At 43.0% G+C, this 57,671-nt stretch carries 59 protein-coding genes and 2 pseudogenes (2 of these 61 cut by a window edge); 37 read left to right on the top strand and 24 right to left on the bottom strand.

Annotated elements, in window-relative coordinates; translation table 11 throughout:
• The 3 genes from AC1DU2_RS12325 to AC1DU2_RS12315 all read left to right on the top strand — a co-directional run.
• Positions 1 to 132: the end of an AMP-dependent synthetase/ligase gene (locus tag AC1DU2_RS12325; protein WP_477384719.1), read on the top strand. The gene continues 1,779 nt to the left of window position 1, outside the view; 132 of the gene's 1,911 nt are visible here — the last part of the coding sequence; its start codon lies beyond the left edge, outside the window; the stop codon is at positions 130 to 132.
• A 56-nt stretch (positions 133 to 188) separates the two neighbouring features.
• Complete coding sequence (locus tag AC1DU2_RS12320) at positions 189 to 614, top strand: hypothetical protein (RefSeq protein WP_477384717.1); 426 nt, start codon at positions 189 to 191, stop codon at positions 612 to 614.
• 83 nt (positions 615 to 697) lie between these two features.
• Complete coding sequence (locus AC1DU2_RS12315; protein ID WP_477384715.1) at positions 698 to 1,900, top strand: DUF763 domain-containing protein; 1,203 nt, start codon at positions 698 to 700, stop codon at positions 1,898 to 1,900.
• A gap of 130 nt (positions 1,901 to 2,030) precedes the next feature.
• Here the strand turns inward: AC1DU2_RS12315 and AC1DU2_RS12310 are convergent, their stop codons facing one another.
• From AC1DU2_RS12310 to gltB, 4 genes are all read right to left on the bottom strand, one after another.
• The gene (locus AC1DU2_RS12310; RefSeq protein WP_477384713.1) at positions 2,031 to 3,029 is read right to left on the bottom strand and encodes a family 43 glycosylhydrolase; all 999 of its coding nucleotides are present in this window, start codon (positions 3,027 to 3,029) and stop codon (positions 2,031 to 2,033) included.
• A gap of 51 nt (positions 3,030 to 3,080) precedes the next feature.
• On the bottom strand, positions 3,081 to 3,614 hold the full coding sequence (locus AC1DU2_RS12305; RefSeq protein ID WP_477384711.1) for a DUF4142 domain-containing protein: 534 nt from the start codon (positions 3,612 to 3,614) through the stop codon (positions 3,081 to 3,083).
• Positions 3,615 to 3,807: 193 nt separating this feature from the next.
• Positions 3,808 to 5,286 (bottom strand): glutamate synthase subunit beta, encoded by a 1,479-nt coding sequence (locus AC1DU2_RS12300; protein WP_477361808.1) that lies wholly within the window; start codon positions 5,284 to 5,286, stop codon positions 3,808 to 3,810.
• Positions 5,287 to 5,292: 6 nt separating this feature from the next.
• The gene (gene gltB, locus AC1DU2_RS12295) at positions 5,293 to 9,810 is read right to left on the bottom strand and encodes a glutamate synthase large subunit (protein WP_477361810.1); all 4,518 of its coding nucleotides are present in this window, start codon (positions 9,808 to 9,810) and stop codon (positions 5,293 to 5,295) included.
• Between the two features lie 519 nt (positions 9,811 to 10,329).
• Between gltB and AC1DU2_RS12290 the strand changes: the two genes are divergently transcribed.
• The 13 genes and pseudogenes from AC1DU2_RS12290 to AC1DU2_RS12230 all read left to right on the top strand — a co-directional run bounded on the left by AC1DU2_RS12290 (position 10,330) and on the right by AC1DU2_RS12230 (position 23,080).
• A complete protein-coding gene (locus tag AC1DU2_RS12290) occupies positions 10,330 to 10,821 on the top strand; it encodes a D-glycero-alpha-D-manno-heptose-1,7-bisphosphate 7-phosphatase (protein WP_477361812.1) in 492 nt (163 codons plus the stop codon).
• Positions 10,822 to 11,008: 187 nt separating this feature from the next.
• On the top strand, positions 11,009 to 12,553 hold the full coding sequence (locus tag AC1DU2_RS12285; RefSeq protein WP_477384709.1) for a hypothetical protein: 1,545 nt from the start codon (positions 11,009 to 11,011) through the stop codon (positions 12,551 to 12,553).
• A 306-nt stretch (positions 12,554 to 12,859) separates the two neighbouring features.
• Positions 12,860 to 13,711, top strand: a complete 852-nt coding sequence (hisG, locus tag AC1DU2_RS12280) for an ATP phosphoribosyltransferase (protein WP_477384707.1) — start codon at positions 12,860 to 12,862, stop codon at positions 13,709 to 13,711.
• Positions 13,712 to 13,811: 100 nt separating this feature from the next.
• Entirely contained in the window at positions 13,812 to 15,107 is a 1,296-nt protein-coding gene (gene hisD, locus AC1DU2_RS12275; protein ID WP_477384705.1) for a histidinol dehydrogenase, read from the top strand.
• Positions 15,108 to 15,158: 51 nt separating this feature from the next.
• The gene (hisC, locus tag AC1DU2_RS12270) at positions 15,159 to 16,265 is read left to right on the top strand and encodes a histidinol-phosphate transaminase (RefSeq protein WP_477362891.1); all 1,107 of its coding nucleotides are present in this window, start codon (positions 15,159 to 15,161) and stop codon (positions 16,263 to 16,265) included.
• 48 nt (positions 16,266 to 16,313) lie between these two features.
• Positions 16,314 to 17,456 carry a bifunctional histidinol-phosphatase/imidazoleglycerol-phosphate dehydratase HisB gene (gene hisB, locus AC1DU2_RS12265; protein ID WP_477384703.1) on the top strand — a complete coding sequence of 381 codons (1,143 nt, stop codon included), beginning with the start codon at positions 16,314 to 16,316 and terminating at the stop codon, positions 17,454 to 17,456.
• 66 nt (positions 17,457 to 17,522) lie between these two features.
• Positions 17,523 to 18,167, top strand: a complete 645-nt coding sequence (gene hisH / locus AC1DU2_RS12260; protein WP_477384792.1) for an imidazole glycerol phosphate synthase subunit HisH — start codon at positions 17,523 to 17,525, stop codon at positions 18,165 to 18,167.
• A 5-nt stretch (positions 18,168 to 18,172) separates the two neighbouring features.
• Entirely contained in the window at positions 18,173 to 18,922 is a 750-nt protein-coding gene (locus AC1DU2_RS12255) for a 1-(5-phosphoribosyl)-5-[(5-phosphoribosylamino)methylideneamino]imidazole-4-carboxamide isomerase (RefSeq protein ID WP_147059700.1), read from the top strand.
• A 47-nt stretch (positions 18,923 to 18,969) separates the two neighbouring features.
• Positions 18,970 to 19,314 (top strand): annotated as a pseudogene (locus tag AC1DU2_RS12250) (endonuclease domain-containing protein); the annotation flags it as partial.
• Between the two features lie 9 nt (positions 19,315 to 19,323).
• Positions 19,324 to 20,109: an imidazole glycerol phosphate synthase subunit HisF gene (gene hisF, locus AC1DU2_RS12245; RefSeq protein ID WP_477384791.1), complete on the top strand. Its 786-nt coding sequence runs from the start codon at positions 19,324 to 19,326 to the stop codon at positions 20,107 to 20,109.
• 364 nt (positions 20,110 to 20,473) lie between these two features.
• Positions 20,474 to 21,061, top strand: a complete 588-nt coding sequence (gene hisIE, locus AC1DU2_RS12240; RefSeq protein WP_477384701.1) for a bifunctional phosphoribosyl-AMP cyclohydrolase/phosphoribosyl-ATP diphosphatase HisIE — start codon at positions 20,474 to 20,476, stop codon at positions 21,059 to 21,061.
• Between the two features lie 83 nt (positions 21,062 to 21,144).
• Complete coding sequence (bla, locus tag AC1DU2_RS12235; RefSeq protein ID WP_477384699.1) at positions 21,145 to 22,032, top strand: class A beta-lactamase; 888 nt, start codon at positions 21,145 to 21,147, stop codon at positions 22,030 to 22,032.
• Positions 22,033 to 22,171: 139 nt separating this feature from the next.
• Positions 22,172 to 23,080 carry a WD40 repeat domain-containing protein gene (locus tag AC1DU2_RS12230; protein ID WP_477384697.1) on the top strand — a complete coding sequence of 303 codons (909 nt, stop codon included), beginning with the start codon at positions 22,172 to 22,174 and terminating at the stop codon, positions 23,078 to 23,080.
• A gap of 6 nt (positions 23,081 to 23,086) precedes the next feature.
• Here AC1DU2_RS12230 and AC1DU2_RS12225 read toward each other — a convergent pair whose 3' ends face one another.
• Positions 23,087 to 23,848 (bottom strand): C40 family peptidase, encoded by a 762-nt coding sequence (locus AC1DU2_RS12225; RefSeq protein WP_477362906.1) that lies wholly within the window; start codon positions 23,846 to 23,848, stop codon positions 23,087 to 23,089.
• 229 nt (positions 23,849 to 24,077) lie between these two features.
• Positions 24,078 to 24,431, bottom strand: coding sequence for a 4Fe-4S dicluster domain-containing protein (locus tag AC1DU2_RS12220; protein ID WP_090647487.1), 354 nt, complete (start codon positions 24,429 to 24,431; stop codon positions 24,078 to 24,080).
• Between the two features lie 101 nt (positions 24,432 to 24,532).
• Between AC1DU2_RS12220 and AC1DU2_RS12215 the strand changes: the two genes are divergently transcribed.
• From AC1DU2_RS12215 to AC1DU2_RS12155, 13 genes are all read left to right on the top strand, one after another.
• Positions 24,533 to 25,558 (top strand): acyl-CoA reductase, encoded by a 1,026-nt coding sequence (locus AC1DU2_RS12215; protein ID WP_477384695.1) that lies wholly within the window; start codon positions 24,533 to 24,535, stop codon positions 25,556 to 25,558.
• Between the two features lie 109 nt (positions 25,559 to 25,667).
• Positions 25,668 to 25,871, top strand: a complete 204-nt coding sequence (locus AC1DU2_RS12210) for a fructose-6-phosphate aldolase (RefSeq protein WP_090647478.1) — start codon at positions 25,668 to 25,670, stop codon at positions 25,869 to 25,871.
• A gap of 6 nt (positions 25,872 to 25,877) precedes the next feature.
• The gene (locus AC1DU2_RS12205) at positions 25,878 to 26,558 is read left to right on the top strand and encodes a cell division ATP-binding protein FtsE (RefSeq protein WP_477384693.1); all 681 of its coding nucleotides are present in this window, start codon (positions 25,878 to 25,880) and stop codon (positions 26,556 to 26,558) included.
• A 279-nt stretch (positions 26,559 to 26,837) separates the two neighbouring features.
• On the top strand, positions 26,838 to 27,449 hold the full coding sequence (locus tag AC1DU2_RS12200) for a nucleotide exchange factor GrpE (protein WP_477384691.1): 612 nt from the start codon (positions 26,838 to 26,840) through the stop codon (positions 27,447 to 27,449).
• 129 nt (positions 27,450 to 27,578) lie between these two features.
• A complete protein-coding gene (gene dnaJ / locus AC1DU2_RS12195) occupies positions 27,579 to 28,748 on the top strand; it encodes a molecular chaperone DnaJ (protein WP_274212985.1) in 1,170 nt (389 codons plus the stop codon).
• 156 nt (positions 28,749 to 28,904) lie between these two features.
• Positions 28,905 to 30,053: a DmpA family aminopeptidase gene (locus AC1DU2_RS12190; protein WP_477384689.1), complete on the top strand. Its 1,149-nt coding sequence runs from the start codon at positions 28,905 to 28,907 to the stop codon at positions 30,051 to 30,053.
• Positions 30,054 to 30,101: 48 nt separating this feature from the next.
• Positions 30,102 to 30,749, top strand: a complete 648-nt coding sequence (locus tag AC1DU2_RS12185; protein ID WP_477384687.1) for a hypothetical protein — start codon at positions 30,102 to 30,104, stop codon at positions 30,747 to 30,749.
• Positions 30,746 to 31,318, top strand: coding sequence for a hypothetical protein (locus AC1DU2_RS12180; protein WP_477384685.1), 573 nt, complete (start codon positions 30,746 to 30,748; stop codon positions 31,316 to 31,318). Before AC1DU2_RS12185 ends, AC1DU2_RS12180 begins: the two co-directional genes overlap by 4 nt.
• Positions 31,315 to 31,911, top strand: coding sequence for a hypothetical protein (locus AC1DU2_RS12175; RefSeq protein WP_477384683.1), 597 nt, complete (start codon positions 31,315 to 31,317; stop codon positions 31,909 to 31,911). Before AC1DU2_RS12180 ends, AC1DU2_RS12175 begins: the two co-directional genes overlap by 4 nt.
• Entirely contained in the window at positions 31,911 to 33,116 is a 1,206-nt protein-coding gene (locus tag AC1DU2_RS12170) for an exo-alpha-sialidase (protein ID WP_477384681.1), read from the top strand. The genes AC1DU2_RS12175 and AC1DU2_RS12170 overlap by 1 nt, the downstream gene beginning before the upstream one ends.
• 251 nt (positions 33,117 to 33,367) lie before the next feature.
• Entirely contained in the window at positions 33,368 to 34,288 is a 921-nt protein-coding gene (locus tag AC1DU2_RS12165; protein WP_477384679.1) for an ABC transporter ATP-binding protein, read from the top strand.
• The gene (locus AC1DU2_RS12160; RefSeq protein ID WP_477384677.1) at positions 34,281 to 35,519 is read left to right on the top strand and encodes an ABC transporter permease; all 1,239 of its coding nucleotides are present in this window, start codon (positions 34,281 to 34,283) and stop codon (positions 35,517 to 35,519) included. Before AC1DU2_RS12165 ends, AC1DU2_RS12160 begins: the two co-directional genes overlap by 8 nt.
• Before the next feature lie 139 nt (positions 35,520 to 35,658).
• Positions 35,659 to 36,588, top strand: a complete 930-nt coding sequence (locus AC1DU2_RS12155; RefSeq protein ID WP_477384675.1) for a Ppx/GppA phosphatase family protein — start codon at positions 35,659 to 35,661, stop codon at positions 36,586 to 36,588.
• 55 nt (positions 36,589 to 36,643) lie between these two features.
• On the opposite strand, the pseudogene AC1DU2_RS12150 reads toward AC1DU2_RS12155, so the two are convergent.
• The 9 genes and pseudogenes from AC1DU2_RS12150 to AC1DU2_RS12110 all read right to left on the bottom strand — a co-directional run bounded on the left by AC1DU2_RS12150 (position 36,644) and on the right by AC1DU2_RS12110 (position 42,813).
• Positions 36,644 to 37,515, bottom strand: a pseudogene (locus AC1DU2_RS12150) (Rpn family recombination-promoting nuclease/putative transposase).
• Positions 37,516 to 37,531: 16 nt separating this feature from the next.
• Positions 37,532 to 37,801, bottom strand: coding sequence for a hypothetical protein (locus AC1DU2_RS12145; protein WP_477384673.1), 270 nt, complete (start codon positions 37,799 to 37,801; stop codon positions 37,532 to 37,534).
• A 12-nt stretch (positions 37,802 to 37,813) separates the two neighbouring features.
• Positions 37,814 to 38,128, bottom strand: coding sequence for a hypothetical protein (locus AC1DU2_RS12140; RefSeq protein WP_477384671.1), 315 nt, complete (start codon positions 38,126 to 38,128; stop codon positions 37,814 to 37,816).
• A gap of 83 nt (positions 38,129 to 38,211) precedes the next feature.
• Entirely contained in the window at positions 38,212 to 38,523 is a 312-nt protein-coding gene (locus tag AC1DU2_RS12135) for a hypothetical protein (RefSeq protein WP_477362955.1), read from the bottom strand.
• Complete coding sequence (locus AC1DU2_RS12130; protein WP_477362958.1) at positions 38,520 to 39,917, bottom strand: radical SAM protein; 1,398 nt, start codon at positions 39,915 to 39,917, stop codon at positions 38,520 to 38,522. Before AC1DU2_RS12130 ends, AC1DU2_RS12135 begins: the two co-directional genes overlap by 4 nt.
• A complete protein-coding gene (locus AC1DU2_RS12125; protein ID WP_477384669.1) occupies positions 39,910 to 40,659 on the bottom strand; it encodes a prolipoprotein diacylglyceryl transferase in 750 nt (249 codons plus the stop codon). Before AC1DU2_RS12125 ends, AC1DU2_RS12130 begins: the two co-directional genes overlap by 8 nt.
• A gap of 22 nt (positions 40,660 to 40,681) precedes the next feature.
• Complete coding sequence (locus tag AC1DU2_RS12120; RefSeq protein ID WP_477384667.1) at positions 40,682 to 41,404, bottom strand: carboxypeptidase-like regulatory domain-containing protein; 723 nt, start codon at positions 41,402 to 41,404, stop codon at positions 40,682 to 40,684.
• Positions 41,405 to 41,493: 89 nt separating this feature from the next.
• Positions 41,494 to 42,234: a carboxypeptidase-like regulatory domain-containing protein gene (locus AC1DU2_RS12115; RefSeq protein WP_477384665.1), complete on the bottom strand. Its 741-nt coding sequence runs from the start codon at positions 42,232 to 42,234 to the stop codon at positions 41,494 to 41,496.
• A 12-nt stretch (positions 42,235 to 42,246) separates the two neighbouring features.
• Positions 42,247 to 42,813 (bottom strand): hypothetical protein, encoded by a 567-nt coding sequence (locus AC1DU2_RS12110; RefSeq protein WP_477384663.1) that lies wholly within the window; start codon positions 42,811 to 42,813, stop codon positions 42,247 to 42,249.
• 142 nt (positions 42,814 to 42,955) lie between these two features.
• On the opposite strand from AC1DU2_RS12110, the gene AC1DU2_RS12105 reads away from it, so the two are divergent.
• The 5 genes from AC1DU2_RS12105 to AC1DU2_RS12085 all read left to right on the top strand — a co-directional run bounded on the left by AC1DU2_RS12105 (position 42,956) and on the right by AC1DU2_RS12085 (position 48,591).
• Positions 42,956 to 44,953, top strand: coding sequence for a M1 family metallopeptidase (locus AC1DU2_RS12105; RefSeq protein ID WP_477384661.1), 1,998 nt, complete (start codon positions 42,956 to 42,958; stop codon positions 44,951 to 44,953).
• A 357-nt stretch (positions 44,954 to 45,310) separates the two neighbouring features.
• Positions 45,311 to 46,435 carry a cyclic dehypoxanthinyl futalosine synthase gene (mqnC, locus tag AC1DU2_RS12100; protein ID WP_477384659.1) on the top strand — a complete coding sequence of 375 codons (1,125 nt, stop codon included), beginning with the start codon at positions 45,311 to 45,313 and terminating at the stop codon, positions 46,433 to 46,435.
• A 75-nt stretch (positions 46,436 to 46,510) separates the two neighbouring features.
• Positions 46,511 to 47,062 carry an SMC-Scp complex subunit ScpB gene (gene scpB / locus AC1DU2_RS12095; RefSeq protein ID WP_477384657.1) on the top strand — a complete coding sequence of 184 codons (552 nt, stop codon included), beginning with the start codon at positions 46,511 to 46,513 and terminating at the stop codon, positions 47,060 to 47,062.
• A 139-nt stretch (positions 47,063 to 47,201) separates the two neighbouring features.
• Positions 47,202 to 47,396 carry a hypothetical protein gene (locus tag AC1DU2_RS12090; RefSeq protein WP_477362982.1) on the top strand — a complete coding sequence of 65 codons (195 nt, stop codon included), beginning with the start codon at positions 47,202 to 47,204 and terminating at the stop codon, positions 47,394 to 47,396.
• A gap of 76 nt (positions 47,397 to 47,472) precedes the next feature.
• Entirely contained in the window at positions 47,473 to 48,591 is a 1,119-nt protein-coding gene (locus tag AC1DU2_RS12085) for a GNAT family N-acetyltransferase (protein ID WP_477384655.1), read from the top strand.
• Positions 48,592 to 48,619: 28 nt separating this feature from the next.
• Here AC1DU2_RS12085 and AC1DU2_RS12080 read toward each other — a convergent pair whose 3' ends face one another.
• The gene (locus AC1DU2_RS12080; RefSeq protein ID WP_477362988.1) at positions 48,620 to 48,961 is read right to left on the bottom strand and encodes a helix-turn-helix domain-containing protein; all 342 of its coding nucleotides are present in this window, start codon (positions 48,959 to 48,961) and stop codon (positions 48,620 to 48,622) included.
• Positions 48,962 to 49,214: 253 nt separating this feature from the next.
• Positions 49,215 to 50,072: a DUF4261 domain-containing protein gene (locus tag AC1DU2_RS12075; protein WP_477384653.1), complete on the bottom strand. Its 858-nt coding sequence runs from the start codon at positions 50,070 to 50,072 to the stop codon at positions 49,215 to 49,217.
• Positions 50,073 to 50,274: 202 nt separating this feature from the next.
• On the opposite strand from AC1DU2_RS12075, the gene AC1DU2_RS12070 reads away from it, so the two are divergent.
• On the top strand, positions 50,275 to 50,682 hold the full coding sequence (locus tag AC1DU2_RS12070; protein ID WP_477384651.1) for an Rrf2 family transcriptional regulator: 408 nt from the start codon (positions 50,275 to 50,277) through the stop codon (positions 50,680 to 50,682).
• A gap of 55 nt (positions 50,683 to 50,737) precedes the next feature.
• Positions 50,738 to 51,382 carry an NAD(P)-dependent oxidoreductase gene (locus tag AC1DU2_RS12065; RefSeq protein WP_477384649.1) on the top strand — a complete coding sequence of 215 codons (645 nt, stop codon included), beginning with the start codon at positions 50,738 to 50,740 and terminating at the stop codon, positions 51,380 to 51,382.
• Between the two features lie 91 nt (positions 51,383 to 51,473).
• Here AC1DU2_RS12065 and prmA read toward each other — a convergent pair whose 3' ends face one another.
• The 7 genes from prmA to mce all read right to left on the bottom strand — a co-directional run bounded on the left by prmA (position 51,474) and on the right by mce (position 56,710).
• Complete coding sequence (gene prmA / locus AC1DU2_RS12060; protein WP_477384647.1) at positions 51,474 to 52,310, bottom strand: 50S ribosomal protein L11 methyltransferase; 837 nt, start codon at positions 52,308 to 52,310, stop codon at positions 51,474 to 51,476.
• A 121-nt stretch (positions 52,311 to 52,431) separates the two neighbouring features.
• Positions 52,432 to 52,899 (bottom strand): hypothetical protein, encoded by a 468-nt coding sequence (locus AC1DU2_RS12055; protein WP_477384645.1) that lies wholly within the window; start codon positions 52,897 to 52,899, stop codon positions 52,432 to 52,434.
• 139 nt (positions 52,900 to 53,038) lie between these two features.
• Positions 53,039 to 53,803, bottom strand: coding sequence for a triose-phosphate isomerase (tpiA, locus tag AC1DU2_RS12050; RefSeq protein ID WP_477384643.1), 765 nt, complete (start codon positions 53,801 to 53,803; stop codon positions 53,039 to 53,041).
• 179 nt (positions 53,804 to 53,982) lie between these two features.
• Positions 53,983 to 55,167 carry a putative sugar nucleotidyl transferase gene (locus tag AC1DU2_RS12045; RefSeq protein ID WP_477384641.1) on the bottom strand — a complete coding sequence of 395 codons (1,185 nt, stop codon included), beginning with the start codon at positions 55,165 to 55,167 and terminating at the stop codon, positions 53,983 to 53,985.
• 66 nt (positions 55,168 to 55,233) lie between these two features.
• A complete protein-coding gene (locus AC1DU2_RS12040; RefSeq protein ID WP_090646940.1) occupies positions 55,234 to 55,482 on the bottom strand; it encodes a type B 50S ribosomal protein L31 in 249 nt (82 codons plus the stop codon).
• Between the two features lie 398 nt (positions 55,483 to 55,880).
• Positions 55,881 to 56,285: an SMI1/KNR4 family protein gene (locus AC1DU2_RS12035; protein WP_477384639.1), complete on the bottom strand. Its 405-nt coding sequence runs from the start codon at positions 56,283 to 56,285 to the stop codon at positions 55,881 to 55,883.
• Positions 56,286 to 56,299: 14 nt separating this feature from the next.
• On the bottom strand, positions 56,300 to 56,710 hold the full coding sequence (mce, locus tag AC1DU2_RS12030) for a methylmalonyl-CoA epimerase (protein ID WP_477384637.1): 411 nt from the start codon (positions 56,708 to 56,710) through the stop codon (positions 56,300 to 56,302).
• Positions 56,711 to 56,816: 106 nt separating this feature from the next.
• Between mce and AC1DU2_RS12025 the strand changes: the two genes are divergently transcribed.
• On the top strand, positions 56,817 to 57,671 hold the 5' portion of the coding sequence (locus AC1DU2_RS12025) for an IscS subfamily cysteine desulfurase (protein WP_477363020.1). It continues 357 nt past the right edge of the window; 855 of the gene's 1,212 nt are visible here — the first part of the coding sequence; the start codon lies at positions 56,817 to 56,819; its stop codon lies off the right edge, out of view.

The following is a 57,671-nucleotide window of genomic DNA, read 5'->3' as shown; positions in this document are numbered from 1 at the left end:
GTAAAGCGTAACCCCTTCAGCATGGAAGAAGGCGAGATAACCCCCACCATGAAAGCCAAACGCAAAGTTATTGAGAAAAAGTACGCCGCAGAAATAGACGAGCTGTACGCTGGAGACGCGGAAGAAGATTAGTTGGAAAATCTATCACCAATAAATATTAATCAATTTAACAAAAACCGTAATCACGTATGGACAAACATGTTTGCATGGGTATTGAGTATTTTAACGACGAGTTTAAAGATATTTATGATTTTTTAGAACAGATATTCGTTAAAATAAATACCAAGGTCTATACTGTTGACGAAATTAAGCTTATGTCAAGCAAATTCGAGTTTGATTTTTTCAAAGCATTTACATGGATTCCCTATCAACAAACTAAAACTAAACAAATATCAATTATCAATAGGCTTGTAAAGCCTAACGACACACTAGATAAAGATTTTAAAAATAACTTATTAAATGTAGTTGGAATTTATCACCCGTTAACTAGAACGAATATCCAAACTATTTCATTTAATCTAGGTTTCGATGTTTACAACAATTGCGAATTTAAAAACATAAAAAAAATTATTTATCAAACCAAGGAAGGCGACATCGTGATTTATCGACCTTAAATATTATAGATCTCAAAAATCTTCTTTTAAAGAAGCTAACATAAACAAGTAATCACCGCATTCTTTTTACTAACTTTGTTAGCATGAAGCGATCCGGCAGTGCTGACTTACCTTTACACTATGGCTATGTACCCACATGGCTTGCCGGGCGTATGGCGAAGCTGGGCCTGGCGGTAATTGAAAACATTGTAATGGATTATGGTAAGGACGAGGTTTTACGTCGCATAAGCGATCCTTTCTGGTTTCAGAGCCTTGGCGCCGTGATGGGGATGGACTGGCATTCATCGGGCATAACTACATCGGTAATGGGCGCTTTAAAAAAATCGGTAAACCCGCACAGCCGCGAACTTGGTATTTACATTTGCGGCGGCAAAGGCAAGCACTCCAAACAAACCCCTGCCGAGCTGTTAAAAATTGGTGAAACCACCGGGCTTGACGGCAACCACCTGGTACGATGCAGCAAACTAAGCGCTAAAGTTGATAATACAGCCATACAGGATGGTTTCCAGCTATATACCCACAATTTTATCCTGAGCGATACCGGCAAATGGGCTGTAGTACAGCAAGGCATGAGTGATGCCAGCAGCACCGCACGCCGCTACCACTGGCACTCGGAGCAATTGACATCATTTGTTGATGATCCGCATACATCCATCTACGGCAAAAATACAGGCCTGATCCTGAACATGACAGATAAACTGGCCGATACCTCCAGGAGCGGCGTAATGCAAATAGCCGCCGAACACCCGGAAGCCATGATCAAAGAGATCAGCCACCTGGTATTGCCCAATCATCATGATGTAAAAGCCAAGGACGTGGATCTGAAACGTTTGGGCGCTGTGCTTTGGTTAGCCCATGAAAAGCAGCCCGCTGATTTTGAAGATTTATTGTTATTACAAGGCCTTGGGCCACGTACCCTCCAATCGCTGGCATTGGTAAGCGAGGTTATACACGGAACTCCATCGCGGTTTAAAGATCCGGCAAGGTTTTCCTTTGCACACGGGGGCAAGGATGGCCACCCCTTTCCAGTACCTACCAAAGTATATGACGAAACGATAGGCGTCCTCCAAAACGCGATACACAAATCGAAACTGGGATTATCAGAACAAAACGAAGCCATCAAACGGCTCCATAAAATAGCCGAAAATGCCGAAAAAGATTTTACACCCAACGCCAATTTTGACGAGGTAATAGCTAAAGAGCGTGAAGATTCATGGAAATACGGCGGGCGTACTGTTATGGGTAGAGCTAAGCCGCCGGTACAACAGCAATTGAAGCTTTTCTAAAAGCGCTCCCCTATCGCTCCCGCGAGCTTCCAGCTCGTGGGTTGCATGGTTTCAGCTTTCATCTGAAATAGCCAAGCCAGTACTCCCCCGGATCACACTCATGCTAACCTTTTTACGAGTTAAACAGCCGTTATTTTCCATCAACATATTTCCACCCGCCCGTTTTTACATCTATCTTCCATGGCCGGGGCTTTGGTAGCCATAACTTGCCGTCGCCAATCTCGAGGGGCATCCATAGGTAGCGCGAGTCCCATTGGGCTTTGGGGCGCCACTGGTCGGCCATAAAAATTACGGTGGTGCTTTTTGTACCAACAACCTTAACCATCATGGTAGATTGCGATCCATAAGTATTTGTCTCGGGCGGGGCGATATCTTTAAACTCCGACCATGGGCCACTTAGCAATGTTGCCGTAGCATATTTGTTAGGATTGGGGTCCCAGCCGGTAAGCGCCGAACCAATGGCATAATAAAGCCCTTTATAATGCACCAGGGCGCCACCTTCCAAAGGCGCTTTAATAAGGCATATCTCTTTTTCAACACTCAGGTAATCGTCAGATAGTTGGGCAATATGAAAACCCTTGGCCCTATCCTCAAATATCAGGTATGCCGAACCGTCATCGTCAACAAACTGACCAATATCACGGCTTTGCTCGCCTAAAGGCCTAAAGCTTTTAAGGTACTTGTAGTCGCCATCTATCTTATCACAAACCGCAACGCCAACGCGGGCTGCTTTGTAGTTGGCGCTATCCATATGGAGGTACATCACATACTGCCTGTTCTTCTTGTTGTAAAAAACCTTTGGCCGTTCTAAAACAAAGCCTTTACCGAAGTTTGCCGGATCGTCTGTTTTGATCACTTTGTTCCGGAATGTCCAATTCGTAAGGTCGGGCGAGGAATAACAGGCTACGTAGCGTTTGGCGGGATCATTGTCTTTTGCTCGGTCTTCGCCAAACCAGTAATATAATTTTCCAATTTTGATGATGCCGCCGCCGTGGGCCTGCACATGTTCGCCCCGGTTATCAGGCCAAACCTCGCTGGGTTTTATAGCAGAAACTTGTGCAGAAACCTGTATTTGGCAGGCAACGAAAACTAGCAATAAGGCGATAAATGAACTTTTATTTAATAGCATGATTTAGATAGGTATAGCCCGCAATTTAAACATTACCTGCTATTAAATAAACTATTTTAACACCAGCATAATCACCTTAGCCGAATCAAGATGTGCCTGCAACGATGCCATGTTTTTGCTGGCAAAATCAGATACATTAGGGTTTTTATTGAGCGAGGCGGATTTAAACAGCGTTATTTCCTGTTCATGCTGATTTATCAGCATTTCCATGTACGCTTTGTCAAAGTCGGCAGCTTTCTTCTGTTCAAGGGCAGCTATTACCTGTTGGTGGCCGGCATTTATGGTATCGTTGGATGTTACAAAATTATCAATCTCCAATTTTCTGAAATTATCAGCAAGCAGGGTGTGGTCATCAATCATCGTTTTGGCAAACTGAATAACTTTTTGATTTTTCGAGTTGGAGATAGCCAAACCTGAAGCTTTTACGGTTGCCAGGCTGGCTTCGGTGCCATTTTTTAAAAAAAGCATTCCGCCACCATCAACAAGTACTTTATTGTTGTAATTATTTGCGCGTTTGTTGCTTTCGCATGATTGCGTAAAAACGAAGGCTACTAAAATCAATAACAAGCCGGTTAAATACTTCATTTATAAATTGGTTATGCTTTGTTTAGGTTTAACGGCAAAAAGGGACAAGTGGTTTTCTAAAGTTGCATAATTAATATTGATTAACCACTAACAACACAAAATACCACATCAAAATAAAACAAAAAACCACGCTGCGATACCCATAACAGGGTATGCAGCGTGGTTATATATCTTCAGCAGATAAGGCGTTTTGCTAAAACACCTGGTCAAACTGATTAACAGCATCCTTGCTTTCCAGCAACGAGTGGCCCATTAAAAATTCATCTACTTTGCGGGCAGTTTCGCGACCTTCAGAGATGGCCCAAACAACCAATGATTGTCCGCGGCGCATATCACCGGCAGCAAATACTTTGCTTACGTTGGTACGGTAAACGCCTTCTTTGGCTTTAACGTTTTTGCGGTCATCCAGTTCAACACCTAATTGAGCTAACAGGCCGGCAGGCTGCGGATACAGGAAACCCATAGCCAGGAACACGCGTTGACAAGGAATTTCACGTTCAGAACCTTCAACTACATGGAATTTCACAGGGCGCCCCATAAAATCCTGTTCCCACTCTACATCTACCACTTTTAACGCACGTAGGTTACCTTCGTCGTCGCCTAAAAATTCCAGGGTATTTACGCCCCAGAAACGATCAGCACCTTCCTCGTGCGAACTGGTGGTTTTAAGCACCATCGGATATGTTGGCCATGGCATATGCTGTGTACGCTGCGCAGGTGGCTGAAACATCACCTCAAACTGCTTAATTGATTTTGCTCCCTGGCGGTTTGATGTACCTACGCAATCGCTGCCGGTATCGCCCCCACCAATTACTACAACATCTTTGCCTGTGGCCAAAATATCATCGCCGTCAACAGCGATATCACTTACACGTTTGTTTTGCTGTTTCAAAAAGTCCATCGCAAAATGGATGCCTTTTAATTCCCTGCCGGGGATCATCAGGTTGCGAGGAATGGTTGAACCGCCTGCCAGTACTACAGCATCATTGCTGCGCAGTAATTCATCAGCAGCTACATTAACGCCTACTTCGCTGTTCAGCTTAAACACCACGCCATCTTTTTCCATTACTTCAATACGGCGTTCCACTACAGTTTTCTCCAACTTAAAATCAGGGATGCCATAGCGCAATAAACCTCCCGGTTTATCATCGCGCTCGTAAACAGTTACTGCGTGGCCTGCCTTTACCAATTGCGCTGCAGCAGCCAAACCGGCCGGGCCAGAGCCTATTACAGCTACTTTTTTGCCCGATTTAACTAAAGGTGCCGTTGGTTTTACCAGATTTTTCTGGTAAGCAATTTCGATGATATGTTTTTCAATCTCCTCAATAGCTACAGCCGGCTTATTAATACCTAACACACAGGCAGATTCGCAAGGTGCAGGACAGATACGACCCGTAAACTCAGGGAAATTATTGGTTGATGATAAAATATGGTAAGCTTCTTCCCAGTTTTGACGATACACGGCATCGTTAAACTCCGGGATAATATTACCCAGCGGGCATCCCGAATGGCAAAAAGGGATACCGCAATTCATACAACGGGCCGATTGCTGGTTCAGCTTCTCGTCGGTATATAAATTAACAAACTCTTTATAGTTTTTTACGCGTTCAGCAGCGGGAACCTTAGTTGGTAATTCCCTGTTAAACTCCTGAAATCCTGTTGGTTTTCCCATTGAAATTTAGCCTATTGTTTGATATTGTAACTTCTCTACTACTTTTTTATACTCTTTTGGATACACCTTCACAAACTGTGTTGATGCTTCGGCCCAGTTAGCCAGGATCTGCTGTGCAAGCTTGCTGCCTGTAAGGCTTACGTGCTTACGCAGTAAGGTAAGTATCTGCTCTTCATCCTGTAACGACAGCGGATCAAGGTCTACCATCTCGGTATTACAGTTCTCGGCAAAGCTGTTATCCGGGTTATAAATCCAGGCTAAACCGCCGCTCATACCAGCCGCAAAGTTACGTCCTGTTTTACCCAATATCAGTGCACGGCCACCGGTCATATACTCGCAACCATGGTCGCCAATACCCTCAACAACAGTGGTAGCACCAGAGTTACGTACCGCGAAACGTTCGCCGGCCATACCGCCAATAAATACCTCACCTGATGTTGCACCATATAAGGCAACGTTACCAATGATGATATTATCTTCCGGCGTGAAAGTAGCTTTCGCCGATGGATAAATGGCCAGTTGTGCACCTGATAAACCTTTACCTACGTAGTCATTAGCTTCGCCTTCCAACTCAAAAGAGATACCCTTGGTTGCAAAAGCACCGAAACTTTGCCCGGCCGAGCCTTTGAATTTGTAGTTAATGGTATTATCGGGTAATCCCGCAGAACCATAGATCTTCGAGATCTCGTTTGACAGTAAGGTGCCAATAGTACGATTAACGTTAATGACATCAAATGATGCAAACACCGGCGTTTTATCTTCAAGGGCAGGTTTAGCTGCCTCTAATAACTGCCAATCCAATATCTCATCCATACCATGATCCTGCTTTTCGCTGTTGTAAAGCGTCATGCCTTTGGTATTGGTAACCGGGTGTAATATACCGCTCAGGTCAATCTTTTTGGCCTTCCAGCTTTCCAGGTGGTCTTTCACTTTCAGGAACTGAACACGGCCAACCATTTCGTTAATGGTACGAAAACCTAACTCGGCCATAATCTCACGCAGTTCTTCGGCCATAAATTTAAACAGGTTCACTACGTGATCTGCTTTACCGCTAAACAGTTTCCTTAATTCAGGATCTTGCGTGGCAACACCTACAGGGCAGGTATTTAAGTGACACTTACGCATCATGATACAACCACCTGCTACAAGCGCGGCTGTTGCAACACCCCATTCTTCGGCACCCATCAAAGCTGCAATGGCCAAATCACGACCGGTTTTTAGCTGCCCGTCTGTTTGTAATACCACACGGCTGCGTAATTTATTGCGTACCAATGTTTGGTGAGCTTCGGTTAAACCAAGCTCCCATGGCAAGCCTGCGTGTTTTACCGAGCTTATTGGCGATGCACCGGTACCACCATCATAGCCGGCAATCAGGATAACATCAGCATGTGCTTTGGCCACACCTGCGGCTATTGTACCCACACCTGCTTTTGATACCAATTTTACATTGATACGTGCAGCACGGTTGGCATTTTTCAAATCGAATATTAATTGTGCCAAATCCTCGATAGAGTAAATATCGTGGTGAGGCGGCGGCGAGATTAAACCTACACCGGGTGTAGAGTGACGGGTTTTAGCAATCCAGTCATCAACTTTATGACCCGGAAGTTGCCCGCCTTCGCCCGGCTTGGCTCCCTGCGCCATTTTTATCTGCAATTCATCGGCATTGGTCAGGTAATTTGACGTTACACCGAAACGGGCAGACGCTACTTGCTTGATAGCCGAACGCATCGAATCGCCGTTGGCCATTCTTTCGTAACGCATCTCATCCTCACCACCTTCGCCGGTATTGCTTTTACCACCTATGCGGTTCATGGCAATAGCCATGGTGCTATGCGCTTCGTGAGATATAGAGCCGAATGACATGGCGCCTGTTGCAAAGCGCTTCATGATATTTTCGGCCGGTTCAACCTCATCAATGCTGATAGCTTCACGGTGATGGGCAAAGTCAAGCAATCCACGAATGGTAAAGTGCTTTTCGGTTTGCTCGTTAATTACTTTAGCGTAGTTTTTGTATACGTTATAATCATTGCTACGGGTAGCATGTTGTAACAAGTGTACCGTGGTTGGATTAAATAAATGTGCTTCGCCCCTGCGTTTCCATTGGTAAATACCACCCTCTGGCAGTAAATTATCAGCGCCCTTCGCATTAAAGCCCATGCGGTGTTTGCATAGTGCTTCGCGGGCTATTTCATCGAGGCCCAAACCGCCAATGCGGGTAACGGCTCCGCAGAAATATTTATCTACAACAGTTTTATTTAAACCTAATATTTCAAAAACCTGCGAGCCATGGTATGATTGTAAGGTCGAGATCCCCATTTTAGAGAAGATCTTCAGCAACCCATCATTTACAGATTTTACGTAGTTTTTTTGCAATGTTTTAATATCCAGCCCGGTTTCTAAACTACCATTATTTTTAACGGTTTCAATAGTCGCCAAAGCCAGGTAAGGGTTAATAGCCGTAGCGCCAAATGCCAGCAAGCAGGCAAAATGGTGTACTTCCCATGCATCCCCGGTTTCAATCACCAAGCCTACAGCGCCGCGCAGACCTTTTTTTATCAGGTGGTGATGTACGGCAGATACGGCCAGCAACGTTGGGATAGGCGCATGCTCAGAATCTACAGCACGATCCGATAGAATCAGCACTTCAAAACCGTCGTCTACAGCATCTTCTGCGTAGCGGCAAAGCCTTGCAATACCTTTTTCTAACGAGCCAGGCATACCATCGGCCACAAAGTAAGTTTGCAGTGTTTTGGCATGGAAAAGGCCGGTATCAATACTACGCAGTTTTTCTAACTGGTGGTTTTTTAATATCGGGTGTTTTAAAACTACACAATGGCAATGCATTTTGTCTTCATCCAGCAAGTTACCGTTGTTGCCGATAAAGGTTGCCAAACTCATCACCAGGCGCTCGCGGATCGGGTCGATAGGCGGATTGGTTACCTGGGCAAAAAATTGCTTAAAGTAGCTTGATAAATGTTGTGGTTTATCAGATAAAATAGCTAAAGGCACATCAGTACCCATCGAGCCTACGGGCTCTTTACCATCAACAGCCATTGGCTTAATAATGGTATCAATATCCTCGCGGCTGTAACCAAATACCTGCTGGTAACGGAATACAGAAGCTTCTGAAAGCTGGGCGAATGCCAAACGTGGCTCAGTAAGTTCGCTCAGGTTTATTTTATAATTTTCCAGCCAACGGCCATAAGGCTGCCTTGAAGATATTTGTTTTTTTATTTCATCATCGGTAATGATCCTGCCTTTTTCGGTATCAATCAGCAGCATTTTACCGGGTTGTAAACGACCTTTACGTACTACGGTGCTTTCGTCAATAGCCAGGGTACCTGCCTCAGATGCTGCTATAACACGACCATCGTTGGTAATTACATAACGCAACGGGCGAAGGCCATTCCTATCCAATAAAGCACCTACCAGTTTACCATCGGTAAAGGTGATAGCGGCCGGGCCATCCCATGGCTCCATCAAGGTAGCGTGATACTCGTAAAATGCCTTTTTAATAGGATCCATGTGTACGTTACCGTCCCATGCCTCTGGTACCAGCATCATCATTACGTGTGGTAATGAGCGGCCTGAGTGCAGCAGAATTTCGATGATATTATCCAAACAGGCAGAGTCTGACTGATTGTTATCTATCACCGGCATAATCATTTCCATTTCTTCGGCCGTGAAGTACGACGAAGCGTATGATTTTAACCCGGCGTAAAACCAGTTTAAATTACCTGTTAAGGTGTTGATCTCGCCATTATGGGCTATCAGGCGGAATGGTTGGGCCAGTTTCCACGATGGAAAAGTATTGGTTGAGAAACGCGAGTGGATCATAGCGAAGCCAGATGCAATACGCGGATCAGTTAAATCAGCATAATATTTACGCAGCTGGTAAGTAGTTACCTGGCCTTTGTAAACAATTGTTTTGCATGATAACGAGGTGAAATAAAAATATTCAGATGCACCCGGGATGGTATCTGTAATAGTTTTATTAATGTACCTGCGCAATATAAAAAGCTTACGCTCAAAGTCATCGGCATTGGTAATGTGGTGCGGGCGGGCAATAAATATCTGCTCTACATCGGGCTCGGCCTGGCGGGCTGTTTCGCCAACCGCCATTGAGTCAACGGTTAATTTACGATAGCCTAATTTTACAAGGCCCAGCTTTTCAATTGCGTTGGTAATAACAATACGGCAAGCCTTTTTTTGCGCCGAATCTTTAGGGAAAAAGATCATCCCGACACCATACTCGCCCGGTTCGGGCAGGCTGATCTCGAGGTTTGAGCATTCCTCCATTAAAAACTCATGGGGCAGTTGTATCAATATACCGGCACCATCGCCGGTTTCAGGATCACATCCGCAGGCACCGCGGTGTTCCATGTTCTCGAGCATCGTAAGCGCATCATCAATAATCTGGTTACTTTTATGACCATTTATGTTGGTTATAAATCCAGTTCCGCACGAATCGTGTTCAAATTCTGGCCTGTAAAGGCCCTGGTTGCTATCAGTTTGATTCATCTTTTAGAGTAAACCGTTTATAAAGGGGTGTAACAACGAAGTTACCAATTTGCAAATAAATTATAAAATTTATCGGAATTTTTAAAGATTTCTAAAAAATCGATTATCTATATCATATTTATTTAACAAAATGACAACATAAATAATGAATTATTATGATTAAGCAAATGAAATATGTTGTTTTCTTATTTAGAATCGGTATAAAGTTGTACCAATTTGCCGCTATTCATTTATACAATCGGTAAATATACTAATAACAGAATAAAATTTTGTTGGTTAAATCTATGTGAAGAGTAGACATTTTTGAGAAGAAGTCCGGAAGTCTGAAAAGTCCGAAAGTCGGGAAGCCAGAAAGTTTAACGGAGTTAAATTTGGGTAGCTAAAGTAAAAAGGGGATATTCAGCAATCAATGAAAATTTATATCTTGACAATACATATTTTCTCAACTTTCGGACTTCCGGACTTTCCGACTTTCGGACTATTTCAAATTCGCTATCTTCGCCAAAAAATTAAAAATAGATGTCTGCAAAAGTTAAAGCCGTTTTTTTAGATCGCGATGGAGTATTGAACCAGGAAATGGGCGACTATGTTCGTCGTATTGAGGATTTTCATGTTCTGGATAATTTTGATGCCCTTAAAACTTTGCAGGACAGGGGTTATATGCTATTGGTAGCCACAAACCAGGGCGGCCTTGCCAAAGGCTGGTATACCGAAGAGGAACTAGCTAAAATGCATCATCACTTAAAAACTGTTTATGCAGAGCATGGTGTGGTAATAACCGACTTTTTTTACTGCCCGCACCACCCTAATTTCACCGGCGACTGTGACTGCCGCAAGCCAAAGCCTGGATTATTGCTGCAAGGCATTGCTAAATACAACATTGACCCTGCCCTATCCTATTTTATTGGTGACCGCGAGCGCGATGTTGAAGCAGGCACCCAGGCCGGTGTTAAAGGAATTTTAATTGATAGCGATCAGCCGATTAGCAGCGTGTTGGATTTGATAGCGTAAGGATACATCATACTATCATTATGTCATTGCGAGGCACGAAGCAATTGCACACGTGCAAAACAGAAATGCATTGTTCGCGATTGCTTCGTGCCTCGCAATGATATAATAGACTCGCAAAAAATCATTTTTTAAAACATTTTACCCGCTTACAACTTTTACAACTAAATTTAACAGTAAAAAAAAATTTATGCAGCTAAGCCGCTATTTAAAAAACTACGACACTTTTATTGCCGCGGTACTTGGCTTTGTTGCAATACAAATATTTTGCAGCTATAGTGGCATCGGTATATCGCCAGACTCAATTATGTATACCAGCGCTGCCCGGAGCCTGAACACTAATGGCACGCTGCAAACATTTAACCATATACCTATTGTTGATTTCCCGGTATTTTACCCCATGTTTTTAGGGGGCATTATGTTTGTTACCCGCATAGATCCGGTTGTTTTTGGAGCGGTATTGAACGGTTTGATGTTTGCCACGCTTATTTATACCGCCGGGTGGATCATGCAGCGTTTTGTGCCCGCAAACCGGGTTTATAAATGGTTAATGCTGGTGGCCATTATATTAAGCCCGGCATTATTGCAGGTATACTCCTATTTATGGTCAGAGACTTTGTTTATAGTAGAAACCTTGTTTTTCCTGGTGGCTTTCAGGCAGTATTTGCTGAAGCATACGGTTAAAGCTTTAATTATAGCTGCTTTAATTGCAGCAATAAGCTGCGTTACCCGTTATGCCGCAGTTACAATTGTAGGTACCGGCGGGTTACTTTTACTGCTTGACAGGGTTTTGCCGCTTAAAAAGAAGATCATACATATTATTATATACGGCTTTGTTTGCATTTCGCTATTGGTAAGCAATTTGGTTTTTAACGCGTTTATGTCGGGCACTACTACCGGGCCGCGGGAGCCTTCAATTACCTCGTTTGGTAAAAATCTGTATTACTTTGGCAACGTGGTTTGTGATTGGATGGGGCTTACACCCAATCAATATTGGCTATCTATCCCCCTTGCTATCTTGATATTTGGCGGCTTTATAGCCGCGCTTGCTTATAACTACTATCGCAGGCACCTGGATAGTTTTGAAAACCTGGCCATAACCTTTGCCTTGGTGTATGGCTTATTTATAGTGGTGTCGTCTACCTTTTCGCGGTACGAACGCATTAACCATCGCCTGCTGGCACCTATATACATCCCCGCGCTTTGGGGCTATACCAGTTGGGGGCTGCTGCTGCTTAAAAAAATAGTCAATGATGATACCCGCAAAATAGTTGGCGCTATCATGATCGTCCTGATGCTGGGCTTTGTAACCAAAGAATTTTTTATCGACAGAAACCGATACAACGACCAGGTAAGGGACGAGTATGGCAACCCCGGCTACACCGACGAAAGCTGGATAGATTCGCCATTTGCTGATTATCTTAAAACAATGGATAAAAGCAAGTTCGACCCAAAGCTTACCATTTATACCGATGCGCATGAGGCGGTTTACTTTTTCTCGGGCATGTCATCCTACCTGGTACCCCACAGGTTCTTTAAAAAGGATATCGCTAAGTTTTACACCTTTAAGCATTATTACCTTATCTGGTTTAAAAGCCTGGAAAACCCGGAGCTGATCAATTTAAAGGATATCCAAAAGGCAAAACAGCTTAGGCTGATTAAGGATTTTGGGGAAGAGGGCGGCATTTATGAATATGATGAAAGTCGTAGTCTGAATCAGAATTTGCAGAATTAAAGAATGGACAGAATCTTAAAGCTCGGTTAATTCGTTCAACAATCCCGGTTGAGACAACATTCTGTTAATACTCAAATTCTGTAAATTCTGATTCAGACACAAATTCACTTTTAATTTTGATTTAAAAAACATCTGTCTATATTTGCGCCAGACTTACCCGTATACTATAAAAAAATGAACGGTATCGCATTACATCATCTTCATCTGCATCACCACCATGTGGTGATCAGCTAAATGTATGTTTCTACGCGAAATAACAACCTCCGTTTGTATTCTTTTTTATTATAGTTCATAAATTCAATTCTTTTGAAAACACTTAAAATAGCGATCCAGAAATCTGGTCGTCTCAACGAAAAATCTGTCGAATTATTAAAAAATTGCGGCTTAAACTTCGAAAACTACAAAAGTTCACTAATCTCGCCAGTTTCAAACTTCCCTTTAGAGATCCTTTTTCTGCGCGATGATGATATCCCCGAATATGTTCAGGATGGCATTGCCGATTTGGGTATTGTAGGCGAAAACGTAATAGAGGAAACCGAAGTTGAAGTAAGCTACCTGCAGCGCCTTGGTTTTGGTAAATGCTCGCTTAAAATAGCGGTGCCAAACAATAATGATATCGCCACGCTTGAAGATTTGAACGGCAAAGCTATCGCTACCACCTACCCTGTTATATTGGGCAAGTTTTTAAAGGAAAAAGGTATTACTTCTGATATCCGTACCATTTCTGGTTCGGTTGAAATCTCTCCCGGCCTGGGCCTGTCTGATGCTATTTGCGACCTGGTATCAACCGGAGGTACATTAAAAAGCAACGGGTTAAAAGCATTTGCCGATGTAATGTCGTCAGAGGCTATCCTGATTAGCAGTAAAGCTACTGAAAGCAATGAGCTTGTTCAGGAATTGATTCAACGCATCCAATCGGTTTTACGCGCCAAAGAGACTAAGTACGTGGTACTTAACGTTCATAAAGATAACCTTGATACAGTGATCGCTTTATTGCCGGGGGTTAAAAGCCCGTCGGTAGTGCCATTGGCCGAAGCTGATTGGGTAGCTGTACACACCGTAATACCCGAACGTGATTTTTGGGACAGGATAAGCCAGCTAAAACAAGCCGGCGCGCAAGGCATTGTAGTAATGCCGATTGAGAAGATAATATTGTAGGCTAAGCCCCCTAACCCCCTAAAGGGGGAACAAGACGGGGCTATGTAAACAAAACTATAACTTTCAAAAAAACTCCCCCTTTAGGGGGTTGGGGGGCCATATGAAACTATTTAAGTATTCAGAACTTACTGCAAAAGATATCCAGAAACTGGTTCAGCGTAATGTTGACCCAGCGAATGAGATCCGTGCCGTTGTGGAGGAAGTGATTGCCAACGTGCAACAGCATGGCGACAGCGCTTTGATTGACTATGCCCAAAAGTTTGATAAGGTAACGCTAACTAAGCTTTTTTTGGATAAGGCCGAGTTGGAAGAACTGGCTGAAGCTATTACGCCAGAGCAAAAAAATGCCCTGGAAACCGCTTACAGCAACATCTATAAATTTCACCAAACACAGCTAAAAACCGAGGACAAGGTAGAAACCATGCCCGGCGTTACCTGCTGGCGCGAGTTAAGGCCGATTGAAAAAGTTGGTTTATATATCCCCGGCGGATCGGCTGTGTTGCCAAGCACATTTTTAATGCTGGGCATCCCGGCGCGCATTGCAGGCTGCCATGAAATTGTTGTTTGCTCGCCTCCGCAAAAAAGCGGCAAGGTAAATGCATTTATAGCATATGTGGCGCTATTGTTAGGTATCGATAAAATTTTTTTGGCGGGTGGTTCACAGGCCATAGCAGCAATGGCTTACGGTACAGAAAGCATCGTCAAGGTTGATAAAATATTTGGCCCAGGCAACCAGTTTGTAACCAAGGCTAAAACACTTATCCAGTCAACAACCACTACGGCTATTGATATGCCGGCCGGCCCGTCAGAAGTATTGGTTATTGCAGATGATACCGCCATACCAGCTTATATAGCTGCCGATTTATTGGCACAAGCCGAACACGGTATCGACAGTCAATCGGTGTTGGTTTGCACATCGGCTGCAATTGCAGAGGCTACATTGGCAGAAATAGAAAAGCAATTACCCGTATTACCAAGGGCCGAAATTGCCGGTTTAGCGTTGGATAACTCCTACATCGTAGTGACATCCAGCCTGGCCGAAGCCATGGATTTCAGTAACCAATATGCGCCTGAACACTTAATTTTGGCAACCCACAGCTGGGAGCAGATAACCGGAAGTATCATTAATGCGGGCTCCGTTTTCCTGGGAAATTTAACGCCAGAGAGCGCCGGCGATTATGCATCGGGCACCAACCATACTTTGCCAACCAGCAGTTATGCAAGGGCTTACTCTGGCGTATCGGTAGATTCTTTTGTAAAAAAAATTACTTTCCAGCATATCACCCGTGAGGGTATCCAAAACATTGGCCACACGGTTGAAATTTTGGCCGAGATGGAAGGCTTGCATGCGCATAGAAATGCGGTGAGTATTAGAAAAAGCCCCCAAACCCCCTGAAGGGGGATTACGTCCTAAAGCCTTTAGGTACGCAAATTAAGATTTATTAAAATGAGTGAAGAAATAAAACAACAATACTATAGCGGCCCCGATGGAAACTCCCCCTTTAGGGGGCTGGGGGGCCTACTCAGAGAAAACATCAAAAAGCTTGTCCCCTATTCATCGGCACGTGATGAGTATCAGGGCGAGGCCAGTGTTTTTTTAGATGCTAATGAAAATGCCTACGGTTCGCCGTTAGCAAAGCAATTTAACCGCTACCCCGATCCTATGCAATACGCCATAAAAATGCGTTTAAGCGAGATCAAGGGCGTACCAGCCCGCAACATATTTATAGGCAACGGCAGCGATGAAGCTATCGATATCCTGTTCCGCAGCTTTTGTAACCCCGGCGTTGATAACGTGATCCTGGTACCGCCTACGTACGGCATGTACGAGGTATCGGCCAACATCAATGATGTGGAGGCCCGCAAGGTTTTACTAACCGAAGATTACCAGCTGAATTTGGAAGGCATTGCCGAAGCGATTGATGAACATACCAAGCTGATATTTATCTGTTCGCCAAATAACCCGACAGGCAATTCCATTAACCGCGCGGATGTTGAAACATTACTGGCAAACTTTAATGGAATCGTAGTGGTTGATGAAGCCTACATCAATTTCAGCAGGCAAAAAACCTTTATACAGGAACTTACCGAGTATGCCAATTTGGTGGTGATGCAAACCTTATCCAAAGCCTGGGGACTTGCCGGCTTGCGCGTAGGGATGGCCTTTGCCAGTGAAGAGATTATCGAGGTGATGAATAAAGTTAAACCACCTTACAATGTTAACGAATCATCGCAGCAGTTAGCTTTAGAAGCCCTGGCAAACGTTGACCAGGTAAATGGCTGGATAAAAGAGACCCTTTTACAACGCGACAGGCTGGTACTTGCTTTGAAGGACTTTGATTTTGTGGTAGATATTTACCCATCAGATGCCAACTTTATTTTGGTAAAAACAACTGATGCCAACGGCATTTATAAATTTTTAGTGGGTAAAGGCATCATTGTACGCAACCGCTCAAAAATTGAATTGTGCGAGGGCAGCTTACGCATCACTGTGGGCACTCCCGAAGAGAATTCGATTTTATTAGAGACCTTAAAAAGCTTTGATAAGCAGTAGAAAAACATAATCACTAATTCAAAAATTCAAAAATCAATAATTATATTGATGAGCAAGCTGCAAAAAATACTCTTTGTTGATCGTGATGGCACCATGATTAACGAAACGCCGGACGAGCAGATAGATTCGTTCGAAAAACTAACCTTTTACCCCGGTGCGTTAACTTATTTACCCAAAATAGCCAAAGAACTTGATTTTGAGCTTGTAATGGTTACCAACCAGGATGGTTTAGGTACCGCTGTTTACCCCGAAGATACCTTTTGGCCGGTGCATAATTTTATCCTCAAAACGTTTGAAGCCGAGGGCGTAAAATTTGCCAACCAAATCATCGACCGCACCTTTGCAGCCGACAAAGCCCCTACCCGTAAACCGGGAACTGCCTTGCTTACGCAATACTTCAACACGGAAAAATACGACCTTAAAAATTCTTTAACCATCGGTGACCGGAAGAACGATGTACTGCTTGCTAAAAACCTGGGCGCTAAAGCAATCTGGTTAAATAACCAAACTAACTTAGGCGGTGGCGAATTTACCGAAGAGGATCATATTGGCGACACTATCGCATTAGAAACTACCGATTGGCAAAAGGTGTATGAATTTTTAAAACTGGGAGAACGTGTTATTGAACACCGTCGCAGTACCAAAGAAACAGATATCTACATCAAAATAAACCTGGATGGCACCGGCGAATCCAAAGTATCAACCGGGCTGCATTTTTTTGACCACATGCTTGATCAGATTGCCCGTCACGGCAGCATCGACCTGGAAGTGGTTGCCAAAGGCGATCTTCATATTGACGAACACCACACTGTTGAAGATACCGGCATCGCTTTAGGCGAGATTTTTGCCACAGCTTTGGGCAACAAAATGGGTATTGAACGCTATGGCTTTTGCCTGCCTATGGATGATTGCCTGGCACAGGCAGCTATTGACTTTGGCGGCCGCAACTGGATAGTTTGGGACGCCGAATTTAAACGCGAAAAAGTTGGGGATGTGCCAACCGAAATGTTTTACCATTTCTTCAAATCATTCAGCGACGCTGCAAAATGCAATTTGAACATAAAAGCCGAAGGGCAGAACGAACATCATAAAATAGAAGCTATATTTAAAGCCTTTGCGAAAGCAATAAAAATGGCTGTTAAACGTGATGTAAATAAGATGGTTTTACCAAGCACTAAAGGGCTACTTTAGGCGAAGCCCCCTAACCCCCTGAAGGGGGAACAAGAGTTGACAAACATGGATGAGATAGAACAAAATATGGATTCGGTAAATACTAACCCGCCGGACAGCTCCCCCTTCAGGGGGAGGGGGGGGCTCGGCATCATCCGATACGGCGCCGGAAATATTTTCTCACTTACTGCAGCACTCGACAGATTGGGGATTGCTTATGGTATGGTGAATACTGTGGATGATCTTGAACTGTATGACAGGTATATCATCCCTGGTGTTGGGCATGCCGGTGCGGCAATGAAAAAACTGGAATCGACAGGTTTAGTGTCAGCTATTAAGGCCCTAAAAAAGCCCACTTTGGGAATTTGTGTGGGGATGCAGTTACTCACCTCCTACTCCGAAGAAGGCGATTCGACCCTGCTTGGCCTGTTCCCTATTAAAACTTTACGGTTTAAGGATAGCAATTTATACAAGGTGCCCCATACCGGTTGGAACCAGGTTTATCCCGAAAAGGAAAACCCATTATTTAAAAATATACCGTCAGGATCACATTTTTACTTTGTACATTCATACTTTATTGAGTACGATAAAGCGTACACGTTACTATCGGCCAATTATAACAACGAATTTTCGGCATCAATTTGGCGGGATAATTTTTATGGCGTACAATTTCACCCCGAAAAATCGGGTGTGTACGGCGAAACACTTTTAACAAACTTTTCAAAAATATAAAAGACATGTACATAATTCCCGCTATCGATATTCTGAATAAAAAAGTAGTTAGGCTACGTGAGGGTGATTACCAACAGGTAACAGAATATGATGTAACGCTTGAAGAAATGATTGAGCGCTATCAAAGCAATGGCACCAATTTCATCCATATTATTGACCTTAACGGGGCCAAAAACGATTTCAGCAACCAGCAATACCTGTTTGATGTAATCCGCAAAACCGATATGAAGGTGCAATACGGCGGCGGTATCCGCAGCATTGATAAAGTAAAAGAGTTGATTGATTCGGGCGTTCACCGTGTTATTGTGGGCACACAGGCATTAACCAACCCCGAATTTTTACCCCAATTAGGTAAAGAGATTTGCGGCCGCGACAAGTGCTCCGACCAGGTGGTTATTGCAATAGACGTGTTGGACGAAGTAATCAAATACTCCGGCTGGATGGAAAGCTCGCCAATTAAATTAATGGACTACGTTGATAAATGCCTTGCTTTAGGCTTTTTCCGTTTTTTATGTACCGATATCAACAAAGATGGCAAACTGGGCGGCGCGGGTATTGAGCTTTACGAAAAGCTGCTTGACCATTCGCCTTTCATTAAACTGATAGCATCCGGTGGTGTAAGCTCGATGGATGACGTAGAGAAACTGAGTCGTTTAAAGGTAGAATCAGTTGTTGTAGGTAAAGCGATCTATGAAAACCGGGTTACTATCGAAGATGTGAAAAACTGGAATTTAGAGGCCCTCATATCGATATAGAAGCGAAGCCCCCTAACCCCCTGAAGGGGGAACCATAGTTGTTTAAAATGAAGAAAAAGATGTTCTTGGGCGCTGGTGCTACTATCTTTAGGAATGCAGAAGAACTTCGTTATCGGATGACTGATGCTGAAGAGTTGCTATGGGGTTATTTAAAAAACAATCAATTAGGATTTAAATTCAGAAGTCAACATCCTTTAGGCATCTACATTGCTGATTTTTATTGCCACAAACATAAGTTAGTAATAGAATTGGATGGCAGCATTCATTTGCTTCCGGATGTAGCTCACAACGATATTGAACGGCAGCGTAATTTAGAACTTGACGGCCTAAGGGTAATACGCTTTACAAATGATCAAATTTTCAATAATCTTAATAAAGTATTGGAACAAATAACCACGCAAATCAAAGGCTCCTCCTTCAGGGGGCGGGGGGGGCTCGCCAAGCGAATTATCCCCTGTTTAGACGTTAAAGACGGTCGCACCGTAAAAGGTGTAAACTTTGTTGACCTGCGCGACGCGGGCGACCCGGTTGAGCTGGCCTGGAACTACTCGAGGCAGGGCGCCGACGAACTGGTATTCCTGGACATTACCGCAACAGTTGAGCGCCGTAAAACGATGGTAGAGCTGGTGAAGGCTGTGGCCAGGCAAATAAATATCCCATTCACCATCGGCGGCGGTATTAACGAAATTGCCGATGCTGATGCGCTTTTAAACGCCGGTGCAGATAAGATCTCGATCAACTCGGCAGCGGTACGTAACCCGGCTTTAATTGATGAGTTGGCCAAAGCATTTGGCGTTCAGTTTGTGGTAATTGCAGTAGATACCCGCAGCATTGGCGACAAAAACGTTGTACACCTGAATGGCGGCAGATTGCCTACTGAACGGGAAACATTGGAATGGATAATGGAGGCCGAAAGTCGTGGTGCCGGCGAAATTTTGCTTACATCAATGGATCATGATGGTACAAAAGCCGGGTTTGATAACAAGTTATTAAAAATTGTTAACGATGCGGTACACATCCCAGTAATAGCCTCGGGCGGAGCAGGCTCGGTACAACATTTTGTTGATGTATTTGAAAAAACAAATATTGATGCAGCTTTAGCAGCCTCGGTATTTCACTACGGCGAGATATTGATTCCGGATTTAAAGGCGGTATTGAAGAGTAATAATATAGAGGTGAGGATATAGGGGATCGGGTTGCGAGGTTCAAGGCTCGGGTGTCGCCATTTTTAAAACAAACGTTTTACCCGTACCACGAACATGGCAACTGGCAACATGTAACACCTCGCCTACCCGCGTTAGGGATTGCAGCAGATACCGGCCCGTGATTAAGGCCTGTGCAGTATGAGCGTAAAGCCAGAACCGAAGGTGATGCCATTGACACTCACACGTGAGGTAGCTGCTTGTAAGGACACAGGCAGCGGGAGAGACGTAGATGGATGGCGTAAAACACACCCCTGCCACCGCACAATCCGGCCCGGCCCCTCTCAAGAGGGGAATTTTAAAAAGAACACGAACCTGGCAACCCGCAACAGGAACCAGAACAACAGATATGAATATAGATTTTAACAAAACAGACGGTTTAGTACCGGTTATTATACAGGATGAGCAAACTTTAGAGGTGCTGATGCTGGGTTATATGAACCAGGAGGCTTATGATAAAACCGTACAGGAAAATATAGTTACATTTTTCTCCCGCTCCAAAAACCGCTTGTGGACCAAAGGCGAAACCAGCAGCAACTTTTTGCATGTAAAAAACATCAGCATTGATTGCGATAATGATACTTTGCTGATTAAAGTTACAGCAGATGGCCCTACCTGCCATACCGGCTCGCGCAGTTGTTTTAACACCGGCTATAACCAAAACTTTATTTTGGAGCTGGAAAATATTATTGCCGATAGATACGAAAATCCGGTAGAAGGATCATACGTAAACAAGCTGCGGAATAAGGGACTTAACAAAATAGCTCAAAAGGTTGGCGAAGAAGGCGTTGAAACCGTTATAGCCGCTTTGGCCGAAACGGAAACCGATTTGATTAATGAGTCGTCCGACCTGGTCTTTCACCTGTTGGTTTTACTTCGGGAAAAGGGATTAACGTTGGAAACGATAGCTAAAAACCTGGAAAACAGGCATAAATAGTCATTGGTCATTGGTCATTGGTCATTGCTCATTGCTCATTGCTCATTGCTCATTGCTCATTGCTCATTAATGGAGAAGTTAAGGTGAAGCATGTTGTTTTTTATATTTTGTTGTTTTGTTTCCTTTTTATTGGCTATGCCAATGCGCAACAAGGTGGGCTTAGCGCTAAGATTGCCGACATTGCGAAGGATGCAAGGGGTACTGTTGGGGTTTCGGTATTAAACCTTGAAACGGGTGATACATTAACTTATAACGGCTACCTGCATCAGCCGATGCAGAGTGTGATGAAATTCCCGATTGCCATTACCGTTTTGCACGAGATTGACGAAGGGAAATTCACATTAGATCAGCAGGTTCGCCTGGATAAAAGCGATTTATTTAAAACGTATAGCCCCTTGCAGGATAAATATCCGGACGCAAACGTGAATGTTTCGATAAGGGAGTTGCTAAGCTACATGGTATCGTTAAGTGACAATGTTGCGTGCGACAAGTTATTAAAAGTTTTAGGCGGAACGTATGTAGTAGATGCCTATATACACCATATCGGGATCAAAAACTTCTCGATAAAAGCATCCGAATATCAAATGGCGCAGGCCTGGGATGTACAGTTTACCGATTGGGTAATGGCTTCTGAGCTTACGCATTTATTGAGCGTAGCTTTTAAACCCAATTTCCTTTCCGCGGCCAGCCACGCCTATTTATGGAAAATTATGCAGGAAACCTCAACCGGCCCCAACCAGATTAAAGGTTTATTGCCTGTTGGTACAATAGTTTACCATAAAACCGGCCGATCTGGCACCAACGAAAAAGGAATTTCGGCAGCTACCAACGATACCGGTATTATTACGCTGCCCAACGGTAATCACCTGGCTATTGCCATTTTGGTTACCAATTCGCCCGTTGATTTGAAAGCCCGCGAATTGGTTATTGCCCACATTGCAAAGGCTGCCTATGACGAAGCCATAAAATAGATTGCTTTTGCCGGGTCAATTCCCCTTAAAGCATCATCCTAAAATCCTATTTTTGTTAAAAGTCACGTATCAACTATTCACCGATCTTGATACTTGATACTTACTACTTGATACTAAATTTGCTACTTGCTACTTAAAAATGATTGCAGAAAAAATAGCCGAACTTACCGGGCATGGCAACCCTATTTTTACTTTGGAGTTATCACAAAAACCGGGGATACTATTTACCGGCGGCAATGATAAAGGATTGGTGGAGTGGAACCTGAAAACAAATGCCTTTATTAAAGTAATGTTCCCGGTTAATGCATCTATTTATGCCATTCATTGCCCGGCGGGTTATCCATTAATGTTTGCAGGCTTGCGTAGTGGCCAGGTGCTGGTTTTTGATTTTATCCAGCAAAAGGTCATCAAATCGCTCAATCATCACCTTAAACCGGTGTTTGATATCAAGTCTGTCAGTGGTAAAAAAGAGCTACTGATAGCCTCTGAGGATGGTACAGTGTCTGTTTGGAGCCTTGATACATTGGATATAGTGCACGGCATTAAAGTATCGGCCGATACGGTTCGTTGTATAGCAGTTTCACCGGATGAAAAGCAGGTTGCTTTTGGATGCAGGGATAATGTGATTAAAATTTACGATTTAGAGGATTACACCCTAGTGAAGGCGCTGCACGGGCATACCATGTCTGTTTTTGCATTAGCCTACAGCATTGATGGTGCTTACATTGTATCGGGCGGGCGCGATGCGCAGGTAAAAATCTGGGATACAACATCGTATCAGTTGGTTAAAAACATCCCGGCACATTTGTTTGCGGTTAACCATATCCTCTTCCACCCTACCCAGCCTTATTTTGCTACGGCCAGCATGGATAAAAGCATCAAAATATGGGGGGCAGATGATTTTAAACTGTACAAGATCATCTCCCGCGAAAAAGGATACCCAAGCCACCCCCTGTCAATAAATAAACTGGCGTGGAACGGCGATCAGCTATTATCTGTTAGCGATGATAAAAATATTTTTATTTGGGATATAAAGTTCCAGGATTAGCCCTACTTATAAAAACCTTCTGATGCTATGCAATTTATGGGTATGGCGTTTCATCTCGGCGGAATAAATACCATCGTTATCAATAAGGTCGATTTTTACTTTGCCGGATGCATGGATAATGTACTCGTTATTTAGCAGGATACCCACGTGGGTAATACGCCCTTCGGGATTATTAAAAAATGCCAGATCACCAAGGCGGCATGCTTGCAGGTTGGCAACTTCTTTACCTTCTTCGGCCTGCTGGCTTGCATCACGCATGAGTTTTATTTTGTTCAGGGCAAATACTACTTGTGTAAAGCCCGAGCAATCGATACCAAAATGGGTACGGCCGCCCCATAAATAGGGTGCATTTAAAAACGACTTTGCTGTAGTTGCCAAATCTTCCTTTTCGCCTATTTCGCCAATGATCTCAAATTTATCATTTCCTATTTTACAGGTTGTCCCCTTTAAACCGGCAAGTGAGCTGCCGGCTGGTAAATAAATTACCGAGTTATCAATAATTTTCCAGGCCTGTGTTACCGGTCTGTAAGTTAAAACCGGGGGATTGCTTTGCTGGGTTTTATAGGCTATATGACCAAGCATGGCAAATTGCAGCCTGCCTATCCAGCCTGTATAGTTATCAGTTGTTGTAACAATTTTAACCCAGCGTTCGGCCCACTCCTTAATTTCAAATGTTTCGCCAAATAACACCTGCGATACCTGTTCGCTCCTGTCGTCGGGCAAAGCGCGAAGTGGAATTACTGCAAGGTTACAAATACCATATTCCATAGATCATTTTAAGTTGCAAAAATTAATGTAACTAAGATTGCAATAAGCAATAAAATAATTACAATGTTTAATTGGTTTTAAAGATATATTTTAGCCTGGGGAGGGGATAACGCTAAAATCTACAAGGCTAATTTATTAAATTATTAAACGCCAAATAATTTTATTTAAAAAACAAGCAAAAAAAAGGGATCAGCAAGCTAATCCCTTTTCAAAATATTTTTTGTTGAAATTATTCATTCATATGCAGCCAATCTTTTTTGGCTAACAATTCTTCCTGTGTTTCGCGGATATCTTCATCATCCACACAGCAATCAACCGGGCAAACGGCAGCACATTGCGGCTCATCATGAAAACCAACACACTCGGTACACTTATCGGGTACTATATAATATATCTCGTCGGATAAGGCAGCCTGAGTTTCCTCGGCATTTAAAGTATTGCCATCTCCAAAATCAATAATTCCTTTAAGGCCGGTACCATCGCTAAAACGCCATGCCGCACCTGCATCATAAATTGCATTATTGGGGCATTCCGGCTCGCAGGCTCCGCAGTTTATGCATTCATCGGTGATTTTAATCGCCATATTTCTAAATATATAATAATCTCAATTAACTTTGCCCGTAATTTACAAGCGCACAAATATAACAAAAAAAGGCTTTAGGGGTTTAAATCCTCACCATATATATGTCAAAATTTAACATAAAAAATTCCATAAATTCATTTTCAGCCTTAGGAAAGCAACTAATTGCACCCGACGCACAGTTAATGGCCATTATTGAAGACGAGCGCTACCATAACGCCTGGTTTACACCCGACAGTGTATTACAGGCAGTAACCGCCATTGGCAAAATGCTAAACGAGGATGATTTGCAAACCTGGCTCTCAAAATATAACCTTGATAACCACGCCCCGGGCAAAAAAGTAGGCCTTATTTTGGCAGGTAATATCCCGCTGGTTGGTTTTCATGATGTGTTGTGCGTGCTGGCATCCGGCAATCACGCGTTAATCAAAGCATCGTCACAAGACGCACGGCTAATAAAAACTGTTTTGGAGCGCTTAGTGGCCATTGACGACAGCTTTGCCAACCAATTTAGTTTTATAGAGCGCTTAGCGGATTTTGATGCCGTTATAGCTACCGGAAGCAACAATAGCTCGCGCTATTTTGATTACTACTTTGGCAAAGTGCCAAACATCATCCGTAAAAACAGGAATAGTATTGCCCTGCTAACCGGCGATGAAACTGCTGAGCAACTGTTTAACCTTGGCCATGACATTTTTGATTATTATGGCCTTGGTTGCCGCAATGTGAGCAAGCTGCTGGTACCAAAGGATTATAATTTCAATTTCTTTTTTGAATCGATTGAAGATCATAAGGCTATTATCCATCACCATAAGTACAACAATAATTATGACTACAACAAATCCATCTACCTGGTAAACAGCGATAAGCACCTTGATAACGGGTTTTTGATGGTAAAGGAAGATGACCGGCTGGCATCGCCACTTGCGGTACTGTATTTTAGTTATTGCGATGATCTTGCCCAGGCGCAGGAATTATTGCAAAAACAAAGCGATAATATTCAGTGTATTGTTACCAATGCTCCCATCAATGTAGCCAGCCAGGTAGTAAGCTTCGGCCAAAGCCAGCACCCCGCATTATGGGATTATGCCGATGGGATTGATACAATGGAATTTTTGTCAAATCTTTAAAATAACAATACCTTTGGTTTTTGAGGCGAAAGCCGAAAGGTAAAAGGCAAAAGGTTGTACCGGGTGCTTTTACCTTTCTCCTTTTACCTTTAACCTTTCACCTTAAAAAATGTATATTATAAAAGTTAAAGGCGTTGCCAAAATACCCGATTACGTACAGCTGCGGGATGATAAATTTACGTTGCTGGCTTATTTCAGGGTAGATAGGCCCGATAAATCGTTGGATAAGGTGGGGCTGGCGGATAAGTCGGAATATATTATGAATATTATTAAGGATTTACCTTTCGGGCAGATCCTGAAATTAGAGCTATAAAAAAAGATGATTGGGAACTCTATTATAAAGCTAAATGGTGTTGATATTTTTCAGCAAACACACCTGGTACTGTCAAACGTAAACCTGCATGTTGATAAGGGTGATTTTGTATGGCTGATAGGCTCTACGGGATCGGGCAAAAGCAGCCTGCTTAAGGTTATTTATGGCGACCTGGGTATAAAAGCCGGTACAGGCCATGCCTGCGGGTACGAGTTAAGCAAGTTATCTGGCCGTGATGTGCCTTATTTACGCCGTAAGCTGGGAATAGTTTTCCAGGATTTTCAATTACTGACAGATCGCTCGATAGAGCAAAACCTGCTTTTTGTAATGCGCGCCACGGGCTGGAAAGACAAAAAGCTGATAGCCGAACGTACCCTTGACGTACTGGAAAAAGTTGGCCTCCGTTCTAAACTTAAAAAAATGCCGCATGAGCTATCCGGCGGCGAGCAGCAACGCGTGGTAATTGCCCGCGCCCTGCTTAACAACCCTGAAATTATATTGGCCGACGAACCAACCGGTAACCTTGACCCGGAAACATCTGAAGAGATTGTACTGTTGCTAAAACAGATCAGCCAGTCGGGCACCGCAGTGTTAATTGCCACCCACGATTACCATATCATCCGTACTTTCCCATCCCGCATTATTAAGTGCGAGAATGGTAAGGTTTTGGAGKATGCGGTGATATGATCAGAATTTGCAGAATTTAAGAATTAACAGAATGTCAGTTGGCCACGTTGTTAATTCTTAAATTTCATTTTAATCCAATCACCCAAAATTCTGTACATTCTCAAATCCTGTAAATTCTAATTTCGGATAAATTCTGCCCATTCTAAAATTCTGTAAATTCTGATTCAGACACTGTCAGACCTGCACATACCGTGTCATACCTGCCTGAATTGGTTTTACTCCACTGACACCTTGTCGGCTTTACGGCTATGGCAGGATACTTGATTGGCACTATCAGCTATGAAATTTAACGACATGTTGAAGAAAAAGAAGAAAGAAAATATGGATACCCCCGAAAATATAAATGAGCCTACGCAGGAAAATTTAACACAAGAGCAACAACTGAAAGACCAGCAGGCCGAAACTGTTGAGGCTGTTGAAACTGAAGAAACAGCCGGCCCTACTGCCGAAGAGAAGTTAAAAGCCGAACTGGCGCAGGCAAATGATAAATATTTACGTTTGTATGCCGAATTTGACAACTTCCGCAGGCGTACCCAAAAGGAACGCGCTGAAGCCCGTGAAACGGAAGGCAAAGATTTGATTATTGCCCTGTTACCTGTTTTGGACGATTTTGAGCGTGCGCAACGTGCCATTGAGAAAGCAGTTGAAGTAGCCCCTGTTAAAGAAGGCGTTACGCTAATACAGAACAAATTAAAAAACATCCTTGCACAAAAAGGATTAGCAGAAATGGCATCAATAGGATCGCCTTTTGACGCCGATATTCACGAAGCTATTACAAATATACCCGCCCCTACCGATGACCTTAAAGGCAAGGTTATTGACGAAATGGAAAAAGGCTATACCCTAAAAGACAGGGTGATCCGTTTTGCCAAAGTAATTGTAGGAGCGTAAATGCATTTCGGATTTGGGATGTTGGATTTCGGATTTATTTATTCGTGTCGAACACTCCACTGAAATCAAATCATAATTAAAAAACATTAAATCCGAAATCGAAAATTCGAAATCCGAAATAAAAAAATCATGGCTAAAAGAGATTATTACGATATACTGGGTGTTTCAAAAGGATCAGATGCTGATGAGATAAAGAAGGCATATCGTAAAATGGCTATTAAATATCACCCCGATAAAAACCAGGGTGACAAAGAGGCGGAAGAAAAATTCAAGGAAGCTGCTGAAGCTTATGAAGTTTTAAGCAGCCCCGAAAAACGCCAGCGTTATGACCAGTTTGGTCATGCGGCCAACGCTTCATCGCCCAATGGCGGCGGTTATGGCGGCGGAGGCATGGATATGAACGACATATTTAGCCAGTTTGGTGATATTTTTGGCGGCGGCAGTCCGTTTGAAGGTTTCTTTGGCGGCGGTGGTCGTCAGGGTGGCGGTGCCGGCGGCAGGCGTGTGGCCCGTGGTAGCAACCTGCGTATTAAAGTACGTTTAACGCTTGAAGAAATTGCCAATGGCGCCGAAAAGAAAATAAAAGTTAACAAACAAATAGTCTGCAAAACCTGCGATGGCAGTGGCGCAAAAGATAAAGCATCGTTCCAAACCTGTAAAACATGTGGTGGCTCGGGCGCGGTGCGCAGGGTAACCAATACCATTTTGGGCCAGATGCAAACAACCAGCACCTGCCCTACCTGTAACGGCGAAGGGTCAACCATACTGTCAAAATGTAATGTTTGTCATGGTGATGGCGTAGTGCGTGGCGAGGAATTGATCACCATCAATGTACCTGCCGGTGTAAGCGAAGGCATGCAGCTAAGCATGAGTGGCAAAGGTAACGCAGCCCCACGCGGCGGTGTACCCGGCGATTTGATTATTTTGATCGAGGAGATTCCGCATGAAACTTTAAAACGCGATGGTAACAACGTGATTTACGATTTGCATGTAAACTTTGTTGACGCAACATTGGGCACCACTGTTGAAGTACCTACCATTGACGGTAAAGCTAAGATAAAAATTGACCCGGGAACCCAGGGCGGCAAAATACTACGCCTGAAAGGCAAAGGCGTACCCGAAGTAAACTCCTACCACCGTGGCGACCAACTGGTGCACATCAACATCTGGACACCCAAAATTGTAAGCCGTGAAGAGCGCGAGATATTGGAAAAATTACAATCATCTCCTAACTTTAAACCCAATCCGGGCAAAAATGAGAAAAGCTTTTTTGAGCGGATGAAGGAATATTTTGAGTAGTTTTTTGAGGTGAAAGGATAAAGGCGAAAAGTAAAAGGTTTTTGCTGATAAGAAGCCCGGAGTTTATGACTTTGGGCTTTTTTCTTGCAGGTGATTTCCGCTATCGTTTTTTGATGAGTATATTAGAATTTTGGTTCCTGCTAAACATTCATCAAAATGAAAGCCCTTGCGTTAACAGTATTTTTTATATCGACTATCAGCACCGCCACAGCCCAGCAACGCGCGCGTGACCTGGGTATCAAATTCAACGGCACTACCGGCAAGTACAATGCTATTACCGATGTTAAAGGTGTTTTGGTGGGCTACAAGACATTAATAAGCGGCGACGGGCCATTGGTTACAGGCAAAGGCCCGGTGCGTACAGGGGTTACGGTTGTTATGCCAAACGGAAAATCTATCGATCCGCTGCCGGCCGGATGGTTTAGCCTTAACGGCGACGGTGAAATGACCGGCACAACGGTAATTGATGAATATGGGCTTAACTACGGCCCCATCGGCATTACCAATACCAACAGCGTTGGTGTCGTAAGGGACGCCATAGGCGAGTGGAATGTAAAAAACTTCAGCAAAGGCTCGTTGGTTGATTTCTCCTTTGGTTTGCCCGTAGCCGCCGAAACTTTCGATGGCGTATTAAACGACATCAACGGCTTTCACGTAAAAAAAGAAGATGTATTTGAAGCCCTGAATACTGCCCATGGCGGTAAAGTGGAGGAAGGCAACGTTGGCGGCGGCACGGGTATGTCGTTATTCCAGTTTAAAGGCGGCAGCGGTACATCGTCCAGGGTGATTAGTATAGATACAGCTACTTATACGGTTGGGGCCTTTGTACAGGGCAATTTTGGCAGGCGGACAGACCTGATCATATCCGGCGTACCTGTTGGTAGGGAATGGAAAGGCGACTTGCCTGTTATTAATTCCAAGCCCAAGGATGGGTCGATAATTATCATCATAGGTACCGATGCCCCTTTATTACCAGCCCAGTTAAAGCTTATAGCCAAACGCGCATCATTAGGTGTTGCCCGTTGCGGCGGCGTGGGGCGCAACAGCTCGGGCGATATTTTCCTGGCGTTTAGTACCGTACCGCCAAAGGATAATGCCAAAGGCACCCTACAAACCTGGACTGTATTACCCAAAGAGCAAATGGACAAAGTTTACCAGGCAACCGTCGAAAGTGTGGAAGAAGCTATTATAAATGCCATGATAGCCGCGAAAGACATGAAAGGAGTAAACGGTAATACGGTTTTCGCTATACCGCATGACAAGCTGATGCAGATGATAAATAGTTACAGCCATAAAATGCAGTAACAGGTTTATTATAAAGTTTATTTGCTAATTTAAGGCAACCTTACAACAATGAAACCAACAATTGGCAAAAGCATTTTTTATATAGCAATAGCACTTGCCTATTTAGCCTGGCTACCGATCGTCAACCTGGTGAAGATCATGAAATGGTCTATCAATTTCTATCTCGATGGTACGCTTTCAATCTTATTTTCTGTAGTACATTGCCTGGTATTTTTTTACCTGCTATGCATTTTAAGATCACAGCAGGAAAAGCGTTCGATAGTCATTTCCTTTGCGATTTTTGTTTGTTTTAGTGCAATTACTATCCCGTTTTCTTTTACAGGCTTCGGTAACCAGGGTATTACTATAGCAATCGGTACTTTAGCTTTAATAATACTACTTAATATGCTTATCCAATCTTTCAGGGTAACTGACGAAACCGCAGGAACTGGCTTTAAACTATTGGGGATCACACTTGCCTTTAAAGTTATAGCACAAATGGGGCTGCCTTTTATCTGGGGCTACTTAGCCGATGCCTTTTCCTTCAAGTTCGCCTACCTCGGTTACATTCCACCGGTTTTGGAAGCAGTGGTACTATTAAGCATCATTTATATTTTTTACCAATTGCTTAACGAACAAAAGGAGCAACACTACAGGCAGATACATGCCGGCTTGAGTGAAACTTACACATCCGAACAATTAAATGCAGAAAAATGATGGTAACAGTAAAAAACACTTACTATATGATGGCTGTAAACCTGCTTTACACCATTTCGGTTATTTCATCTATTGCATTAAGATTTAACGATATACCGATAGGCAAACTACACCTTGTTTCTAATGAAATAGTATACATAATCCCGTTAATCTACCTGGTTTTAGTTTTAAAATACTTAAAGGAAGATACCTCCATCATCACAACGTGCAAAATCTTTATCGGTGTTGATGTTTTTATTTCGTTGTATTTTGTGGTTGTTAAAATCACCGCAAAAAATATATCCTTGTATTATCTTCTTTTTTTATTATCCATTATTGTTGTGATTATTTTTATTATCCAATCTGCCAGGATACAAAACAAGTGGCTTGCGTACCCCATGATCGCTTATGGCCTTGCGTTTCTTTTTATCACTTTGTTACAATTGGTGGCAAGCATTATCTATTCGTCGATGATGTTCAAATATGTTAGCCTTACCGAGGTATTTATTCCGGGCATAACATTCTATATCCTGTTTAAGGTAGCAAAGTACCTGGCTATCGACAACGGCGTAAACGAGCGAGTTATATGAAAGTGAGCGTTAAAACAACCAGGTATATCATCGCCATTAATGCCGTTTACTTTATTGCAATCATTGGGGCACTTTTATTTGCACTAAACCAACAGCGGCCACCATTTTACTTCACGCTTATTAGAGAGTTGCTTTTTGATACGCAGCTTATATACCTGGTTTATGTGTTAAAACATTTTCATGAAAAAAAAGCGTACATCGCAACGTTGATAGTTTTCATCGTATTTAACTTTATAATAACCCTTTTGTCAGACATTGCCACCCCAAACACCAATGGGGCCATGTTATTATTTTCCCTATCCATTTTTATGATGATCATGAGCATCTTCTTAATTATTCAATTTTTCGGATTGCGCAACGACGAGCTTAGATTGCCTTTCGGTTTGTTCCCACTTGCTTATTTAACTTACCTTTTGTTTTATATTTCGGCCGGGGTTATGATGGCGCTTATTGGTCGGATATTTATACAAATAGGCATGTTTAGCCTGTTGTTTATACCCGCTTCGTTGTGTTATACATTGATAGGGGTAACTAAATATTTAAAAGCCCAGGACGAACTTAACCGCTCAATCTCTGAATTTCGAACACTATAATGAATACTATTCTCAAACATTCACCAGGTTATTACCCATCCGGCAGCATGGCAAATAAATGTATCGTTGCCGCTATTATTCTGTTTATCCAATTTGCGTTAGACAATACTTACGCCCAGGCCCAAACCATCCGCAACACCTACAAAACCGAAGCCGGAGTTCCTAAATTAAACATCCAGCGGTCGATGATCTACTCGCCCGATAAGGAATGGCTGTATAACCACCACCCTTCTTTCACCCATTTTAAAGATAAATTCATAGCGATATGGAGTAACGGCCTCATCGACGAGGATTCGCCCGGCCAGCGGGTGGTTTATGCTACATCGAAGGATTTTGTACATTGGTCGGCTCCCATCCCCCTGGCATCACCCGGAAAATTCAATGATACACTAACCGTGTTAACCGCCGCCGGGTTATACCAATACAAAGGCACGCTGGTTGCCTATTATGGCGAGTACACCAAACACCGTCAAAATACCCGCCTATGGGGCAAAACCAGTAGGGATGGCATCCACTGGAGCAACCCTATTGACATGCATGTGCCGCTGATCCCTAACCACGGCCCAGAGGCTACCAAAAGTGGCCGGCTCATCATCAGCGGTAATTTTTTGTTTCCATACACGGACGATCGTCGCGGTATCTCCGGCTGGAAACTCAGCAGCTTTTACCCCGATTCATTATACACCCAGGATAACTCCGCTGCCTTTTATGCACCTGCTGCCAGGCTTGGTTTACCACCGCTTTGCGAAGGTTCATTTTTTCAGACGGATGATAATGTTTTGCACATGCTGCTGCGCGTTACCGGCAAAGGCTGGAAAGGTAAATTATGGCTTACCGAAAGTAAGGATAACGGCACTTCATGGTCGCACCCGGTTGAAGCGCGTTTTTCTGATAACGACAGCAAATTCCACTTCGGCCGCCTGGCCGATAAGCGTTTTTATTACGTGGGCATTCCCGATACCCTGCACCACTACGACCGGAACCCGCTGGTATTGTCGTTGTCAAAAGATGGCCAATCGTTCAATAAAAACTACATCATAGCAAACGAACTTTATCACCTTAAAAAACAAGGACTTTGGAAAGGTGGTCAATACGGATATCCGCATACCATCGTCTACAATGGCTATATGTATGCGATCATATCAAGGCAGAAAGAGGCTATCGAGGTGCTCAGGTTCAATTTAAAGCAGTTGGACGAGCACTAATTTCTGCACACTAATTTCACGGATTTAAGCCAATTCCCACGGATGCATGGCGTATACAATTTTTACAAATTGAAGTTTGAATTAGACCTGAATAAAGAATTATATTGAATTTCTTTAATCTTGATTCGTGCAATTCGATAAAATTCGTGACAATTTGTGTGTATAAATTCGTGGCAATTCTTGTGGCTTGTAACATTTTAAAATTGCCCGTATCTAAACCATAAATTAACAAAATAAACCTTAATCAAAATATGTTAAGCATCCGCAATATTGTTAAGCAATACGCCGGTCACCGGGCGTTAGATGATGTAAGCCTGGAGGTAGAGAGCGGCCAGGTTTTTGGTCTGCTGGGACCAAACGGCGCAGGCAAAACCTCCCTGATCCGCATCATTAACCAGATCACGGCACCAGACTCCGGTGAGGTTTTCTTTAATGGCGAAAAGCTCAATCAATCGCATATCGACCGCATTGGCTACCTGCCAGAAGAACGTGGCTTGTACAAAAAAATGGAGATTGGCGAGCAAATGATTTACCTGGCCCGCTTAAAAGGCCTTAGCCGCGCCGAAGCCCAAAAACGTTTAAAGTTTTGGTTTGATAAACTGGGGATGGAAACCTGGTGGAAGAAAAAGATTGAAGAACTATCAAAGGGTATGCAGCAAAAGGCCCAGTTTGTGGCAACGGTACTACACGAGCCTGACCTGATCATCCTTGACGAGCCCTTTAGCGGTTTCGACCCTGTAAATGCCGAGGTGATTAAAGACGAAATACTGGAGCTTAACCGCAATGGCGCGACTATCCTCTTCTCCACCCACCGCATGGAATCGGTAGAGGAGTTGTGCCATTCTATTGCGCTCATCAATAAATCGCATAAAATATTAGACGGGAAGGTTAAAGCTATCCGCAACTCCTACCGTAACGATACTTACTTTGTGGAGTATACAGGTGCGCCTTTAAGTTTAGACGGCCTGCAGCCCTTTGAAGTGATTGGCGACACCCTTATCGACGACGAGCGCAACACCATCAAAATAAAGCTTGCCGAAGGTAAAAACTCCAATGATGTGCTGCAATACCTGATCCCTAAAACACACATCAACATGCTACAGGAAGTGATCCCGAGCATGCACGAAATTTTCATTGAAAAAGTTAACGCAAACTCCCTAAGCCATGAATAAAATACTGCTCATTATACAGCGCGAATACCTTACCCGGGTACGCAAAAAATCGTTCATTGTGATGACACTGCTTGTGCCCGCCCTGTTTGCGTTAATGTACAAGATTATCGCCTATGTAGCCGACGATAAAAACGACGTAAAAGCAACGCACATTGTACACATTGTTGATAGCGCCGATGTGTATAAAGACAAATTAAAAGATAGCCAATACATCAAATTCGACTATTCAAAACACTCTTTAAAAGACCTGAAAGCCGAAGTTAAAGAACAGGAAAACGACCTGGTTTTATATATCCCAACACATTCGCCGGATAAAACGCAGATGTTTGCCAAAAAGAAATCGACCTTGTCCATGAGCGATAATATTGAGCGCCAGTTAAATGATATCAATTCCGGCGCGGCTTTGGTTAAAGCTGGTATTGACACCGCAAAGCTACATGCCACAAAAAGCAATGTGACAGTAAGCGCCAATGAAATAACCGAAACCGGAGACCAGAGTACCAGCATCGGTGCCACCTACGCGCTTAGCTTCGCGGGCGCAATTTTGATATACATGTCGCTGTTTATTTATGGCGCACAGGTAATGCGGGGTGTTATTGAAGAGAAAACAAGTCGCATCATTGAGGTCATCGTATCCTCGGTAAAACCATTTCAACTCATGATGGGTAAAATCATAGGGGTTGGCTTAGTTGGATTAACGCAGTTTATACTATGGATTGGTTTATCGGCCCTGGTAAGCTATCTTGCCGGCAAAAATGCCGCTGTGGCAAGTCCTGTTTATACTTTTATCCATAATCTTGGTGCCAATGCAGGTTATGAGATTGGGTGCTTTGCTTTCTTCTGGATTAGCGGTTTTTTATTGTATAGTGCCTTATTTGCAGCAGTAGGTTCGGCGGTCGACAGCGAGACAGAAACCCAGCAGTTTATGTTCCCGATAACCCTGCCATTGTTATTTACCTATATCCTATCTGTTTCATACCTGTTTCAAAAACCAGATAGCCCACTGGCGGTTTGGCTTTCCATGATCCCGCTGACCGCACCGGTGGCCATGATGGTACGGGTCCCGTTTGGCGTTCCATCCTGGCAGCTTGGCATTTCAATGGTAATGATGATAGCCGGCTTTATTTTCACTACCTGGGTAGCATCACGGATATACCGTGTTGGTATTTTAATGTATGGTAAAAAAGTAAACTTTAAAGAGCTGGGTAAATGGTTCTTTTATAAGGAGTAAATAGTCCATGGTCGATAGACCATAGTCCGTGGCACCACCGTTTGCTTTCAATTAAGTCCATGGTCTATGGGCCATGGATTATAAAACAAATAATCCCTCATCTTGCTAAACAATTTGGGGGATTATTTATTTTAGCCATATGAGTAAACGCGTTGCCGTGATGGATTTAGGTACCAATACCTTCCATTTATTGATTGCCGATGGCGATATTGATAACTACCGGGAGATAGTGCATTACCATGAAGCCGTAAAGCTTGGCGAGGGCGGCATTAACAAAGGCTATATTGCACCCGAGGCTTACCAGCGCGGCATTGATACCATGCAATTGTTTGAGCAGGAAATAAAGGCCAATAACGCTACCGAAGCCCGCGCCATTGCCACATCTGCCCTGCGCAGCGCATCAAACGGAAAAGATTTCATCAGCGAGGTTAAAGCCCAAACCGGCATAGCTATCGAAATTATCAATGGCGAACAGGAAGCGGGTTTTATTTACCAGGGCGTAAAGATCAGCGGATGCTTATCTGCACAAAACTCGCTCATTATGGATATCGGCGGCGGTAGTGTAGAATTTATTTTAGGGAATACAGATGCCATCATTTGGAAGCAAAGCTTTGAAATTGGCGCAGCCCGGCTGATGGATTTGTTTCATCGAACAGATCCTATCCCTCCCGCATCCATAGAAGCCTTAAACCAATACCTTGACCAAAAACTGGCCGATTTGTTCGCAGCCGTAAAAAACATCCAAATTGACACACTCATTGGCTCGTCGGGCGCATTTGAAACTTTTACCGAAGTAATAGAAGTTGAAAAAGGCCATGATTTCGACTTAAAAACCACCAAGAATTACAATTTCGACGAAGATGAGCTATTAATGCTCATTGGTAAATTTGTACTATCCAGCCATAAAGAGCGGGCCGCCAATAAAGGCATTATCCCGGTTAGGGTTGATATGATAGTTGCCGCATCACTCATTACCCGTTTTATTATGCATAAACTGGGCATCAGCAAGGTAAGTATGTGCAGTAATTCGCTGAAGGAAGGTATTTTAGCAGAGATGCTGGGGGAATAAGAATCAAGAGCAAGACGTAGCGCACCCTATCGGGGCTTTGGTTGTGCAATAACGGTTAAAGTTTTTCTATTTCTTCAATGGACAGTTTAGTTGTTTTTGCTATAAAGTCATTTGCTAAACCTTCTTTCTTGAGTTCACGCGCAATATCCAAGGCTTTTTTATGTTCTCCTTCTGCTTTCGCTGTAGAAACAGCATAGTCCAATACATTCTTATTATCCCATTTATATTTTAAGCTGCTATCGTACATCGTTTTTTCCTCCTTTGTAAGGTTAATATATGCTGCAATACTGAACAATTTTTCAAATATGGGTTTACGTAAGTATACCGGTATTTTATCCATTTGGCTCATGTTCTTTAATACATACAACCATTTATCCAAATCCGTATTTAAGTCAATACCCTCTTTCACAAATTTAGCTAATTCTATATAAGTATAACCCAGTTTATCGTAAAATATTTCGCCGGTATCCCTGTTGCAAAGGCAAATATCGTGCAGGTATTTATCTTCGTGGCTATCATCTAACGTAAAATCTTCAAGCAGCGCAATAAAATATACCTCGGCAATGTTGTAAGCCCAGACATTCCGTTTGCCTTTGGGCGCCTGGTCGCTTATCAGTCTGCTAGTGTAAAACAAGGCCCTTTCTTTAAAGTACCCCTGTTTTGCCCGCTGTATCTCAATTAAAAAGTGTTCGCCTTTATCACCGGTGCAAAGCAGATCGAATATAGCGGCACCCTCGCCCTTTAGGTCGCCATGATGTTCATTTTTGTTGTAAACCAGGTTAACAATATGTTTGCGCCCTCTAAATACCTCATTTAAAAAGCGATCAGCAAGTCCTTATTGGGCTCGCTGCCGAAAATCTTTTTGAAAGCGAAATCAACTAAAGGATCAATATAGCTGCCGGGAACCGGCGGTTTGTTATCTGACATAAAAATTTTGTATTGATCAAGTTGCAAAAACGGCAAGGCAAGTTGAAAAACCGATCAGTAAAACTACTAATGCACTTAATAAAAATTCTTTACGATAAACAAAAATGGCTGCTATTAAGCATATTATAATTTGGACGGCTATAAAAAACGCTTCGCCAATAATAATAAGTTCTTCTTTGTTAACGCCGAAATATATCGTGTAAGCCGCAAGCACCGCAAGGTTGATGCCGATGACGATTATTTTTGGCCGCTGTTCTGGCTTCTGCTTTTCGTTTACTGATTCCATTATTGTTACAATTTATTTCATTTCTGCAAAAGTAACACAGGTTGAAAAACCTATTATCAAAACTAACAAGCCGCTTAATAGCCATAGCCAGCTTCGTTTGTCAATGGCTAAACCCAAACAAAGCAGCACATGAAAAAACAAGATAAAAGCATCCAATGCAAACCCTCCGGATAACGACAGACAAACCAAAGAGTACAGCGCAAGTACTAACAAGTTGTAACCAACAATTCTCATCCCATCGCCTGGCTTATTTTGTTTGGGAGCGTACTTCGTCAAAAAGTCATCTGGCTTCGGTGTGGGGTCGTTTGGGTTTTCTTCTTCAGTCATGCTATTATTTCATTTMGTAGTTGTTGTAGATACCACAGTGCATTAATTAACGCAGGTTACTTTACTTTCGTTATAATACCTTTTTATCGCATACCTTCTATTCCCACACAGGTAGAAAACCCGATAATCAAAACAAGGAAACCACTTAGTAACCACATGCCGCTTCTTTTTACTATAGCCATAATAATGCAAACAAAAACCTGTAAACCAATGATAAGCGCTTCTAATGACAGACTTTCTATACTGTTTCCCATTTTGCATAGCACGGTATAAATTATCAGGATCACCAGGTTGATACCTAAAATTCCAATGCCAGGGAAAGGGTTGTCTTTGTTTCCGCCTGCGGTATCGTTTTTCGGCTGTACTTTATCTTCCTGACTGTTACCTTCCATCATACTATTATTTCATTTCGTAACTGTTCTAAATATTCCCGTTTATCATCCCGATAAAAAATATTCATGGTTTCAAAGGGAATGATCTGCATATCCTTGTTTACGATATGCACGCATGATTTTTTGATGGCGCGTACGTCAAAATTATGGGCATCAATGAATTGCATAATAATTACCCTAAACAGGTTATCGTAACTCAGGCTTGGCGCGTCAATTTCGGGCAGGCAGCATAATATCGAATGCAGGTGCTCTTTAGCTTTTTCAACCGAATTACCGGTGCTAAACATATTGAGCAAATGCCCTTTCAGTTGTTCGTCCTGCTCGTATACAATAGTATTTTTGGAATTATCAAGCAAATCATCCGGGTTTATCATCCGGGTGAGCGGGAACACCTGGTCGCCCAGTTTTAAGGCGTAGGCCATTACCAGCGCGTCGGGGTTGCAAGGTACCGGGATCAGGTCGTTTTTATTGAAAATATTGGTTTGCTCCAGTATGGCAGTGCGCACCTCAGTTAGCGTGTAACGATCTGTTTGCTCATTAAAATTYTCCAACCTGCCGGCCTGCTGTGTTGGTTGGAAGGTTACCCCACGGATGCAGGGCTGTTTCAGGGCATATTCAATAATCTGGCCTATCTCGTCGGTATTCAATCCTTTTTGCAGGGTTACAACCAAAGTAGTTGACAGGTTATATTTATTCAGGTGCTCTATAGCCTTTGAGCGTACCTCGCGCAAATCTTCGCCGCGTAATTGTTCCAAAGCTTCTTTTTTAAAGGAATCAAATTGCAGGTAAATCTCAAAATCGGGCATATAGGTGGCCAGGCGCTTTACAAAGTTTTCGTCCTTGGCTATGCGGATGCCGTTGGTATTCAGCATCAGGTGTTTGATGGGCTTTGTTTTGGCTATGTCCAATATCTCAAAAAACTGCGGATGCACGGTTGGCTCTCCGCCGCTTATCTGTACCACATCGGGTTTGCCTTCGTTTTCTACAATCACGTCCAGCATCTGTTCAATCTCCTGCAAAGTACGATGACGGCCATAGCTTGGCGACGACATGGCGTAGCAGGTGGGGCAGCTTAAATTGCACCTATCTGTAACCTCAACTACGGTGAGACAGGAGTGCTGTTCATGATCCTGGCACAGGCCGCAATCATAAGGGCAGCCATAATGCGTTTTGGCGTTGAATTTGAGCGGCATTTCGCTGCGCTTGGCATAATTGCGGCAGTTTTTATAATACTCAATATCGGTGGCTATAAGTACTTTTTCGAAACCATGCTGGCGGCAGTTTTTAAGCATGAACACCTTATCGTCTTCAAACACAATTTTGGCATCAACCCGGCGTAGGCAGGTGGAGCAAATGCTCAGGGTAAAATCATAGTATATATATGGGCGTTCAGGCATCGGTTTTTATCAGTTTAGATGGGTGTATAAATACTTTATAATAATACAAAATACCCGCCAAACAAACTAACTGAATTACCGAAAGCCCAAAACTAAAAAAGTAATCGGGCTTAATAAACTCATCCAAAAACCTGAACAGCAGGTAACTTACCATAAAAACTTTAAATTTTGAGCCATCTGTGAACTGATGCCGCCCTTCAATCAGCTTTAAAATGAGCCAAAGCAAAATCCAAAACACAATCTCGTAAAGGTTTGTGGGATGCCTGCGGATACCGTCGCCAAAGTTAATAGCCCAGGGTAGGTTTGAGGCAATGCCGTAAGTACCATCTTCCAATCCCGCCAGGAAACAACCCGTACGGCCTATGACCATGGCCAGCATCAGCGGGTAAACCATTAAATCGCCGGACGACGCGGTTACACCTATTTTCTTCTTGGTAAGCTCTACCCCTATCAAACCGCCAAGCATTCCGCCTACGATTGTTTTATTGCCCATAAAGTAAATGAGGTTGAACTTTGACAGCAACGCAGGATTCTCCAAAACGCCAACCACATGCGAACCTACAAATGCCCCGAAGGCGGCCCCGATGAAAATAATGAGGCGGTTTTCGGTGCTGATCTGGTCGTGGGTATTCCGGCGCAGCCAGGCGTAGTAACGGTAGCCTAAAAAATAAGCCAGCGTTTCGCACACGAAATGTACAGGAATGGAGGATTTGCCTATGGGGATGTTTACGGGGAAGTGCAAAAGGATGATATTTAGTAAAGCCCTAAAATATCCTTTTTATTTTACGCCATAGGCGGTGGGTAAAAGAATATCTTACAGAGATACCTCCGGCTACAACATCAACCTGGTTAGCAAACGCTGGGTCAGCTTCCATTACAACTTTATAAAACTTATTGGGGGTTTCGCCTATTTTAAATCTTTGCGTTTTATATCCAATAAACGAAACAATAAGGCTATCTGCCGATGAGGGGACTATCAATTTAAAATCACCGTTGATACCTGTTGATGTGCCAAGGGTTTTATCGTTTAATTGAATATTGGCGCCCGGAATAGGCAAGGTATCATCTTTTGCAGTCACATGCCCTTTTAAAACAATCCAGCCTGTAGTATCAATTGCCTTCGCCGGTTTATTTTTGCACACTGTTGTAGAAAGTTGTTCTATAGGTGTTTTATATTTTGCTTCTGCCCTTACAAAGGGGATTAAACCGATAAGGGAAGCCGCTGCCAGTGTTTTCCTCCACAAACTGCTGTAGTTTGTACCACGCCCGATTTCGCGATTGATCTGTTGTAATTGAGTTTTGTTAAACCGGCCGCAAACATTGCCATTGCTGCCGAGAAAAGCAATAACATCGGCATTGCTCATTACTGTAAAATCGGCCACTGTTTTACGGCAATTCATACAATAACGACCGTCAGCAACTTCCATCATTTGATCCCATTGCTCATGGCAGGGTTTATGAATACTGATACTTTTTACCAACGACATGTGTAAAGGATGAATTTAAACTGGATTTTTTGTTGTGATAATTGGCTTAAAGATAAAAATAATAACACTTTTCATAAATGAGGTTAACATCAATTAAATATCTTCCGTATCGGCCTTTTAATGCATTTGTAATAAATCCGTTTGATAAGGGGCGTTCTGGTTACCACTACCTCGCCCAGCCAGGCATATTGCTCGGTAGTAAGTTTTACCTGGTAATTTTCATCCGCACAAATGTCAACCAGCAGCGTTTTGTATCCTATCAATGAAACCTGTACTTGTTTTGTGTCTGCCGGTATGGTTAGCCTGAATTTACCGGCTGAATCGGTTGTAGTACCTGTTACGCCCGATGGCGTTTTGACACTGACACCCGGCATATAAAAGTTTTGGTCGTCATATATGCGCCCGGTAATTGCCCTGGTTTCAGCAGCATTGGGTATCGCTACCTTGCCCAACATAAAACTATCTGCGTTGCCCGTTGGCTTAGGAACTTGCACTGTTATAGCCGGTTTATTTTGTGCTACAGCTTTAAATGATAAGGCCGAACTTGCTATGCCCATTATCACAGCCAGTCTTTTCCATCCGCTTGCAGCCGTTGCCGGGGTATAGGCACTAAATTGATGATTGAGGTTAGTTAACTGTTGCCCGTTAAACCTGCCGCAAACATTGCCTGTATTGCTTAGGTAAGCAATAACCTGGCTATTGGTCATGGTTGTAAAATCGGTAACAGTTTTACAACATTGGGCGCAGTGCCTGCCACTTTCGGCAGGCATCATTTGCTGCCACGATTGGTGACAAGGTTTAGGTATGTTGATGTTTTGGATAGTATTCATAATGGTTAAATTTTAATATTCGCGAAGCATATCATATATCGAAATCCAGACACGCACAATTGCAGGTTTCTTGAAGCCAACAACTGTTACGCCACCAACCCTACCCGAAAGGCCGTTAGCGACATATGCCAGTTGCAAATCGCCATCTTTTACTGCCGTTGCCACCGGATTGATATTTATATCAGCAGGAGTTAAATGTTTAGGTTGCATAAGTAACGTATCCCGGTGCTTTTGCCGTACGGCGGCTTGCTCTGTTTTGTGTTTCTTTTGCGCATTTGCCCTGGCAAAGGGTATAGCCATCAAAACGGCAGCTGCAAGGCCCACCCTTTTAAAAAAAATAAATGGCGTCGGCTTTTCTTGAAGTTGTTGATTTATCCGTATCAATTGGCCATCCTCAAACCGCCCGCATAAGTTGCTTTGCCTGCCCAGGTAGCCAATTATTTGGGCATCCGTCATCGCCGAAAAATCAACAACCATTTTACAACAACTTTGGCAGTGCCGGCCACCTTCAACGGGTAACATCTGTTGCCATAGCTCGGGGCAAGATTTGGTGATATTAATGCTTTTGGTGCGCGTCATTTCAATCTTTTTGTTCCAGGATGCAGTTAATTAAACTTTTCCATAAACGCTTTGTACTTTTTTTGAAATTTCTTGCATCTTTTTTATTGTCAAATAAAATTCCCGGCCAGCATTTGTATATTGCTGCCTTTAACTGACCCTCATGAAAATTAAATTTTTAGGCTTCGGCCTATTCGCACTTTTAGCTGTCAATTCCCAGGCACAAAAAACAAAAGTTAGCCCCGGCGATACCACATCCAACTACAATCCGGCCGCCTTATTTTCGCCGAAGTTTTATACCGATAAGGGCAACGAATTCCACTCGGCCAATGGCGAACCCGGTCCTAAATACTGGCAAAACCGGGCCAATTATACTATAAACGTAGCTTTAGATACCGCAAGCAAAACCATCAGCGGCACGGTAAGTATACTCTACATAAACAACAGTCCCGATGCTTTACAGTACTTGTGGTTGCAATTAGATCAAAATACCTATAAAAAGGAGGCGCGCTCTAACTTTTTCACCGGTCGTGTGCCGAGGCCAGATCAACATACCACGGGTTATACCATCGAGTCGGTGGCATTAGATTATGGCGATTTACTTGAGAAGGTGCCTTACGTAATCACCGATACCCGCATGCAGGTGCGTTTGCCGCATGCTTTGGGTAAAGGCTCTATAAAGTTGCGGATTAACTACCATTATACCATCCCGGGCGACTTTGGTAACCGTACCGATTATGTAAAAACCAAAAACGGAACGATTTACGAGATAGCCCAATGGTTTCCGCGCATGTGTGTATATGATGATAGCCGTGGCTGGGATACCTTGCCATTTTTGGGCGCAGGCGAGTTTTATTTAGATTATGGCGATTTTGATTACCAGGTTACCGTACCATGGGATATGATAGTAGCCGGTTCGGGCGAGTTGTTAAACCCCAAAGAAGTTTTGACGGCCAAACAAATTGCCCGCCTTGATGCCGCCCGCGCAAGCGATAAAACGGTAATGATACGCACCCTTGCCGAGGTTACTGATCCCGCAAGTCGCCCTGTTAACAAAGGCACACTTACGTGGCATTACAAGATGATAAACACCCGCGATGTGGCCTTCGGCGCATCAAAAGCTTACGTTTGGGATGCGGCAAGGGTTAATTTGCCGGGCGGCAAAAAATCGTTGGCCATGTCGGTTTACCCGGCCGAGAGCGTTGGCCCCAATGCCTGGGACCGTGCTACCGAATACCTTAAAAAATCGATAGAGTATTTTTCTGAAAAATGGTTTGTGTACCCCTACCCTGTTGCCATTAACGAAGCCGGTATTGCCGGCGGCATGGAGTATCCGGGTATTGTGTTTGACGGCATTACTGATAAAGGCAACGAGTTATACTGGGTAACCGCGCACGAGATAGGCCACAACTGGTTCCCGATGATCGTAGGATCAGACGAGCGCCGTTTTGGCTGGATGGACGAGGGCTTTAACACCTTTATAGATATCTACGCATCGGAGGAATTTAACAAAGGTGAATACGCCCCTAAGCGCGATGGAGAATATGCGCCCGGCGGCGGCAATCCCGCCGATGAGATCATCCCGATTTTGAACGACCCTGCATCGCCGCCTATCATGACGGCTGCAGATGCTACACCCGAAAAATATCGCCACCCACTGGTTTACTTTAAACCCGCATTTGGCCTGGTTTTGCTGCGCGAACAGATACTGGGTAAGGATCGGTTTGATTATGCCTTCCGCAACTACATCGCCAAATGGGCATTTAAACACCCGCAGCCCGACGACTTTTTCCGCTCGATGGAAAGCGGCGCGGGCGAAGATCTGTCCTGGTTTTGGAAAGGCTGGTTTTATAACAACTGGGTAAGCGACATTGCCATTACAGCAGCCCAAAACGTAGGCAGTAATGCTACCAAGGGCGTAAAAATAACCGTTGTGAGTAAAGAGCAACTACCAATGCCTTTCACTGTAGAATTAAAATATAAAGACGGCAGCAAAAAACGCCACTACCTGCCTGTTGAAACCTGGATGCAACGCAAAGTAGTAACGGTAATCCTCCCCGACGATAAAGATGTTGAAAGCGTTACCATCGACCCGGATAATGCTTTACCTGATTTGAACAGGGGTAATAATAGCGTAAAAGTGAGCCCCCCAGCCCCCTGAAGGGGGAGCAAAAAAGCAACTTAAAATTCGCCCTTTAGGGGTTACTGTGTGTACACATCTTTTTTAATAAAAGAAAATGTCATTTCGAACGAACCAGGGAGGGATTGGGGCGTTGGCGTGAGGAGAAATCCTGTACGATTTGCTTCGCAACCAGCCTGCCGGAATGCAGGGCGTATAAGATTTCTCCTCCCCCCTGCGCGCAAGCCACTTCTGGTTCGTTCGAAATGACAACTTTTTTGTTTAATGATACGATTTCTAAAAAGATGTGTACACATAGTAGCCTCCGGAGGCTATCATAAATTTGTCAATCTTACCTCAACGTTAAACAATTAATAAGGTAAAGCTTATCTTTGCTATATGAACACAGCCGATCTGTTGCAACGCGCTTTGCGGTTTGATTTTTTGACCCAGGAAGAAGGGGTCTATCTATATAATAATGCGCCTACTGCCGATTTAATGTACACGGCCAACGAATTGCGTAAAAAGCAGGTTCCGCATGGTAAGGTTACCTGGCAAATTGATCGTAATGTTAATACTACCAACGTATGCATAGCCAATTGCAAGTTTTGTAACTTTTTCCGCAGGCCCGGCCACGAGGATAGCTACATTACTGATATTGAAACCTACAAAAAGAAGATAGAAGAAACTTTCCGCTACGGCGGCGATCAGTTGCTGCTGCAGGGTGGTCACCACCCCGACTTGGGGCTTAAATTTTATACCGATCTGTTCAGCGAACTGAAACAGCTATATCCAAAGTTAAAACTACACTCTTTAGGCCCGCCGGAAATAGCGCACGTAGCTAAACTGGAGAATATGAGCCACATAGATGTACTCAGGGCGATGAAAGAGTCTGGGTTAGATTCACTACCCGGTGCAGGCGCCGAGATATTGAATGACCGTGTACGCCGCCTGATATCAAAAGGTAAATGCGGCGGCAAGGAATGGCTGGATGTAATGCGTGCAGCCCATCAGCTTAACCTGCCTACATCTGCAACCATGATGTTTGGGCATATTGAAACCATCGAAGAACGCTTTGAGCACCTGGTTTGGATCCGCGAGGTACAATCCGAAAAGCCGGATGGTCATTATGGGTTTGTAGCCTTTATACCCTGGCCTTTCCAGGACGATGGCACGCTGTTACGTAAAGTTCGTGGTATCACCAATAATGTAACCGGCGATGAATACATCCGCATGATAGCCTTAAGCCGCATTATGCTGCCTAATGTTAAAAACATACAGGCCTCATGGCTTACCGTTGGTAAACAAGTGGCCCAATTGTGCTTACATGCAGGTGCTAATGATTTTGGATCGATCATGATTGAAGAAAACGTAGTATCCGCCGCAGGCGCACCACATAGGTTTACAGCCAAAGGCATCCAGGATTCAATCAAAGAAGCTGGTTTTGAACCCCAACTGCGCACCCAAAAATACGACTGGCGCGACATACCAGTTGAAATTGAGGAACAAGTTATTGATTATTAAGTTTTGAGTGATGAGTTTTGAGTTTTAAGTATATCTGTTTATTACTCACAACTCATAACTTGCAACTCACAACTCATGGAAAAACATATAGAGGCACTCATCTTCGCATCTGAACAAGGTATACGGTTGGAAGAGATCATGTATTGCCTTCAGGCTGCTTTTGAACGCGATTTTACGGCCGATGAAGTGAACGAGAGTCTAAAAGGCATCGAGTTAAAATATAGCGACGATAACCTGGCTATCGAATTGGTAAAAGTTGGTAACGGCTACCAGTTTTTCACCAAAAAACAATATCATCCGGTTATCAACCTGTTGCAATTACAACGATCTAAAAAAAGATTGAGCCAGGCTGCTTTGGAAACCCTTGCCATTATTGCATATAAACAGCCGGTAACCAAAACCGATGTAGAACAAATCCGTGGTGTAAACTGCGATTATTCGATCCAAAAACTGCTCGAAAAAGAGCTGATAGCTATAACCGGGAAGTCGGAAGCGCTCGGAAAACCCATATTATATGGCACCAGCGGCCTTTTTATGGATTATTTTGGAATCAACAGCATACAGGAATTACCTCAGATTAAGGATTTTACAAGCACATCCGTAGCCATTGGCGAACAAACAGAATAATTTTTATTTCCTGTTTTTAATAAAAATGATTTTGATTATTTTTACTATTGAAACGGGAAATAAAAGCTTTAAAAAAATTCCTGCTTTTTGACCGATTTAAAGTATTATTGACAAAGTTTTACAAATAAAATCCATTACAATGGGAGCGCCAAAAAAACCAACCACTAAGAAGATCGACAATTCTGATGACGACCTTGATGACGATGACGATCTGAGTCTCGACCCTAAAAAGAAAAAAGTTGAAGACGATGATGATGATTTTGATGGGCCTTTAGACGACGATCTGGGCAGAGGTTATGATTCATTCGATGATGACGATGACGACGATTTTTAATCGTTGACGATACATAGCTCTATTTGTAAAGCATTCAGCACATGCCCTGAATGCTTTTTTTATATTTAGCCCTCCTATGATTATAACCGAAGTAAAAGATAAAGCATCAAAAAAAGCATTTTTAAACCTTGCACGTACGTTGTACAAGGACGACAAAAACTGGGTTTGCCCACTGGATAATGATATTGAAGCGGTATTTGATGCTGCAAAAAACAACTTCCACCAGGATGGCAAGTGCACCCGCTGGATTCTGGCCGATGATAACGGCAAGATAATCGGCCGTGTTGCTGCCTTCATCAATAATAAAAAAGCCTACCATTATGAGCAGCCAACCGGTGGCATGGGCTTTTTTGAATGCATCAACGATAAAAAGGCTGCTTTCCTGTTATTTGATACCGCAAAAAAGTGGTTACAGGATAATGGCATGCAAGCCATGGACGGGCCTATCAATTTTGGCGAGAATGATAATTTTTGGGGACTGCTGGTAGAGGGTTTCACTCACCCCTCCTACGGCATGAACTATAATTTTCCGTACTACCGGGCATTTTTTGAAGACTATGGTTTTAAAACACTGTACGAGCAAATCACCAATCACCTGGATGTAAACAAGCCTTTTTCTGAGCGGTTTACAAAAATTGCCAATTGGGTTATCAAAAAGCCGGGGTACGATTTCAGGCACTTCGAGATAAAGAAAATGGAGAAGTTTGCTGCCGACTTTATCGAGATTTATAACGATGCCTGGCAGGATTTTGAAAACTTTGTTCCAATTACCCAGGCTACCATTGCCGAAAGCTTTAAAAAAATGAAGCCGCTGATGGACGAAAAACTCATCTGGTTTGCCTACATCGATGATGAACCGGCTGCATTTGTTATCATTTTGCCCGATGCTAACCAGATGCTTAAACCTGTAAACGGCAAACTCGACCTGATTGGTAAGCTTAAATTTTTGTATTATCGTTGGAAAGGTGTATCGCGTATGCGGGCGATAGTAATGGGTACCAAGCAAAAATACCAGAAACACGGCCTGGAATCGGCGATATTTATTAAGCTTAAAGAATACGTTTTGCCTTTAAAACAATACGACGAACTGGAATTATCCTGGGTTGGAGATTTTAATGAGAAAATGATTGCCATTCATGCGGCCGTGGGGGCTACATTTGGCAAAAAACATTTAACAATGCGTTGTACATTTTAACCAAACCCGGTTGCAGCCGGGTTTAAATTTATGCGGTAGCTTTTGAGTGCCTAAGCTCTTCAAACAGCTCAATCACCTTTTTCTGCAGATCGATAACTTCGGTTTCACGATCCATTAAACGTTTGTTAACTGTTTCTAATTCGTTAACAAATTTTTGATCCTGATCGGAATCATTAAACGTAAGTAGCTGAACTACCGACATTTCGAACAAAGTTGCTATTTGTTCAAGCCTCGATAAATTAATGTCAGTAATTCCTGTCTCGATCTTCGAGAAAGCGGGAATGGAAATATCTAACCGTTTTGCAACATCCTCCTGGCTCCACCCTTTTTGATGACGTAATAGTCTGATTTTTTTTCCAAGTGTTTTCATGTGAATTCAATAATTGTAAAGGTTTCGCAAAAGTTAATTACCTTGCAATAATATTTATTATCACGCTAATTATCAACTAATTTGCACAATATTTTATTTAAAAACGCAAACAGACAAAATAAATCGCAATTACCTGCGTTACAGATCGCTAAGCAAGTTTCATTCATCCTTTTTTTAACATCAATGCCTAGCTGATAATCAATGTTCAAACTCGTAAAATACGCTGCTTGTGTCAGCTTAGTTAACATGAAATTTAGTTAGGCTGCACGTTGATAATAACCCGCTCCGGATCAAGGGGCGATACAGTTCTTTCGCATTTCCATTTGGTGCCGGCTATAGTACCTTCCAGCGTATTCCCGTTTTCTATCACATCTCCGTAGTCGTAAATATAATAAGCGTAATTCCATAACAACCCGGCAACTTCGCTAGCCTCAAAATCCACAAACCTCACCTGAAAATCAGGTAAACCAAGTGAATGAAGCCCAATGGTATCCATCAGTAATTCACCTTCCGTCGAATCGCTTATGTTATAAAGCCTTACGTTACATATGCTGTATAAAACCTCTTTTTCTGCACTATCCCATTTAAGTATCAAATCGGTAGGCTTAATTATTTTTTGGCCATGAAAAGAGTAAATAGCATCGGGTTTAGTGGCCCTGATTACAGCCACCAAAAAGTTCATAAACCAATTTACCCTTTGCTTATATTCAAGGGTTCGCGAAAACATATCGGTAACCAATACTTCGTATTTACATTCATTGGCCACCTCATTAGCCTCCTGCCAATTCCAGTTTTGCTGAAAAGCAGTTTCGGGCAAGCTTACATTTTCGTTTTGGGCTATAATACATTGTGCATATATAATTGCGTCTGCCAACTCAATCTTAACACCAGGGAAAGAAAACAAAAAAGAGTTCTCATTCTCCGAGCCCTCGATGTTTGTGAAATACGCTTTCGCTTCGGTTAATATTTTATTAAAATTAAGCTCTGGCTTATCAATAAAAAGCAATTTAAACATCAACAATTCAGGCGGATTCTCTAAACGCTGCAATCCAGCTGCCGGCTCATTCGCCGGTGGAGCAGGTTTCTTTTTAAAAATGTTAAATAGGCCCATAAAAAATTAAAGTGGTTCGGTTTACCTGTCCTAACGGGCAATTCAGGTGGCACAATATAAGCAAAGCTTCCCGTAAATGATTTTAGTGTCCGAGGTAAACGGCGAATTATCACAAAACTGTAATTAAAAAAATAACAGTTAAACATAGTTTGGTTTTTAAATTAACATAACTACCTTTGTACTGTAATAATTAAAATTACAGATGAACGGACAATTTCAGATAGCAGTACATATCCTTACCCTGCTTAATGCGCAGCCGGGCGAGCTTTTGTCGTCTGATTATATTGCCGGCAGCATCAATATCAATCCTGTGTTGGTACGTAAAGAAATTAGCAACCTGCGCAAATACGGTTTAATAGCCAGTAAAGAAGGTAAAGCCGGTGGCTATAGTTTGGCCCTGCCGCCCGATAAAATTTCCTTCAGCGATGTCTACAGGGCCGTAAAAGTTGCACCAGCCCTGGGCCAGGCAAAAAATAAACCTAACCCGGCATGCTCAATAGGGAAGCAAATAAGCCAACATCTGGATGATTTGGCCGAAGAGGTTGATACCACCATTTTTAACAAACTAAAAACAATGACACTGGCTGATTTCAGCAGCAAATTCGAGTAAAAAAAATTTACACAAAACTGTAACAAATTAAATTACAATATAAAAAACAACAATTATGAAATTAGCACTGATAGGCGCAACCGGCTTTGTAGGCAAAGCAGTATTAGCCGAGGCTTTGGTACGCGGATACGATGTAACCGCCATAGCCCGCAATCCTCAAACTATTGAAGTTAACAGCGATAAGCTTACAACCGTTGCTGTTGATATTTTTGACACCGATAAGCTTGCAGCTGCACTTGAGGGCCACGACGCCGTAGTGAGTTCGTTTAACGCAGGCTGGGCCAATCCAAATCTGTATAACGATTTCCTGAAAGGATCAGAACTTATTCAACAGGCTGTAAAACAATCGGGCGTAAAACGTTTATTGGTTATTGGCGGTGCGGGTAGTTTGTATGCAGCTCCTGGCTTACAGTTGGTTGATACCCCTCAGTTCCCCGCCGAATGGAAAGCAGGTGCCACCGCAGCCCGCGATTACCTAAACATCCTTAAAAAAGAAGAAGACCTTGACTGGACATTTTTAAGCCCCGCCATCAACCTGCACCCGGGCGAGCGCACCGGAAAATTCCGCTTAGGTACCGATGAACCCGTATTTGATGAAGCCGGCCATGCAGATATCAGTGTAGAAGACATGGCCGTTGCCATACTTGACGAACTGGAAAACAACCAGTTTGTAAAAAGAAGGTTTACGTTGGGGTATTAGGTAAAATTTGTCTGAACCAGAATTCATCGAATTATGGAATTTTTAGAATTCTTTAATTCTATAAATTCGACAAATTCCGGTTCAGACACTCTTACTTCACAAACTTGGCAGCCACCCAATCCTTATCCTTTTTGTGGATAATGTACTTCAGGCCGTATTTACGTGCCTCGTCGGTAATGATATCAAGGTCGGGCGATTCGTAGAAACCGCTGAAATAGATCTCACCTTCAGGTTTTAATACTTCGGCATAGCGCTTCATCTGGTCTAACAGGATGTTGCGGTTAATGTTGGCCAGTATGGTATCGTATTGCTCATCAGGTATCGCCTCTTTTGAGCCGCACAGCGGGGTAATATTTGCAATATTGTTTAAAGCAGAGTTTTCGATGGTGCTCTCGTAGCATACAGGGTCGTAGTCAATAGCAGTTACCTTTGCGGCGCCTAATTTGGAGGCCATAATAGCCAGGATACCAGTACCGCAGCCCATATCCAATACGTTTTTACCTGCATACTCATTTTCCAGCATCAGCGCCAGCATCATTGATGTGGTTTGATGGTGGCCGGTACCAAAAGCCATTTTGGGGTCTATCACTATTTCATACGGAAACTCCGGCTTGGCAGGATGAAAAGTTGCCCTTACATAAATTTTGTCGTTAATTTCTATCGGCTCAAAATTACTTTCCCAAACCTCGTTCCAGTTTTTTTGCGGGATAAGTGTTATCTCGTAGCTAAAAGTAAACAGATCACGATATGGCAATAGCTGTTCAATGAGCACAGCTTCATCAAAAGCATCCACCGGGATATAGGCTTTAAAACCAAGGTCCAGCTCCTCAAAAGTATCAAAACCAATTTCACCCAGGGCATTTATCAGCAAATCCTGCTGGTAATCTTCGGTAGTTATGGTGGTAAAAAGTAATTCGTAGTAGTTCATAAGATAATATTTTCATCACAAGTCATTGCGAGGCACGAAGCAATCGCGAACTTTGCGAGGTGAATATGCATGGTTCGCGATTGCCGCGCTGCGCTCGCAATGACATAATTTTTCTTTGCTTCTACTCTTCGGCAGCAACTGTTTCATGTTTGGTCTCCCGCTTCAGCTTAACAGCCTTCCCTGTTACTAAAAACAATATAAAAAAATTAATAGCCCAGTAAGCCAGCTGTATCATTAACATGATGGTAGTAAGCCCAATAAGGTTATCGTAGCCCGATTGATCGTCCCATATAAAATAAGCAATCCCGCCGGCGGCAAGCGCACAAACAACAGCTACAATTATAAATGTAACTAATGCCCCAACAGCCGACCGCAACACAAAGCTTTCCCAAACAGGCACAATAACAATCCATTGGGTAAGTATGGCGCAAATAAAGTATAAAGGCCAGCAGTAATAAAAGCAGGCCATAAATGCATGTACGTTACCCTCGCCCATATCCCCTATCTGCATAGTACTGGCATAAGCGCTTGTAATAACAAACACCGAAAATGCCATAAATGCAATAAGTGGCGGGAGAAAAGTTCTCATGTTTTAGATTTGAGATATTAGATGTGAGATTTGAGATTAACCCCAAATCTCACTATCTAACGTTCGATAGCTATTTCTGTTTGAGATATGATCAAACAGCCGGACAAGTGCAGCCCGTCTCATATCTCACATCTCAAATCTAATTAAACGCTTTAATGATATCCACAAAATCGCGCGATTTTAGGGACGCGCCACCTATCAGGCCGCCATCAATATCGGGGCAGGCAAACAGTTCGGCAGCGTTTTTAGGGTTGCAACTCCCGCCGTATAAAATGGTGGTGCTATCGGCAACTTCCTGGCTGTATTTGGCAGCAATTTCTTTACGGATAAACTCATGAATTTCCTGAGCTTGCGCTGATGATGCGGTAACACCTGTACCTATAGCCCAAACCGGCTCATAAGCTAATACAAGTTTGCCAAACTCGGCAGCATCTAAATGAAACACGCCTTCAACCAATTGCGTTTTAATTACATTAAAGTGCTCATTAGCTTCACGCTCCTGCAAAGTTTCACCGATGCAGAATATTGGGCGTAAATCGTGTTTTAAAACGGTATCAGTTTTTTTAGCCAAAAGTTCGTTGGTTTCGCCAAAATACTGGCGGCGCTCCGAGTGACCAAGAATAACGTAAGCCGCGCCGATAGATTTAATCATCCGGGCAGAAATTTCGCCGGTATAAGCACCGCTTTCGGCCTGGTGGGCGTTTTGAGCGCCAACAGAAACTTTATTGTAACCTTTTGCCAATTGCACCAGGCTGTTGATATGGATAAAAGGACTGCAAATAACCGCTTCCTGGGCACCGGTAACCTCGTCTTTAACCATGTTAATGATTTCGGTAAATACACCTAAACCTTCGTTATAGTCAAGGTTCATTTTCCAGTTTCCGGCAACAATTTTTTTTCTCATTGTGTTTATTTTAAGTTGATTTAGTTAGATTATGTTGATTGAGTTGGATTAGGTTGAATAAGTTGATTGAGTTGGACTGAGTTGGATTGCATTGCATTGAGTCGATTTAATTGGAAGATATTAAAACTTAATCAACCTAATCCAACTTAATCAACCCAATCAACTTACTCAACCACCCACTAAAACCTCCGATACTCCTCTGTTAATTCAAATACTTTGGCCAATATATTTTGTTCTACCTCGTCAAAATTGCGGTGGTCGCGGCGGTCAAATACTTTTTGGGCGGTGATAAACATTTTTTTGAGCGTGTAAACTTCAAAACCCTGTGCGCCTCCCCATGAAAAATCGGCCACAAAATTACGCGGGAAACCTGCGCCAAATACATTAGCACTAACGCCTACTACAGTACCGGTATTAAACATGGTATTAATGGCGCATTTTGAATGATCGGCCATAATCAAGCCGCAAAACTGCAGGCCTGTTTTACGAAAGCGCATGGTATTATAATCCCAAAGCTTCACCTCGTCGTAATTGTTTTTCAGGTTGGAGTTGTTGCTGTCGGCGCCGATATTGCACCATTCGCCAAGTACCGAGTTACCTAAATAACCTTCGTGCCCTTTAGATGAATAGCCCCAGATTACGGCATTGTTTAATTCGCCGCCAACTCTTGAGTAAGGGCCAACTGTTGTTGCGCCATAAATTTTCGCGCCCATTTTAACCTGCGAGTGCTCGCAAATGGCAAAAGCCCCCCTAATGTGGGTACCTTCCCAAATCTCGGTATTAGCAGATAGATAAATGGGGCCATTGGTAGTGTTAAATGTCGAGCATTCGGCAACAGCACCTTCTTCCGCAAAAAAATCGTTGCCAATAACTACGTTGGTAGCGCTTATAGCAGCACTCGTGCGGCCTTTGGTAAGCAACTGATAATCTTTCCGCAGTTCGATATCATTTTTCCTGAAAATATCTTCGGGATATTTTATTGATACAAAAAGAGAGGTGTAAGCTATAATTTTGTCGAAAACAGATTCGGGGTTAAAACTTTCTGCACCGGCCTGGTTTAATCGTACAGCCAACAACTGGTCGTTATATTTTAATGCCTCGCCTGTTTGCAAATTGCCTATAGCCTCCAGCAAACCTTCATCAGGGCAAACGGCGCCATTGATAAACAGGTTATCGGCCTCAACTTTTGCAGGGAATTTGGCCTGCAAATAATCAAGCGTATGGAATGAGGTGGTTGCATTTAAGTGCTTAGCCCATTTTTCGGCAATGGTCATAATACCAATGCGTAAATCGGCAACGGGCCGGGTATAGGTAAGCGGCAGTAAAGTTTGGTGTGCGTTATCGTCGAAAAGAATAAGAGCCATGGCGCAAAAATAAAAAAAGTCCCCCGATACGTCGGGAGACTTGTAAATATTTAATTAAACAAGCAATTATTTCTTGTTGTAACGTGTACGGAATTTATCGATACGACCAGCAGTATCAACCAGTTTCATTTTACCGGTATAGAAAGGATGCGATGTGTGCGAAATTTCTAATTTGATCAATGGATACTCGTTACCGTCTTCCCATTTAATGGATTCACGTGTATCGATGCAAGATTTAGTCATAAAGGCATATTCGTTCGACATGTCTTTAAACACAACTAATCTATAGTTTTTTGGATGCAGATCTTTTTTCATTATATATAAACTTATCTTCTGTAGTCTTTAAAAGAGGCGCAAATGTAATGAAATAATTCAAAATTCAAAAGGCAAAAGTAAAAAGAATTGCAGGCGGTATTTTGGTGCGGATTGCGAGGGTCGGATTGCGGGGTGCTTCAATCCACGTCATCTATCAAACATGTATCAAAAAATCCGCCGACCTGTTTCCCCCACCTCGACCCTCGCAACCCGCAACACGAACCTAAACGCTTCCTGTCCCCTTCGGGTCTCTCGATAGAGGACCTGAAGGGCCAATGCCAGTCGAAAATACGATGGCTGTATAAAACTCTGCTTATCGAATAAGATTGTGCTCCACATGCCTCAGGGTCCTTTTTCAAAGAGACCCTTAGGGGACGGAACTCAATTGGCAGTTTTAATTAAATAAAAATGCCATCCCATTCTTCACTAAAATAAATTTCCAAAAACTCTTTAAATGAGTTGGCAACTGTCTTGAAGCTATTGCCACAAATAACATACACTTCATTTTTTTCAGATGCCCCATCATATAATCTGATAGCGTAAGTCCATAAGTGACAAAAATAATCGCTAAAAACGAAGCATTCCTGATGCGTTGGCAAAGTGTTTACAATATCCCTGTAATCCCCCCAATCACCAACTTCATCCTTTACTGATTTGAATTGATCAATACCATAAAAGAAAAACATATCAAGGTTATAAACATGAACATTAAACGTTCGAAAATAATCTTTAAGATCATCGGGAATGATCAATTTATGATTTGATTCAAACGAAGCAATATCGTTTTCTATACCAGGATCCATCTTAATTCTTGATTCTAATCTCTTGACTCTATTTCCTGGCATAGCTCAATCAACACCCCATTCGCACTCTTTGGATGCACAAAACAAACCAACTTATTATCTGACCCTTGCTTAGGTTCATCATTCAGCAGCACAAAGCCTTCACTTTTTAACCGTTGCATTTCGGCAACTATATCATCTACCTCAAATGCAATATGGTGTATCCCCTCCCCTTTTTTGGCTATGAATTTGGCTATCGGGCTATCGTCATTCAGGGCCTGTAGTAGTTCTATTTTGTTGGGGCCTGTTTGTAAAAAAGCGGTCAGTACTCCTTCGCTTTTTACGGTCTCGGTTTTATAAACTGAAGTATTTAAAAGCTTTTCATATATGTTGCCTGCAACATGAATATCGGTTACGGCAATGCCAATATGTTCAACTTTGTTCATGTCCAAATATTGTAAATTAATGGTCAGCTTTGATAAAATACACTTTATTTTGAATGATTTTAAATAAAAACTTACTTATCTTTGTACTGTTAATATAGCACAGCACATGAATATCCCCATTTATTTAGATAATAACGCAACAACACCGATGGACCCACGGGTTTTAGAGGCAATGTTACCTTATTTTACCACAAAATTTGGTAATGCCGCCAGCCGTAACCATCCGTTTGGCTGGGTAGCCGAAGAAGGTGTTGATTATGCACGCGAGCAAGTGGCCAAACTGATAGGCGCAAACGAAAAAGAAATCATCTTCACGTCGGGCGCAACCGAATCAGATAACCTTGCCATTAAGGGTGTGTTTGAAATGTATAAAGACAAAGGTAACCACATTATAACTACCGTTACCGAACATAAAGCCGTACTTGACGCTTGTAAACACGTTGAAAAATTAGGTGGTAAGGTTACTTACCTGCCGGTTAAAGAAGATGGCCTTGTTGATCTTGCCGTATTAGAAGCCGCCATGACCAGCGAAACTATCCTGGTATCGGTAATGTATGGCAACAACGAGATTGGCGTTATCCAACCTATAAAAGAAATATCTGCAATTGCCCACAAATACGGTGCCCTGTTTATGACAGATGCTGTACAGGCGGTTGGTAAAATACCTGTTGATGTTAATGCTGATGGTATCGACCTTTTGGCACTATCTGCTCACAAAATATACGGCCCTAAAGGCGTTGGCGCATTATACGTTCGCCGTAAAGGACCGCGTGTTAAAGTTACCGCACAAATGGACGGTGGCGGCCACGAGCGCGGTATGCGTTCAGGTACCTTAAACGTACCGGGCATTGTTGGCCTGGGTAAAGCCTGCGAGCTTTGCGGCCTTGAAATGGAAAGCGAAGCCAAACGTTTATCTGCTTTACGCGATAAACTGGAAGCAGCTTTAACCGTATTGGAAGAA

The organism is Mucilaginibacter sp. P4_C11, from assembly GCF_056402115.1.
The sequence above is the reverse complement of the archived record's forward strand: the minus strand, read 5'-3'. Positions and strand labels throughout refer to the sequence as shown.

Excerpts from the sequence above, each read along its gene's own strand:
- hisH (WP_477384792.1), top strand. The coding sequence starts at position 17,523 with ATGGATTCGGTAAATACTAACCCGCCGGACAGCTCCCCCTTCAGGGGG.
- mce (WP_477384637.1), bottom strand. The coding sequence starts at position 56,710 with ATGAACAAAGTTGAACATATTGGCATTGCCGTAACCGATATTCATGTT.
- prmA (WP_477384647.1), bottom strand. The coding sequence starts at position 52,310 with ATGAACTACTACGAATTACTTTTTACCACCATAACTACCGAAGATTAC.
- AC1DU2_RS12320 (WP_477384717.1), top strand. The coding sequence starts at position 189 with ATGGACAAACATGTTTGCATGGGTATTGAGTATTTTAACGACGAGTTT.
- AC1DU2_RS12225 (WP_477362906.1), bottom strand. The coding sequence starts at position 23,848 with ATGGAATATGGTATTTGTAACCTTGCAGTAATTCCACTTCGCGCTTTG.
- tpiA (WP_477384643.1), bottom strand. The coding sequence starts at position 53,803 with ATGAGAAAAAAAATTGTTGCCGGAAACTGGAAAATGAACCTTGACTAT.
- hisD (WP_477384705.1), top strand. The coding sequence starts at position 13,812 with ATGAAACTATTTAAGTATTCAGAACTTACTGCAAAAGATATCCAGAAA.
- AC1DU2_RS12065 (WP_477384649.1), top strand. The coding sequence starts at position 50,738 with ATGAAATTAGCACTGATAGGCGCAACCGGCTTTGTAGGCAAAGCAGTA.
- AC1DU2_RS12285 (WP_477384709.1), top strand. The coding sequence starts at position 11,009 with ATGCAGCTAAGCCGCTATTTAAAAAACTACGACACTTTTATTGCCGCG.
- AC1DU2_RS12185 (WP_477384687.1), top strand. The coding sequence starts at position 30,102 with ATGAAACCAACAATTGGCAAAAGCATTTTTTATATAGCAATAGCACTT.
- AC1DU2_RS12145 (WP_477384673.1), bottom strand. The coding sequence starts at position 37,801 with ATGGAATCAGTAAACGAAAAGCAGAAGCCAGAACAGCGGCCAAAAATA.
- scpB (WP_477384657.1), top strand. The coding sequence starts at position 46,511 with ATGGAAAAACATATAGAGGCACTCATCTTCGCATCTGAACAAGGTATA.
- gltB (WP_477361810.1), bottom strand. The coding sequence starts at position 9,810 with ATGAATCAAACTGATAGCAACCAGGGCCTTTACAGGCCAGAATTTGAA.
- AC1DU2_RS12110 (WP_477384663.1), bottom strand. The coding sequence starts at position 42,813 with ATGACGCGCACCAAAAGCATTAATATCACCAAATCTTGCCCCGAGCTA.
- AC1DU2_RS12170 (WP_477384681.1), top strand. The coding sequence starts at position 31,911 with ATGAATACTATTCTCAAACATTCACCAGGTTATTACCCATCCGGCAGC.
- dnaJ (WP_274212985.1), top strand. The coding sequence starts at position 27,579 with ATGGCTAAAAGAGATTATTACGATATACTGGGTGTTTCAAAAGGATCA.
- AC1DU2_RS12310 (WP_477384713.1), bottom strand. The coding sequence starts at position 3,029 with ATGCTATTAAATAAAAGTTCATTTATCGCCTTATTGCTAGTTTTCGTT.
- hisB (WP_477384703.1), top strand. The coding sequence starts at position 16,314 with ATGAGCAAGCTGCAAAAAATACTCTTTGTTGATCGTGATGGCACCATG.
- AC1DU2_RS12085 (WP_477384655.1), top strand. The coding sequence starts at position 47,473 with ATGATTATAACCGAAGTAAAAGATAAAGCATCAAAAAAAGCATTTTTA.
- AC1DU2_RS12220 (WP_090647487.1), bottom strand. The coding sequence starts at position 24,431 with ATGGCGATTAAAATCACCGATGAATGCATAAACTGCGGAGCCTGCGAG.
- AC1DU2_RS12075 (WP_477384653.1), bottom strand. The coding sequence starts at position 50,072 with ATGGGCCTATTTAACATTTTTAAAAAGAAACCTGCTCCACCGGCGAAT.
- AC1DU2_RS12115 (WP_477384665.1), bottom strand. The coding sequence starts at position 42,234 with ATGAATACTATCCAAAACATCAACATACCTAAACCTTGTCACCAATCG.
- AC1DU2_RS12155 (WP_477384675.1), top strand. The coding sequence starts at position 35,659 with ATGAGTAAACGCGTTGCCGTGATGGATTTAGGTACCAATACCTTCCAT.
- AC1DU2_RS12175 (WP_477384683.1), top strand. The coding sequence starts at position 31,315 with ATGAAAGTGAGCGTTAAAACAACCAGGTATATCATCGCCATTAATGCC.
- AC1DU2_RS12180 (WP_477384685.1), top strand. The coding sequence starts at position 30,746 with ATGATGGTAACAGTAAAAAACACTTACTATATGATGGCTGTAAACCTG.
- AC1DU2_RS12210 (WP_090647478.1), top strand. The coding sequence starts at position 25,668 with ATGTATATTATAAAAGTTAAAGGCGTTGCCAAAATACCCGATTACGTA.
- AC1DU2_RS12200 (WP_477384691.1), top strand. The coding sequence starts at position 26,838 with ATGAAATTTAACGACATGTTGAAGAAAAAGAAGAAAGAAAATATGGAT.
- AC1DU2_RS12305 (WP_477384711.1), bottom strand. The coding sequence starts at position 3,614 with ATGAAGTATTTAACCGGCTTGTTATTGATTTTAGTAGCCTTCGTTTTT.
- AC1DU2_RS12290 (WP_477361812.1), top strand. The coding sequence starts at position 10,330 with ATGTCTGCAAAAGTTAAAGCCGTTTTTTTAGATCGCGATGGAGTATTG.
- AC1DU2_RS12160 (WP_477384677.1), top strand. The coding sequence starts at position 34,281 with ATGAATAAAATACTGCTCATTATACAGCGCGAATACCTTACCCGGGTA.
- hisIE (WP_477384701.1), top strand. The coding sequence starts at position 20,474 with ATGAATATAGATTTTAACAAAACAGACGGTTTAGTACCGGTTATTATA.
- AC1DU2_RS12055 (WP_477384645.1), bottom strand. The coding sequence starts at position 52,899 with ATGAGAACTTTTCTCCCGCCACTTATTGCATTTATGGCATTTTCGGTG.
- AC1DU2_RS12045 (WP_477384641.1), bottom strand. The coding sequence starts at position 55,167 with ATGGCTCTTATTCTTTTCGACGATAACGCACACCAAACTTTACTGCCG.
- AC1DU2_RS12215 (WP_477384695.1), top strand. The coding sequence starts at position 24,533 with ATGTCAAAATTTAACATAAAAAATTCCATAAATTCATTTTCAGCCTTA.
- AC1DU2_RS12165 (WP_477384679.1), top strand. The coding sequence starts at position 33,368 with ATGTTAAGCATCCGCAATATTGTTAAGCAATACGCCGGTCACCGGGCG.
- AC1DU2_RS12080 (WP_477362988.1), bottom strand. The coding sequence starts at position 48,961 with ATGAAAACACTTGGAAAAAAAATCAGACTATTACGTCATCAAAAAGGG.
- AC1DU2_RS12035 (WP_477384639.1), bottom strand. The coding sequence starts at position 56,285 with ATGGATCCTGGTATAGAAAACGATATTGCTTCGTTTGAATCAAATCAT.
- AC1DU2_RS12040 (WP_090646940.1), bottom strand. The coding sequence starts at position 55,482 with ATGAAAAAAGATCTGCATCCAAAAAACTATAGATTAGTTGTGTTTAAA.
- AC1DU2_RS12135 (WP_477362955.1), bottom strand. The coding sequence starts at position 38,523 with ATGATGGAAGGTAACAGTCAGGAAGATAAAGTACAGCCGAAAAACGAT.
- AC1DU2_RS12105 (WP_477384661.1), top strand. The coding sequence starts at position 42,956 with ATGAAAATTAAATTTTTAGGCTTCGGCCTATTCGCACTTTTAGCTGTC.
- AC1DU2_RS12190 (WP_477384689.1), top strand. The coding sequence starts at position 28,905 with ATGAAAGCCCTTGCGTTAACAGTATTTTTTATATCGACTATCAGCACC.
- AC1DU2_RS12230 (WP_477384697.1), top strand. The coding sequence starts at position 22,172 with ATGATTGCAGAAAAAATAGCCGAACTTACCGGGCATGGCAACCCTATT.
- AC1DU2_RS12070 (WP_477384651.1), top strand. The coding sequence starts at position 50,275 with ATGAACGGACAATTTCAGATAGCAGTACATATCCTTACCCTGCTTAAT.
- hisC (WP_477362891.1), top strand. The coding sequence starts at position 15,159 with ATGAGTGAAGAAATAAAACAACAATACTATAGCGGCCCCGATGGAAAC.
- AC1DU2_RS12140 (WP_477384671.1), bottom strand. The coding sequence starts at position 38,128 with ATGACTGAAGAAGAAAACCCAAACGACCCCACACCGAAGCCAGATGAC.
- mqnC (WP_477384659.1), top strand. The coding sequence starts at position 45,311 with ATGAACACAGCCGATCTGTTGCAACGCGCTTTGCGGTTTGATTTTTTG.
- AC1DU2_RS12300 (WP_477361808.1), bottom strand. The coding sequence starts at position 5,286 with ATGGGAAAACCAACAGGATTTCAGGAGTTTAACAGGGAATTACCAACT.
- AC1DU2_RS12255 (WP_147059700.1), top strand. The coding sequence starts at position 18,173 with ATGTACATAATTCCCGCTATCGATATTCTGAATAAAAAAGTAGTTAGG.
- AC1DU2_RS12120 (WP_477384667.1), bottom strand. The coding sequence starts at position 41,404 with ATGTCGTTGGTAAAAAGTATCAGTATTCATAAACCCTGCCATGAGCAA.
- AC1DU2_RS12090 (WP_477362982.1), top strand. The coding sequence starts at position 47,202 with ATGGGAGCGCCAAAAAAACCAACCACTAAGAAGATCGACAATTCTGAT.
- AC1DU2_RS12315 (WP_477384715.1), top strand. The coding sequence starts at position 698 with ATGAAGCGATCCGGCAGTGCTGACTTACCTTTACACTATGGCTATGTA.